We start from the raw sequence: 45,784 nt of genomic DNA, 5'->3' as shown, positions 1-45,784 counted from the left end.
TCCTTGCACTCCTAGCGACGCTTGGTCTATGCCATACGAAAATTATGGCCTTCGAAATAAAGTGCTACTCGCAATTCCGGAATTCTACCTACATTCCCGGCCGGGATCAGGAAATCTGAAGTTGAACAGCATCATGCGGGCTATCGGCCCGGCCATGGACGAACCGGAGGACCTGATGCAGTTGGTCCTCGGAATGAGCGCAGTGAAGCTGTTTGATGGCCTGTTCAGCGGAGCTGTTGGTGTCGAGCGGGAGCGATTGGGGGAATGGCTTGACCTCAACAGCGGCACGCTTGGCGGTGAGTCCGCAATAAGAGCCGTTCACGACTTGGTCGGACATGCTCAGAGCTTCGATCTGTCTGACCTGGAGGACGTCCCACCGTTGGATCTCCCCGATCTGCTCCCGTTCTTCGAGAACTGCCTTGTGTTCAATCGGCGGAGGCCCAAGGCCGACGGCTTGGCCCTCTCGTTCAAGACGCCTGAAGACTGGCTGACCACGCACGCGATCAAGAAATCGTATGAGAACGTTGTGTTTGATCGCAAATCCAGCCCAAGCGAAGGCGAGCTGATGGGCGTCGGGCATCCTCTTATGGAAAAGGCACTCCATCAGTCCGAGCGGATGCTGGGCTCACTATGCGTGCTTGACGGGCTCGACTCGCCGCTTCTTGTGGTGGAAATCTCAAGCCGTGTCACCGACACGAGCGTGCCGGGCAGCCGCGTTGTTGCCGCCGTCGTGGCGGTTGGCGATACCTTTGAGTTGCGAAGAGACTGGGAGGTGATGCAACTGCTAGGTGCCTGTTCGCTCCGCTCGGAGCCCGTTGCATTTGGTTCTCCGGCGCCGCGGATCACCGGCTGGGTTGAAGCGGCAAGCGAACATATACAGGCGCAGCTGGCAGATATGAAGCTGCCGTTCGGTAGTCCGCAGGCCAAGGCATTGGCCGTCTTTTGGCCGTCCTAGGCGAATCCAATGCTACCAATTGTTGTCAGCCGCAAGCTTCCCGACGGCGAGTTTCCGTCGTTTGACATCGCTGCTACGGAGAGAAATGTGCAAGGAGGCTTCACAAGTGATTAATCCGCAGCGCAGAGCCGAGGTCATCGAGGCCTTGAGACGCGGCACGGTCCCCAAAGCTGGCCTGGGTGCGCTGGCCGTGGGCTATGGTCGCCTTCAAGGAAGGCTTGATGAAGAGCTGGAAGCGGTAGCTTCCGGGCGCGGATCCTTCAAGGCTATTCGCGGTGAATACGGCTCGGGCAAGACCTTCTTTGGCCGTTGGCTGCAAGAACGAGCCCGGGCGCGCGGACTGGCAACCAGCGAGGTACAGATATCCGAAACCGAAACACCGCTGCATCGCCTGGAAACGGTATACCGCCGGTTGGTCGAGCGCATCGCCACGGCGGACAGTGGCGAGGGCGCCTTCCGTGGCATCGTCGATGGCTGGTTTTACGCGCTGGAGCGCGACGTGCAGGAGGACACCAGCCTGGACCCGACGGATGAAGTGATCTTGCTCGCCAGGACTGAAGCACTGATGGAAGCGAGATTGACCGGTGTGACCAAGGTGGCGCCGGCCTTTTCAGCCACACTCCGCGCCTACCGCCGCGCGCTGCAGGCTGGCGACAACGCCACGGCCGATGGACTGATGGCCTGGCTCAGCGGCCAGCCCAATGTCGCGACATCGATTCGGCGCTCGGCTGGTGTGAAGGGCGATATCGATCACTTCGGCGCGACCAACTTCCTGTCCGGCTTGCTGACCATGCTGCGCGACTCGGGCTATGGCGGTCTGCTCCTGGTCCTGGACGAAGTCGAGACCCTGCAACGTATGCGTGCCGATACCCGCGAGCGGGGCCTGAACGCGCTGCGCCAGTGGATCGACGAAATCGACGCCGGCCACTTTCCGGGGCTTTATCTCTTGATCACCGGCACCCGGGCTTTTTACGAAGGTGCACAGGGCGTTCAACGTCTTGCTCCGCTGGCGCAACGGTTGCATGTTGATTTCGCCACCGACTCGCGATTCGACAATCCGCGGGCGGTGCAGGTACGTCTGCCTGCCTTCGGACACCATTCGCTGCTCGAGGTAGGGCGCAAGGTGCGGGACATCTATGCCGATGGCGCTGTTGCCGGCGACCGGGTTCGCGCTTTGGTCGATGACGCCTACCTCGAATCCCTGGCCAGGGCGGTGACTGGCAACCTGGGCGGCAAGGTCGGCGTGTCACCCCGGTTGTTCCTGAAGAAGCTGGTTGCCGACGTGATGGACCGCGTCGATCAGTTCGAGGACTTCGACCCTCGCCAGCACTATGCGCTGACGATTTCGGAGAGCGAGATGACGGCGCAGGAACGTGCGTCCGTGGGCGTGAGCTCGGTCGATGATATCGATCTGTAAGCGGTTGGGCCCTCTGGGCGGCTGTTCGTGAGCGCGGACGCTTTCGAGCGCCTGCACGGGGCGTTGCAGTATCACATCGTCAATTCGATGGGCTGGACTGGTCTGCGCTCGACGCAGGCGGATGCGGTAGTGCCGATCCTTGACGGGAAACATTGCCTGATTCTGGCGCCGACGGCCGGGGGCAAGACAGAAGCGGCATTCATCCCGGTGTTGTCGCGCATGGCGACCGAGGAGTGGCCGGGGCCGAGCGTTCTCTATGTGTGCCCGATCAAGGCGCTGCTCAACAACCTTGAGTCGAGGCTGTCGCGCTATGCCGGCTTCGTCGGCAGGACCGTGCAGGTGTGGCACGGTGATGTCGGGCAGGGTGCCAAGGCGCGGGCCAGGCGCTCGGCGCCGGACATCCTGCTGACGACGCCGGAATCTCTTGAAGCGATGCTCATTTCGACGAAGGTCGATCGAGCGTCATGGTTCGGCGATGTCCGCGTCGTCATCGCTGATGAACTGCATGCGTTTGCCGGTGACGACCGTGGGTGGCACCTGCGCGCCGTGATCAAGCGGATCGAGGCGTATGCCAGGCAGCCGATTCAAAGGCTTGGCTTGTCCGCGACGGTGGGCAACCCGGATGAACTGCTGGATTGGTTTGCCGGGTCGGGTGAGCGACAGATCGTCGGCTCGTCATCGGTCAGCACGGACGCCGATGTCACCATCGATCATGTGGGCTCGATGGCCAATGCCGCGACGGTGATCGCACGGCTGCACCGTGGCTCGAAACGTCTGGTCTTCTGTGACAGCCGCTCCAGGGTGGAAGAACTGGGGGTGGCGCTGCGCAGCTTGAACACCCGGACCTTCGTCTCGCATTCGTCCTTGAGTGCGTCCGAGCGGAAGCTTGCCGAAACCGCTTTCGCCGAAGAGCAGGACTGCGTGATCGTCGCCACCAGCACGCTGGAGTTGGGGATCGATGTCGGTGACCTGGACTTCGTGATTCAGATCGACTCCCCGAGTACCGTGTCTTCATTTCTGCAGCGGATGGGGCGCACCGGCCGGCGCACCGGCAGCCGCCGCAACTACCTCTTCCTGACGACGACCGACGAGGCCTTCCTGCTGGCTTGTGCGATCACCACGCTGTGGCGCGAGAGGTATGTCGAGCACATCACGCCACCGCCGCTGCCGTGGCACATGGTGGCGCAGCAGATGATGGCGCTCGTGCTCGAATACCCCGGCCTGCCTGCGCACGAGGTGATCGGCGTCGCTCGCACACAGTTCCCCGACCTCGATCCGGAGACTGTGGCGACGGTGTTCGATTTCATGGCGGGCAAGGGCATCCTGTTCGTCAGCAGCGGCCTCGTGTCGATCGGGCCGGAAGGCGAAAGGCTGTTCGGGCGCGCTCATTTCCTTGATCTGCTGTCGGCGTTTGCAAGCCCGATGACGCTGACGGCACGCCACGGTTCCACCGAGCTGGGTCATGTCGATCCGATGGCGGTTCAGCAGCAAGAGAACGGCCCGACGGTCCTCCTGCTTGGTGGCCGAAGCTGGAAGGTGATGTCAGTTGAGTGGTCCAAGCGCACGGTGTGGCTGGAGCCGAGCGACGAGAAAGGCAAATCGCGCTGGCTCGGAACCTCTCGCTGCTTGGGTTTCGAGGTCTGTCAGGCCATGCGCCGGGTGTTGTTGAAGGAAGGCGATGCGGAGTTGGGCCTGTCGAAGCGGGGCATTCGGCAACTCGATGAAGTTCGTCACCTGATCTTCGCACCCGAGCGCCAGGGATCGCTCCTGCTGGAGCACCTGCCGTCTGGACGGCAGCGTTGGTGGACATTTGCCGGCGGTGCAGTCAATAGTGCATTGGCGTTGAGACTAGGTGAGATTGGCCGCGCGCGGGTGGACGAGCTGTGGGTGGAAATCGACGCTGGAGTCCCGGTGCCTGAACTGCTGCAGCGGCCGGCCGATCATTCCGCCAGGACCGCGTTTGGCGTGCGACTTGCGGAGCGCAGTGAAATGAAGTTCACGGCTTGTCTTTGCTTCGACTTGCTGGCGGCTGTGATTGCGGAGCGGTTGCTTGACGAAGCCAATTTGCGCCTTCTGCTCAAACCCTGACACCAGAAGCCGGAGCGCCCACTTGTGCTGCTGAACCTCGATTCGACTGCTCTCGGCCAGAACATCAATACGCGACCTTGAAAATCGGGCTGTCCTCCGGCCTGGTCCTGCGGTGGTCATAAAGGGCGGGTGGTGGCGATGCCGGCATGACCGAGCCACTCCTGCACCTTGGCAATATCGCCCTGGTCGCGGAGGTCAGAAGCCGGGATGCAAGTGCCGGCAGGACGGGCAATCCCCGTAACTTGGCCTCCCTTGAACACCGGCAAGACGGCGACACGCTGGTCGGCATGCACCGGCGCCGGCTTCGACCGCCCTCTATTGGCATCGGCGCTGTTCGTTCACTCCAGTTCTCGCTCCTGCTGGCTCACCAGGTCGGAGAATTGCGGGTGGCGGTCGATGAACCGGGCAACGTACGAACAACGGGGGACAATTTTCCAGCGTCGTTGCCGCGCCTCGTCGAGCGCGACGCGGACCAGTTCAGCGGCAATTCCGTGTCCGCGCCGTTCGTCGGGTACGAAGGTGCGATTCAGAATGACGCGATCTCCTTCGACGAGGTAGCTCAAGAATGCCAGACCCGAATTGCCCGCCTGCGATTCAAAGCGCTGCAGAACGGCGTTGTGGGTCACCGGAAGCGGTGTTGTGCTGGTGGCGGACGGTGCCGGGTCGAGTTCGGGCGAGGATACCGGCCGGCGCCGATTCCAGTCGTCCTGCACGCGCGCCCTGATGTCGCGAGTTGAACTCAATGGCAGAACCTGCCCGGCCAGTCTTTCAGCGTCTTGAAGACTGGTCGAGCGAATCGCGTGCTTGATCTCCAGTAGCCGGCCGGCAGCGACGCTGAAGCTGCGAAATCCCAGGCCGATCAAGAGGTTTGTATAGGCGGGGTCGCTGGCGATTTCGCCGCACAGGGAGATCGGTTTGCCCTTGCTCCTGGCCACGCTCGCCAGCGTCGCCAGCACCTGGATGACCGCCGGATGCAGGGGGTCGTAGGTGGACGCCATTTCGCCACGTATCCGGTCGGCAGCCAGCAGGAACTGGACGAGGTCGTTGGTGCCGACGCTGAGGAAATCGACCTCGTCGGCCAGTTGCCCGACGAGGATCGCCGCGGACGGCGTTTCGATCATCGCGCCGACGGGAATGCAAGGGTCGAAAGAAGGGCCCGCTTCGGCGAGTTCTTTTTTGGCGCTTTCGATCGCCGCCTTGGCCGCGCGCAGTTCGTCGATGCCGTCGATCATCGGCAGGAGAATGGCGACCGGATGCGATGCGCTAAGCCGGAGTATGGCCCGCAGTTGCGTATTCAGCAGCGCGGGATGGGCGAGCAGCAGCCTGGTGCCGCGACAGCCCATGGCCGGATTGGCTTCGCGTGGCAGCGGGAAATAGCTGAGCGGCTTGTCGCTGCCGACATCGAGGAGGCGGATTACGGTTTCCGACGGTCGCAGGTGCTCCGCCGTGGCGCGGTAGAACTGGTATTGCTCGTCTTCCGCAGGGAAATGATCCTGGACCAGGAAGACGAACTCGGTGCGGTACAGTCCGACCCCATCGGCCTTGACGTTCGCGGCGGCCAGCGCATCGGCGGTCTGGCCGATGTTGGCGCAGAGCCGGATTTCGACGCCATCCTGGGTGACTGTCGGCAGGCCAATCAAGCCTTTCAAGACGCCCTGGTGCGCTTTCAGGTTGGCCTCCAGTTGATCGTACTTGCGCAGGATCCCGGGCTGCGGGTTGACGAAGACGCGTCCGGCCAAGGCATCGACGATCACCAGGTCGCCCGCGCCGATTTTGCGGGTCGCGTCCGGCACCTGCACCAGCATCGGAATGCCGAGCGAGCGGGCGAGGATGGTGGCGTGGGCGGTGAGGCCGCCTTTTTCGACGATCAGCCCACGTACGCCGTGGCCTTCCAGCTGCGCGACGACCGAGGCGAGCAACTCGTGGGTGACAATCACGCATCCATCGTGAAGGACAGGAAGATCCGCGGGCCCGTTCTCCGCCAGGTGATCGAGGAGGCGCTTGCCGACGTCGTGCAGATCGGCGGCGCGCTCGCGAAAGTAGGGGTCTTCGAGGCGACCGAACAAGGCCATCAATTCCCTGATCGCTTCTTCGACCGCGGCCTCGACGTTCATTCGACCGTCAAGGCACAGCGCACGCACGGCATCGCGCAGGTGCACGTCGCGCAGGAGGAGGATCTGGGCTTCAAAAATCTCCGCCTCGTCGTTCCCCAAAGTTCGCCGGAGGCGCTCTTGAACCTCCAGCAGTTTTTCCTCGGCGACAGCGACGGCGGTGTCGAAACGCTCGACCTCACCTTGCGCCTCCTCCTCATTCACCTCCCGGCGCGGAACGGCCGTCTGCCTTCTGGCGCAATCGCAGAGCAGGGCACGCCCGCGGGCGAGGCCGGAAGAAGCCACCTCGCCAAGGATCATCAATGGGGCAGGCGGTGCGTTGTCGGCGATGTTCATGAGTATGATTACTTGGTGGTGGTTGCGGACGACGGTGATTCCATGGCGAGCGCTTCGGCGAAGTCCCCGAGCAGGTCTGTGGCATCCTCGATGCCGACCGAGACCCGCAACAAACTATCGCTGATACCGGCACGCTGGCGCTCGGCGGGCGTCATCGTGCGGTGCGTACTGCGGCCGGGAACGCAGATCAGGCTTTCCACGCCGCCGAGACTCAAGGCCGGCATGACGATGCGCAGGCGGTTCAGCAAGCGATCGACCTGGTCGGGCTGACGCAGCTCGAACGACAGCATGCCGCCATAACCGCGCATCTGGCGCGCGGCGATGGCGTGGTCGGGATGCCCGGGCAGCCCGGGATAGTTGACGCGCGACACGGCCGGATGCGCGGCGAGGAAGCGCGCGAGGGTCTCGGCGTTCTCGTTGTGCCGTTGCACGCGCAGGGCCAGCGTCTTCAGGCCGCGCTCGAGCTGCGAACAGGCGTGCGCATCAAGCGTGCCGCCAAAGTGCACGGCATTCGCCGTGATCCGGCCGACTACCTCGGCGGAGGAGACGACCACGCCCGCGTTCACGTCGCTGTGGCCGTTGAGGTACTTGGTCGCACTGTGCAGGACGGCGTCGATGCCGAGCGGGATCGGGTTCTGGTTGATCGGCGTCGCGAAGGTGTTGTCGATGACGGTCATCACCCCGTGGCGTTTGCCGAGCGTGGCCAGCTCGGCCAGGTCCACGCAATGCAGCAGCGGATTGGACGGCGCTTCGACGTAGATCAGCCGCGTCTCGGGGCGCAGGGCAGCGGCGAACTGGTCGACGTTCGCGCCCCAGGAAACCTGAATGCCGAGTCGCTGCAACTCGCGGGTGATCAGCTGCATGCTGCCGCCGTAGAGATCGTTCTGGAAAATCGCATGCTCGCCAGGGTTGAGATGGGCCAGCAGCAAGGTCGAAACCGCCGCCATTCCCGAGCCGAAGACGAGTGCCGCCTCGCCCTTTTCGAGCGCCGCCAGCTTGCGGTTGATGACCTGCTGGTTGGGCGTGTTGAAGTGACGCGGGTAGATGGTCTCGTTGGCCGGATTCGGAAATGCGTAGGCCGTGGACGTGAAGATCGGGCTGCACGCGCCGCCGGTGGCCTGGTCCACATGCGTGCCGGCGTGAATGCAGAGCGTCGACAGGCCGTGGCCAGGTGGCTCGGGAGTGATCGGGTTCATTAGTGTCGCCTCGGGCTGTTGGTACCATGGGATGACGCTTTCGTTTGCACGGGACAGGAACGAAACACCCGTTGGTAAGCGTTGTCCTCGCTTGCCCCGCTGTTCGGCCAACTATAGCAGTCCGTGATATAATACGATGCTGGGTCGCCGGCAACGACTGTTCGGGCACCGGTAGCCCCGTGGTCTGCGGTCAGGTACTGACTTCCACCGCGGGAGACCGGGCGGCCAAGCGTCGGACCTTGCGTCGCGGGCACTTGCCGGCGAAGTGTCGTCCGCCGGTTTCGTTCGATTGATTGGCAAGGAGTTCCACGATGCACGCGACTGCCGAGTTGGCGCACGCCGGCTTTGATCTGTTTCAGGCGCTAGTGGCACAGGCTCCTGACGTGATTATCTTCGCCGACCGCGCGGGAACGATCCGCGTCTGGAACTCCTGCGCCGAAAAGGTGTTTGGCCATTCCGCTGCCGAAGTCCTGGGCGAGAGCCTGGACGTGATCATTCCGGAGCGACTCCGGAAGGCGCACTGGGACGGCTTCTACAAAGCCATCGACTCCGGTCAGACCAGATACCGGAACCAGGTGCTGACCACCCGCTCGGTGCACCGGGACGGCAGCAAGCTGTACGTGGAACTGAGCTTCGGCCTAGTGCGCGACGGAACTGGCGCGATCGTCGGCTCGCTGGCCATCGGTCGGGACTGTACCGCTCGCCACCTGAAGGCGGCGGCGCAGTCTTCGGCCAGCGGCGCCAAGCCGGCCGCGTGACCGGACCGTGATGTGACGACAGGGGTGCCGTTATTTCCCGCACCAGTGGCCGGGACCGAGGCGCCGCTGGCGATGCTTTCGGCTTGCCACGGCCGCATCGCAGCGCACTGCGCAAGCTTGCGGCGCCTGGTTCCGCACCTCCTTGCCGGTGGCGTCGACGACGACGCGCGCACCGCGGCGACCCGGCTGATGCGCTACTTCGACAAAGCGGCCCTGGACCATCATGCCGACGAGGAAGACGATCTCTTCCCGGCGCTGATCGAGTCGATGGCGGGGTCGGACGCGATCTGCCTGCGCGAAATGATCGCAGCCTTGACGGCCGATCACCGCGCCCTTGAAGCCTGCTGGCAGCACCTGCGCGGGATCCTCGATAGGATCGCGGCGGGCGAGGGCGTAGCGCTCGTCGCCGACGATGTCGAGGCGCTGGCGGGTCGGTATGAGCGCCACATCGAGCGCGAGGAAAGGGAGCTGTTGCCGATGGCGGCGCGTTTGCTGAGCGATGACGAGCTTGCCCGCGTCGGGCGCGCAATGCGCCAGCGCCGGGGGATTGACGAGGCATAGGCGCTTGACTGCCGGCGAATCCCTGGAGCCGGTGCTGCCCGTTCGGCTTCCGCGCCGATCCCGGCTCAAGCGGCGCGATCCTCGCCGGCCTGCCCCTGGTCGATGCGGGTCCTGACCCACAGGCCAAGCGGTTGTCGAGGTCGAGCGGACCGAGTTCGGCGAGCAATTGGCCGCTGGTGACCGTATCGCCCGGGTCGACGAGCACGCCTGCCACGCGGCTGGCGGTGGTCGGGCCGAGCGCATGGCGGCGGCGACGGCGAAGGCGATCGGTCCCGCCTGGCGGGCCAATGGCGCTGGCGCGTTCATCGCTGGCTACGGCCGCGATAGCCGTCGAGCAGCAAGGGAAACATCAGCCGCGCGCGCTTGATCATTCCGGACTCGTCGCCGGCCAGTGCGGACTCGATCACCAGTCCCTGCACGGCCCCGATGAACAGTACCGGCGCCAGCGCGGAATCCAGATCGGCGGCAAGCTCGCCGGCCACCTTGGCCTCGGCGAACAGCAACGCCAGCCGCTCGCGGTAGCCCGAGACCATCGCCCGGACTTCGGCGCGCACCGGCGAATCCCCCGGGTACTGCAGTTCATGAAACAGCACGCGGGGAACGCCGGGGTTGGCCGCGATGAACGCCACGTGCGCGAGGAACGCAGCCTCGATCCTCGCCAGCGGCGACCCGGGCTGCTCGATTGCCGTCGCCAGCACGGTGCCGAGCGATTCGCGGACCCAGCCAAATACCGCCAGCCAGATCGCCTCCTTGTCAGGAAAGTGCCGGAAGATCGCGCCCTGGGTGACGCCGATCCGGTCGGCGATGGCTTGCGTCGTGATCGCATCGGGGCCACGCTCGCGGGCGAGCGCGAGGACGTTGGCGACGATCTCCCGCTGTCGCTGGTCGCTGCTCAGGCGCTGGCGCGGTGCCGGATGATCGGTGGTCGGGGGATTCATGAGATCGGCAAAATCTTTTCCTGAAAGGACTTGCAAGTAAGTAATTAGATACTATCATATACACACGACTCGACTATCGCAAGCACCGCATCGGCAACCAGGGAGAACGAGACCATGCATTTCCCGGAATTTTTTGACGCCGCGCCGCGCATCACGGTGCGCGACCCGCTGGCCCGATTCCTTGGCGCGGCGGAAGACGGCGTCATCGACTACACCTACGGCGACGCGGTCAGGCTCGCCGGGCATTCGTGCCCGACCGTCGCTGGCGCGTATCTGATGACTCGCGCTGCCTTGCGGGCTCTGTACCCCGAGGCGCTGCCGGAGCGCGGCGGCATCCGCGTCGAACTGCGCGACGAGCAGCTGGCAGGGGTCACCGGTGTCGTTGCCAATGTCGCGAGCCTGGTGACCGGCGCGACCCACGACACCGGCTTCAAAGGGATCGGCGGGCACTTCGACCGGCGCGGCCTGCTGTTCTTCGGCGCCGGCATCCCGGGCCAGATTCGCTTCACGCGGGTCGACACCGGCGCTTCCGTGACCGTCTTCGCCCGGCTCGACCGCGTGCCGTCCGATCCGCGCATCGTTTCGCTCCTGCCGCGCTGCCTCGGCGGCAGCGCTACCGCCGACGAGGCGGCGCTGTTTCGATCGCTTTGGCAGGACCGGGTGCGGACGCTGCTCGTCGAGCATGCCGAGGATCCCGAAACAATCGTTGTTCAACGCTGAGGAGAGTCCGATGAAGATGCACCAGGCCCTGCCCGTCGCCACCCTCGTGGCGGCTTTCGCGCTCGCCACCGGGGTGCCCGCGTTCGCCGAGAATACACACCAGCACGCCGCCGGCGAACCGGCCAGGCTGGTCCTCCACCACGGCAAGAAGTGGGCGACCGACGAGCCGTTGCGCAGGAACATGAGCGAAATCCGCGCCGCACTCGCGGCGAAGGCGGCGGCCATCCACCAAGGGACGCTGACGCCGGAGGACTACCAGACGCTCGGCATCCTGGTCGAAGCGCACATCGCCAGCATCGTCGCCGAGTGCAAGCTCGAGCCCGCTGCCGACAAAAATCTCCACCTCGTCGTCGCCGAACTGAGCGCCGGCGCCGACGCCATGCGGGGCAAGTCGACGGCCACGCCGGCTGCCGGAGCGGCGCAGGCGGTGGGCGCCGTGAATCGGTACGGCCGCTACTTCCAGCATCCGGGCTGGAAGCCACTGGACTGACCCGCGTCGTGAGCCGGCGATCGATGGCCGTCCAGTTTTCAGCGCACTTTGCTCCCTACGGCAGCCTGTCCATTCGCGCGGCGGCCTGGCACGCGGCTCGCGGAGCGATTGCCAGAATCTCCCCCTTCCGCAGACGCTTCATCGAAACGACAAGGAACGAATGACCGTGAACGAAAGGTTGCAAGACGACTGGGATCCAAAATCCGACGCGGTCCAGCGCGATCAGCGCGCTGCCTACGATGGCATGCGCGAGCGCTGTCCGGTCGCGTACAGCGATTTTCTCGGGTGGTCCTTGTTTCGCCACCAGGATATCGTCCGCGTGCTGAACGACCCCGACACCTTCAGCAACGCCGTATCCAGACATCTCTCGGTTCCCGACGGAATGGATCCGCCCGAGCACACCGAGTTCCGCCGGATGATCATGCCGTACTTTCGGCCAGAACGTGTCGATGCCTTCGAGCCGCAATGTCGCGAGATCGCCGCGAACCTTCTGCAATCGCTGCTGGAGCGTGACGAGCTGGAGTTCATCGCCGACTTTGCCCACTGGTTTGCCGTCCGGATTCAGTGTGCCTCGCTCGGCTGGCCGCTCGAGATGTGCGAACCGTTGCGTCTCTGGACGCAGAAGAACCACCAGGCGACCTTTGCTCGGGACCGGCAAGCCATGACCGAGATCGCCCGCGAGTTCGAGGGCTACGTCCACCAGTTGCTGCAGAGTCGGCGCGCGGCCGGGGCACAGGCCGGCGACGACATCACCAGCTCGCTGCTGCGGCAAGAGGTGCAGGGCCGCCCGTTGCGCGACGAAGAGATTGTCAGCGTCCTGCGCAACTGGACTGTCGGCGAGGTCGGCACGATTTCGGCTGCGCTGGGCATCCTGGTCCACTACCTCTCGCAGCATCCGGATCTGCAGCAGCAGTTGCGCGCACAGCCCTCGTTACTGCCCGCCGCGATCGAAGAGATCCTGCGCATTCACGGACCACTGGTGGCCAATCGGCGCATCACCACGCGTCCGGTTGAAATCGGCGGTCGGACGATCGCCGCCGGCGAACGGCTTTCGCTGATCTGGATCTCCGCCAACCGCGACGGGCGCGTTTTCGAGGATCCGGAGGCGTATCGGGCGGACCGCGATCAGGCCGAAAACCTGCTCTATGGCGCAGGAATTCACGTCTGCCCAGGTGCTCCTCTGGCCCGGATGGAGATGCGCGTGGCGATGGAGGAACTGCTCGGGCGCACGACCGGGATCGCCCCGATCCCGGCGAAGCCGCCGACCGCCGCGGTGTACCCCGGCAGTGGTTTCGCCACCCTGAACCTGCGGATCCGATAAGCGCCGCCAGGCAGCTTGCCGCGGCGCTGGCAGCAAGTGGACGAAACCCGGAGGCGATGCCGACGGGGACCCCCGGTTGAGTTCTTGGTCGTCGCGGTCTGGACTGCGGATGCGGCCCGCTTGTCGTTGAGGCGACGTTCTGTACCGGTCCCGTACGCGCTTGCCGGGCAGGGGCTCGCCAATTGTCGAAGCGGGAATGGATCGATCGACGCCGGATCGTTCGGCTTCGCCAGTGGTCGCCGGCGGCCGCGGTCCCGGCGGTCGTGCGCGCCGACCGGTATCGGCTCTGCGGGTCGACAACGCGAGTTAACGGTCCTGGAGGGGGCGCTCAACAGTGATCCCCTGGCCTTTGCCCCGAACGGCGCGCCCGTCGCCGCTCGCCCTGCGGCAGCGTTGTCTGCCGCGAGAAGGTGATTGTGGTCGCTCGCGTGTACCGGGTTGGTACGAGCGGCGTAGACTGGTGGCGCCATGTCGATCTTCATCTCCTATTCGCGTAAGGACTCGGATTTCGTCCACCGCTTGCACCGCGGCTTGCTGTCGCACGACCGCGCGACCTGGGTCGATTGGGAAGGCATTCCGCCGACCGCCGACTGGATGCAGCAGATCGAGGCGGCGATCGACGCCGCCGAGGCGGTCGCCTTCGTCCTCAGCCCGGATTCTCTCGCCTCTGAGGTCTGCCGGCGCGAGCTGGACCACGCCGACGCGCAGAACAAGCGACTGATCCCGGTCGTCTGGCGTCAGACCGACGCTGCCCAGGTGCCGCCGGCGCTGGCCAGGCTGAACTGGATTTTCTGCCGCGACGACGACGACTTCGAGACCGCGCTGCAGACCCTGCTGCTGGCCGTGGACACCGACCTCGATTGGCTGCAGGCGCATACGCGCCTGTTGGTGCGAGCGGTCGAATGGCAGGCGAAGGGCCGCGACGCCAGCCTCGCCTTGCGTGGCGGCGATCTGAAAGCGGCCGAACAGTGGCTGACGCTGGGACCGCGCAAGACGCCGCAGCCGACCGAACTGCAGACACGCTACATCCTCGACAGCCGCCGGCAGGCGACCAACCGCCGCTTGCTGCTGCTCGGTGGCACGGGCGTCTCGCTGGTGGCGATCGCGATCCTCGGGACGCTGTTTCACTTCCAGCGTCAGGAGTCGGCGCGGCAGGAGGCGAACGCCGTCGCGCGCCGGCTGGCGTCGGCGTCCGAGCGGGTGCGCGAGCAGCAGCCGGCCCCGGGATCGACCAGCTCGCCGGTCGAAGTCAGCGTGCAGCTCGCGGCGGAGGCGGTACGGCGCCTCGCGGCGGTCGGTGGGCGCGCGCTCGAAGCGGACCTGGCGATTCGGCGCGCGCTGGCGATCATGCCGCAGCGAGTCGCCCGACTCGACCCCGTCGTCGAGCCCGCCGAACGCTTCGACGACATCGTTTTCGGCGCTGGCGGGCAGTTGATCGCCGCGAGCAGGTTTCTTTCCGCGACCGGCGTCTGGGAAGCGGGCAGCTATCAGCCGGCAGGCGGGCGGCAGCGAGCGGTCAGCGCCAGCGCCGTCGCGCTGAGCGCCGACGGGCAGTTCCTGGCGACGGTCGACCCGGGCCACGTCGAAGGGGCGATCGACGTCTGGCGCATCGGTGCGGCGGCGCCGCTCGCCAGTCTTCGCGACGCTGGCAGCGTCCAGGGCGTGGCGATCGCGCCTGGCGGCACGCATCTGCTGGTCAGCAGCAGCCGCTACGACGCCAGGAGCGGCTGGGACCAGGGTCTGACGCGTCTCGTGGAACTGCCCGGCAGGCGCGAGACCGCCCGGCTGCCGAGCGTTCTCTGGCCTTCGTTCAGCCGCGATGGCGCCTACCTCGCCGGCCTGGTCGGCGGCGACCAGCCGGTGATCTGGGCGATGGCCCGGCTGCAGCAGGGCCAGCTCGCGCCAATGCTGTCGCTGGCGGCGGCCGCGCCGCTGGCGCGCGCGCCGCTGTTCAGCAGCGACGGGACGCTCCTGGCGATTCACTTTGGCGAGAATCCGGCCAAGGTGGGGATCTGGACGGTCAAGGACGGGAAAATGCTGTGGGAAGTCAGGCGCGAGTTCCCGCTGGCGGTCGGGCCGGGCGCGCGCCACCTGGCGCTGCGCGACGACGACGGCGGCCATGCGCTGCGGATCGTCGATAGCGGCAGCGATCGCGACGTCGCGCGGTTCACCTCCGAATCCGACTTTCCGGCGCTGGCCTTCAGCCCCGACGGACGCGATGTCGCGATCGCTTCCGGCAAGGGCATCGATGTCTGGCGGATCCTCGGCCGCGGCAGCGATGTCGCGCGCCGCAGCGCCGGCGGGCAAGCCTTCGCGCTGGTTTTCAGCGTCGGCGAGACGCGCTTTGGGGTGCTCGGAAGGTCCGGCACCGGATCGTCAGCCGGCGTCATGGCGGAGACCTGGGAACTGGTGGACGGCGGAGTCAGCGCGCAGCTCGATCTCGGCCCGGCCGCCTCGCCGGTCGCGGGCAGCGCCGACGGCAAGTCGCTGGCGCTGGCGTCCGCCGGGCAGGTCCGGGTGATCGACGCCAGCTCGGGCAAGACGCGCTGCAGCTTCGCGTTCGAGGGCGCGATGAAGGCCCTGGCGCTCAGTCCCGACGCGCGCTACCTGGCCGGCGCCAGCGATCGCGAGACGCTGCAGCTGTGGCAGGTCGAGCCGCAGAAGCTCCTGGCGACGATCGCCCTGGCCGAGCCGGTGGTGGACAATCGGCTCGCCGTCGCTTCCGACGGCCAGGTGGTCGGAGTCACCCGCGGCAGCGCCAGCCGGATCGGCGTGCCGCTGACCGTACGCGTCTGGAGCTCACCTTCGCTGTCCGAAATTGCCGCCAGGCGCGTCGGTGCCGAGCGCAGCGGTCTGGCCGGCAGCGTTTGCGCGATCAGTGCCGACGGTCGTCTGGTCGCGATCAACACCGCGGACACCGCCGTAACGGTCCGCGAGAGCAGCACCGGCAGGGACATCGGAACCGTCGACGAGGCGCGCGGCGGCCGCCAGTGCGCGTTCAGCGCCGACGGCCGGTACCTCGCCGTGACCGGTTCCGAGGATACCGTGCGCGTCTGGGAGATCGCCGCGCAGACCGAGGTGGCCCGCCTGGAACAGGTGGTGACGCCGACGTCGCTGCAGTTCAGCCCCGGCGGCAGGTATCTGGCGACGCTGGAGCAGGACGGTACGGCGCGCGCCTGGCTGCTGCGACCGGACGACCTGCTGGCCGAGGCGTGCTCGCGGCTGACCGGCAACATCGCGGCGTCCGACTGGGAGCGCTACCTCGGCAAGGCGCCTTACGTGCCGGCGTGTCCCGGGCTTCCTTCGCCGGTGCCCGGCGCGAGCTGACGTTTCGCACCGGCGCGTTGCGTCGAGCAGGATTGCTGTCGTCGGCGACCCTGGTCCGGCACGTCCGGATGCCGCGCGCCGGCCTGGCCGGCCTGGCCGGCAAGACCGCCTCCCGATGCGTCCGGTCAGTCGGCCAATGAATCTTTCCCGCTCCTTTCCAGGACCCGGAGCAGCGTCGAGGTGTCCTGCGTTCCCCAGGCTGCCGCCATCAGGGCATCAAGCTGCTGCATCACGGCGCTGGCCACCGGCAGCGGCACCGCCATTCGCGTCGCCTCGTCGATCACCATCGCGAAGTCCTTGTGGTGGAGGCGCGCCTGGACGCCGGCGGCGAAGTCGCGCGCCACCATCTTGCCGCCGAAGAAATCGAGCACGCGTGAGCCGGCCGATCCGCCCAGCGTCGCGGCACGCACCCGGGCAAAGTCGATTCCCGCCGCCTGCGCGAAACGCGCCGCTTCGGCGCAGGCTTCGATGGCCGCGACCATCATCAGCTGGTTGCAGGTCTTCGCCACCTGGCCGGCACCGGCATCGCCGACCCGGACGATGGTCTTGCCGAGGCAGCGGAAGAGGGGATCGAGCCGCGCTGCCAGCGCCGCCTTGCCGCCCCACATAATCGCCAGCGTCGTCGCTTGCGCGCCGGCGGTCCCGCCGGAGACCGGTGCATCGACAAAATGACGGTCGCGCTCCTCGTACCGTGCCGCGATGGCGCGGGCGACCGAGGGCGCGATGGTCGAGAAATCGACGTGAATGCCGTCCGGCGCCAGGCCTTCGAGAAGCTGCAGTGCCAGGCCGGCGACGTCGGCGTTGCCGGTGACGTTGGTGCACACCATCTCGCAGCACGCTGCCAGCTCCAGCGGGTTCGCCGCCCGCCGCGCGCCGAGCGCCAGCAGGGAATCGGCAGAGTCCGGGCGGCGGCTCCAGACGGTCACTTGATGGCCGGCCGCCAGCAGGTGTCCGGCCATCGGCTGGCCCATCCCGCCGAGACCGATGAAACCCAGCTTCATTGCGGCGTGGACAGCTTTTCGAGGAGCTTCAGCGCGGCGATCGAGTCGTCCTCGCCCATGCCGCTGCCGACGATGGCATTGAACAGCTGCGCGGTGGCGGCTGCCGCGGGCAGCATCAGCCCGAGACGGTGCGCTTCCTCCATGACGATGCGCAGGTCCTTCTGGTGCATCCAGGCCTTGAAGCCCGGCTTGAAGTTGCGGTCGAGCATTCGCTGGCCGTGGTTTTCGAGGATCCGCGAGTAGGCGAAGCCGCCGAGCAGCGCTTCGCGCACCCTGGCCGTGTCCACACCGTTCTTCGCTGCGAAGTTGAAGGCCTCGGCAAGGGCGGCGACGCCGACGCCGGTGAGGATCTGGTTGCACGCCTTGGCCACCTGTCCGGCGCCGATGTCGCCGATCAGGGTGACCGACTTGCCCATCTTCTCGAACAGCGGCTTGACCTTGTCGAAAACCTCCGGCCGGGCGCCGACCATGATCGTCAAGGCCGCATTGATCGCGCCGACCTCGCCGCCCGAGACCGGCGCATCGACGAATTCGATGCCCTTTGCCGCCAGGCTGGCGCCGATCTGGCGTGCGGCGTTGGGGTTGATGGTGCTCATGTCGACGACGATCAGTCCTGCCCTGGCGCCGGCGGCGATACCCGTTTCGCCGAGCGCCACGGCCTCGACGTCGGGGGCGTCGGCGACCATCGTGAACACCACCTCGGCGTGCTTCGCCACTTCGGCGGGCGAGTCGTGCAGCCGGGCGTCGACCGCCTGGAAGGGCTCCAGCGAAGCGGGACGACGCGCCCAGAGATGCAGCGTGTGGCCGTCCTTTGCCAGGTGCAGCGCCATGGGGCGGCCCATGAGGCCGAGTCCGATGAAACCGATTTGCATGGATCTATCTCCTTTTCGGATTGATTGCGGCGAGGGCTCAGCCGGGAAAGACTGCCGGCTTGAGCAGGTTGGGGGGATGCTGGACGTCGGGCGCGTCGACTATCCGATAGGCGGTGTCAGCACGACATTGTCGAGGGTCAGGACGCGCCGATCAAGGGCGGGCTCGTTCTCGAAGCCGGCGGCAAGCCGGGGGTGTCGGTGGCCATCAAGCCGGCCCGGGCAATCGCCTCGCGGTCGAAGTCGTTGCAGCCGACGGCGACGTTGCAGGCGGCCTTGAGTGCCGGCGCGCTGGCCAGCAGCGCGGCGGGCGGCCGGTGTGCGGAGCAGGCGGGCGTCATGCCGAGTTGCTCGCCCGATCCTTCTGCAAGCCGCGTCGTTACCGGCCTCCCGGAAGCATGCCGAGGCGATGCGACATCAGCCTCGCCAGCTGGTGGACGGTCCTTGCCGCCAGCTCGATGCGCTCTGCGCCGGGTGGTGGGCTGTTTGTCTTCATCATGCTGAGCGCAACCGCCGCAACCGCCTGATGGCCGCCGGCGTCGAAGATTGGGGCGCCGTGGCAGCACATTCCCGCACGCGTTTCCTCGTCATCCACCGCCAGGCCCTGCTGGCGCGCCACCCTGATCACGGAAGGAACCGTGGCCTTGGGCAAATCGCGGCTCGCCGTTGGCAGTGTCTGGTCGACCTCGCTGTCGTCGCTGTGGATACGATTGACACTTGGATTGGCGCGAAACTACACTGGGTCGAATTCAAGAGCAAGCACGGTGTTCACATATATGAACAAGCTGAAAAACCTGCGGCACTTCATCGATGGCCATCTGGTTGATGGTGCCGGCTCGCGGTGGGGCGATGTCTTCGATCCGGCCACCGGGCAACTTGCGGCGCGCGTACCGCTGGCGAGCGCCGACCAGACCGCTCAGGCGATCGACGCCGCCGCTGCCGCGCTGCCGGCATGGTCGGATACGCCGCCACTCCGGCGCGCGCGCGTGCTGTTCAGGTTTCGCGAGCTGCTGGAGCAGCACCTCGACGAGCTGGCGGCGATCCTGACCGCCGAGCACGGCAAGGTGCTCGCCGACGCCAAAGGCGAGATCATTCGCGGCATGGAGGTCGTCGAGTTTGCCTGCGGCATCCCGCATCTCTTGAAGGGCGAGTATTCCGACCAGATCGGCAGCGGCATCGATAGCTGGTCGATCCGCCAGCCGATCGGCGTCTGTGCCGGGATCACGCCGTTCAATTTTCCGGTGATGGTGCCAATGTGGATGGTCCCGATCGCGCTGGCCTGCGGCAACACCTTCGTCCTCAAGCCGTCCGAGCGCGACCCGTCGGCCAGCCTGTTCATCGCTGATCTGCTCGCTCGGGCGGGTCTGCCCAAGGGCGTTTTCAACGTCGTCCATGGCGACAAGGAGGCGGTTGACTGCCTGCTGACCGATGCGCGCGTCGCCGCGGTCAGTTTTGTCGGCTCGACGCCGATCGCCGAGTATATCTATGCCACCGGCTGCGCGCACGGCAAGCGGGTGCAGGCGCTCGGCGGCGCCAAGAACCACCTGCTGGTGATGCCCGACGCCGACCTCGAGCAAGCGGTCGATGCGCTGATCGGTGCCGCTTACGGTTCTGCCGGCGAACGCTGCATGGCGATCTCGGTGGCGGTCGCGGTCGGCCGGGTCGGCGATCGGCTGGTGGCCGCGCTGGATGAGCGCGTGCGCTCGCTACGAATCGGCCCCGGCACAGACCCCGGCATGGAAATGGGGCCGCTGGTCACGCGGCAGCATCTCGACAAGGTGCGCGCCTACGTCGATCTCGGCGTCGAGGAGGGCGCGGAACTGGTGGTCGATGGCCGCGACCTGCGCATTGCCGGTCACCAGGGCGGCTATTTTCTCGGCGGCTGCCTGTTTGACCGCGTCTTGCCACAGATGCGCATCTACCGCGAGGAAATCTTCGGTCCGGTGCTGTGCATCGTTCGCGTGCCCGATTTCGAGGCCGCCGTCGAACTGGTCAACGCCCACGAATACGGCAATGGCGTCGCCGTGTTTACCCGCAGCGGCAGCACCGCCAGGGAGTTCGTGCGGCGCATCCAGGTCGGGATGGTCGGCGTCAACGTCCCGATTCCCGTGCCGATGGCATTTCACGGCTTCGGCGGCTGGAAGCGCTCGCTGTTCGGCGACCACGCGGTCCATGGTCCCGATGGCGTGCACTTCTACACCCGCCTCAAGACGGCGACCGGTCGCTGGCCGCAGGAGCTGGCCAGCACCGCCAGTTTCGTGATGCCGACGCACTGAGCTTTGGCGGTCCGCCAGCCAGCGAAGCTCCTCCCGGGTAGCGACTAAGGGCGCTGCTGCTCACACGGCAGATTTACCGCGAGCCAGGTCGCCAGCTGAGCGGCAAACAGGGTGAATAACAGGTTGACCGAGAAACTGACGGCGATCTGGGTGCATCCCAGGGTGACGCTCTGCAGGAAAACCGATCCGTGCGCGGGCGAAACGAACTGCGGCAATACCGACAGGTAGAAGACCGCGATCTTGGGATTGAGGACGTTGGTCAGAAAGCCCATGGCGAACAGCCTGGGCAGCGAATCCGGTGGCAGGCGCTGCGGCTCGAACGGCGAGCGCGCGCCCGGCTTGACGGCCTGCCATGCCAGGAACAGTAAATAGGCAGCGCCGAGCCACTTAAGCACTTCGTAAGCCAGCGGCACCGCCAGGAAGATGGCGGCAAGGCCGGCGGCAGCGGCCAGCATATGGACCACGAAGCCGGCGACGACACCAAGCAGCGAGACGATGCCCGCTTTTCGTCCCTGGCAGATCGAGCGCGAGATCAGGTAGATCATTTTCGGACCCGGCGTCAGGACCATCAGCAGCGCGGCGCCGGCAAACAGCACGAGGTCGGGTGCTGGAATCATCGGGTCTCCATAAGCGCCAAGGCTTGTCGTCGAGAGGCGGTTTGCAGCAAGCGGTTTCGCGGCCTTGGTGGCAGGCTGGCATTGCTTTGTGCGCTGTGCGGGCGCCATCATCGCACACAGGGCCTTGGCGGGATGCAAGACCTGCCCGGCGTGCAGGGCCGGGGTGGCGGCGGCGCCTCTGGGGCCGGGAGAATAGGCATCGCCGCCGCCCGTCTGGCTTCCTTGGCGAGCTTGCCAGCGCTTGTGGTAGGCTCCCTGCTGTTGGTGGCGACGCGACAGCCTCTGCGCCGCCCTACGCCATCCAGCCATTGACACCGTGTTTTGAGGAGAGATTCGCTGATGAAACCAGATCGTTTGTCGCTAGCAGTGATCGCCGCCGCGCTCCTGGCCGTGCCGTTTTACAGCGCCGCGCAGCAGGCCACTCCGGCGGTGCCAGTCGCCAGCCAGGCGCCTGGCACCGCCGAGGCCAGCAAGACTCCCGCCGTTGGCAAGGCGCCCGCTACTGCGCCAGAGGCTGGCAAAGCCGCCGCCGCCGTCGAGGCCGGCACGGCTTCGGGCGCTGCCGCGGACGCCGGCAAGGCGCCTGCCGGCGCGGCAGAGGCGAGTCCGGCTCCGACCGTTGATCCGGAGGCCGCCGCAGCGCTCAAGCGTACCAGCGAGTACCTGCAAACGCTCAAGACGTTCAATCTGCGGGTCGATTCGAGCACCGACCAGGTGCTGGACAGCGGCCAGAAGATCCAGATGGGATCGGTCGCCGATATTTCGGTGATCAAGCCGGATCGCCTGCGCGTGGACCTGGTGGCCGACGACAGGCAGCGCCAGTTCTACTACGACGGCAAGACCCTGACGCTCTACGGCAAGCTGGAGAACTACTACGCTTCGGTGAAGGCTCCGGGGACGATCAGGGAGATGCTGGACTTCGCCGAAACGAAGTACGGCCTGGAGTGGCCGCTGGCCGACTTGCTGGCGCCGGAGTCGCTGGCCCAGAACGTCAAGTCCGGAATCTACCTTGGCAAGAGTCGCGTCGGCGGAACACTGTGTGATCACTATGCCTTCCGCCAGGACGACGTCGATTGGCAGATCTGGATCCAGGATGGCAAGGCGCCGCTGCCGAGAAAGATCGTCATTACCACCAAGGGTGCAGAAGGTGCGCCACAACATGCGTCGGTGCTGAGCTGGAACCTGGCGCCGAAGTTGCCGGAGAGTGCGTTTCGCTTCATCGCACCGAAGAGCGCCCACAAGATCGTCTTTCGCGAGCTGGACAGTCAGCCCGGCAACAAGAATTGAGGTGAGATGATGAGCCAGATTCAGAGCAAAAAATGCTTCGCCGGCCGCTGGTCGCGTGCCTTTCTGATGTCACTGCTGGCCGTCGGTGCGCACGACTTCTTGGCGGCGTCCGAGGCGCACGCCGCGCGGGTGGCCACCGCCAACGTGAATACCCGTACCAGCGTCAACCGCAACACCAACGTGAACGTAAACCGCAACACCCATGTGAACGTCAATCGTAACGTCAACGTCAATGTGAATAACCGCTACAACCCGGTGGCGACCGGCGTTGCCGTGGGCGCGGCGGCAGTGGTGACGGCGGCGGTCGTCGGTTCGATGGTGTACTCGCTGCCACCGAGTTGCGCGCCTTACGTCCATGCTGGCGTGACCTACCAGCAATGCGGTGGCGCGTATTATCAGCCGCAGTATTCCGGGAGTTCGGTCACCTACGTGGTGGTCAATCCACCGAGGTAAGGCTGGCGGCAGCGCCGACGGCGTCGCTCTACTGCGCTCCGTCGGCCGCTGCCGCGCTCGGCATGGCGGACGGTACCGCCGGGTGCGCGGTTTTCCCGGGCCCATCGCCTTCCATTACGGTTCCTTCGGGATGCGCGCAGGTGGGCATCGCTGCACGGATCAGCGCATGGAGAAACTATTGCCAAGCCGCCGCGTTGCGACCGGAGACGGCCAGGCAGCTGGACGATCCCAGCTGGCAAACCGTGATGTAGGTGGCTTTCTGCCCGCAGCCCTCGACGCCAATGGTGTATTCGGCACGCTCGATCCCGTTCCATAAGACAGGCTGCAGGATATTGCTGGACAGTAGCGTTCCGGTCGCGGCCGGACACGACATCTCGAATTGTCCACGCCGCACGGCGACCCGCAGCGCGTAGTCCTGCTCGCCGCTGAGCAGTTGCTGATCAGTGGCGCAGCCAGCCAGGACAAGACCCAGGGCGGCGACAGAAAAAACGCTTTTCGGTGACATGGTGAGTGCCTTTCGCGAGACGGTTGGCAAGGAACGGGGCGCGGCAGCGAAGCCCGTCGAAGTATCTCTGGTCAGGGCGGCGGCGGTCAATCCCCTGCCTTGCCATCGCCATGCTGGCAAGCCCTGAGCGGTTTTGCTACAGTCGCCATCGCTGACCCGACAACGGCCGGCCCGAGACGCTCGTCCCGAAGTGGTGGCGCCGGACCGGGATCGAAGGGGTGCGACAATCCCGATAAGGCAACCGGACAACAATCAGGACCAACCATGCAAATCACCAGACGAACCTTCCTGAACGGCACGCTGACCACGGCTCTGGCCGCAACGCTGCTCGCCAGCGGCTGCGCCACCCGGAACGACGCGGTGGCGCAGGCCGAGCGAATGGACCAGGACCGCCCTGGCATCGCCGAGACCAAAGCGATCGCCGAGGAGGGTTTCATCTACGGCCTGCCGATCGTGATGAACTATGCCGTAATGTACGAGTACGCCGTTGACCGCAACTCGGGCCAGTTCAAAGCCCCCTTCAACCAGATCCTCAACGAAGCGCGGGTGTTTACCTACCAGGACACTGCGGTCATCACGCCGAACAGCGACACGCCGTATTCACTGGTCTGGCTCGACCTTCGCGCCGAGCCGATGGTGTTGTCGGTTCCCGCCGTGGACAAAGCGCGTTACTACTCGGTAATGCTCAATGACGGCAACACGTTCAACTATGGCTACATCGGCAGCCGCGCCACCGGCAACGAAGCCGGCGACTACCTGGTGGTCGGGCCCGACTGGAAAGGCGCGACGCCGCCGGGGATCAGGAAGGTCTTCCGGTCAGGCAGCATGTTTTCGCTGGCGGTTTACCGTACCCAGCTGTTCAATCCTGAGGACATGCCGAAGGTGGTAGAAGTACAGTCCGGTTACCGGGTCCGACCGCTCTCGGCGTACCTGGGCCAGGCAGCGCCTGCGGCAGCGCCGACAATCGACTTTCCGAAGATCGACAAGGAGATGGTCAAGACGGGCTTCTTCGGCTACCTCGACTTTGCGCTGCAGTTTGCGCCGGCCGGGCCCGAGGAAAAGGAAATCCGCGCCAGGCTGGCGCGGATCGGTGTCGGCGCGGGGAAGAAGTTCGACTTCAAGGAGCTGTCGCTTGAACACCGGATGGAAGTCGGCTTTGGCATGAGCGACGGCCACGCCAGGGTCGAGCAGTATCTGGCTACCGGTGACAAGGATATCAACGGCTGGAAAGTCGGTTCGCTGTTCGGCGACCGGGCTTTCTACAACGGCGACTGGTTGAAGCGGGCGGCGGCGGCAAGCGGCGGGATCTACGGCAACGATGCTGCCGAGGCGATGTACCCAATGACCCGGACGCTTGCCAACGGCGAGCCGCTGGACGGCGGCAAACACAGGTACACGCTCACGTTCAAGCCCGGGCAGTTGCCGCCGGTGAATTCCTTCTGGTCGGTGACGATGTACGATGGCAAGACGCAATTGCTGATCAAGAACCCGATCAACCGCTACCTGATCAATTCGACGATGCTGCCGGGAATGAAGAAGGACGCCGACGGTTCACTGACGCTCTACATCCAGAAGAACTCGCCGGGTGCGAGCAGGAAGAGCAACTGGCTCCCGGCGCCAAATGGCCCGATCTACCTGGTCATGCGGCTCTACTGGCCGAGGAGCGAAGTACCGTCGATCCTGCCACCGGGAGAAGGAACGTGGAGTCCGCCGGCGGTGGTGCTGGTGAAGTGAGCCGAGCGATGTGATGGTGCGACTCGCAGACCGGCGCCGCGACCTGCTGCGGCTCGGCGACCGGCGGGAGACGACGCGCTGCTTTCCGTGCCGGAGAAGACGCGGCAATCGACGAGACCCCATCGCCATCACGGAACCAGCACACTTTTCGACGAGTCTCAGCAGCGATGATTTGCGCCAGGGCGGTAGCGGCAAGTCGTCGCTGCCGCGAGGTGTGCTACACCCGCGACCGGGACGCCAGGTGTGGCGCGTCAGGTTCGCCGGTGCGTGTCGGGAAAACTTACAGGTGGCTGATGGATTCCTGATCCGGAAGCTCTAAGCGAAGAGGCAATCGATTGATACAATTGACGTAGCGGACATCATATCGATAGTGGGCATGGATTGTGCTTTGTGTCAGTCTGGCAAGTATTGGGTGGGTCCACGGAACATGGAAGGCCGTATTTACACCCAGTTGCGACCTTTTCTTCAGCCTTTTTCTTAGGAGCTTTCGCTATGAACTTCAAGTCATTCCTTGCGGCGCTGCTCGTCGCAACACCCATCATCACGCTGGCTGGCCCGGTCTACAACGTCAATCGGACCATCGCTACCGGGTCGGTCGTCGGTACCGTCGAGACTGACGGCACGTTCGGCGTCCTGGCCTCAGGCAACGTGATCGGCTGGAGCCTGACCATCGACAATGGCGAAGGCAGCGGTCCCTTCACGCTGCTCAATCCCGGCAATTCGGGGTTGGCTGTGAGTGGCAACCTGCTCAGCGCAACGGCCACTGAATTGCTCTTCGACTTCACCGGCGGCACAGGCTATGCGCTGTTTCAGAATCCAACCCCCGGCAGCGGCATCAACTGGTGGTGTGTCGAGGGGCTCAGCTCCAATTGCGCCGGTACCGGCGATAGCACGGAATCGGTCAATCGCTTGAGTGGGGCCGTCTTTGAAACCCGGCAAGGCGTGGTTGCAATTGGTACGGTCGGCGGTGGCAATGTGCCGGAACCCGCCAGCATGGCCCTGCTCGGTATCGGCCTGGCTGGCCTGGGTGCGATGCGCCGCAAGCCGCGCGCCTGATCGAAGTCCGATCAGCACGGGAACGGCGGCTTCGAGCCGCCGTTCCTGCTTCCTTGGTACGGACAGGCGACTGCAGCGACCATGCGTCACGATTGGTAACGGGTTGCTGGAAGGCGTCCGGTCGGCGACGCCCCGGTCAAGCGCCGGGCAGTTGCGGCGCTTCGGGTTCCGGTATCAGCGGCAGACCTTCCCCCCATTTACATAGCGGCAGCCGTGCGCCGGAGTAACCACCACCGCTTTGGGCGCCGGATCAATTACCACCGCCTTTGCCGCCGGGGCGACCACCACCGCTGTTGCCGGTGCCGCAGCCACCGGCTTGCGGGCTACCACCGCGCCGTTCGGCCCGACACAGCCAGCGCGCCGCACACCCTCGGCACAGGTCACGGCGCTGGCGTCGGCAACAGCGGTCATCATCACCAGGGCCGCACTGAGGGACATCATCAAACTCTTCATCTCTTGTCTCCTTGCAAGGATCGGTCCGCGGCAAGAATGGCAGCGGTGCAGGGCATCCATTGTGCGCCATCGGCCTTCGATCGGATAGCGCCAGAGGCGTCGGCCGGTCAGCGCCGCCGCACGAAGTAGACGTCGAACTTCTGTTTGGCGACCGCCTGATAGTAGATCCCGCTGAGCCGGTCGCTGGCCGGATCGTAGCTGAGATCGTAGGTTGAACCGTCGTAGCCGCCGGCACGCAACTCGAAGAAGGCGCGCAGTATCGCGCCCTGGCGTGACGCTTCCGATTTCGCAAAGGGAAGCGGGCTCGGGTTGTAGTACATCGCCTCGATCTGGCCGGTCGCGCCAATACTCTTGATCAGTATCGTGTAACCGCCGTCGGGCCGAACCCACGCACCTTTCAGTACGCTGATGTCGGCGCTCGCCTCGGCCGGGGGAACTGGTGTCTCGCGGACTGTGGACGCCGCCTCGGCGGCCGTCGCCGCGCAGATCGAAACCTGCGCCAGGGCCAGGCCGAGCAGCAGGGACGCTGCGGATCTTTTCATTCCATCACCTTTCGCTGGTGCATAGTGCTTATTGAACGCGATCGAATCCCGTCGAACGGTGGGGGTGTGCATCACTGGTCGTCGGCAGCGCTATCGCGCTGCGGCGGGCTGGCGCCCGCCGCAGCGATCGGGCAACCGAAGGTCGCTGCAGGCTGCCGGATGGTGATCTCCGCGCCTGGTGGCCAGCAGGGATCAGCGGCAGACCCGCCGCCCCTCGACCATGCGGCATTCCTCGCGCCGGGGGGCCACCACGACTTCCTTCTCTGGCGCCACCCTCACTTCCTCTGTTCTGGGCACCACGACCGCTTCCCTCGGCGCTACCACCGCCTCGGGCTTGCGGACTACCACCGCGCCTTCTGGGCCGACACATTCGGCCCGTCGGACGCCATCGGCGCAGACAACGGCATTGGCACTGGACACTGCGGTCATCATCAACAAGGCGGCACTGAGGGTCCTGAGCATGGTTTTCATTGTGTTTCTCCGGTGTGATCCGTCGCCAGGAACGTCAGGAAGCATGCGACGAATCGGGTCATACATTGGGGACCGTCGGGTGTCGACGGCATAGAGGCGGCTAGCCTCGGGAAAGATCGTGGAGCCTGCAGCGACGGACGACCACCAGGAGGACCAGAAATATGAAAATCGGGTCGCTGGGACGAGCGTCGCAGCTTTCCGAAGTCATCGGCCGTTGATTCGGACGCGGCTCCTGTGGCACGTGCGGCCTATTTGCCAAGGAGGTCGAGCGCCTTGTGCAAGGGAGCACTGGAAACCTTGATTATTCCGTCCAGCGTGCTGTTCATCTCCAGAATGATGAACAGCGCACCGGCAACCGACAGCGCGGCGATCGACAGGACGGTGACCACCGTCGCATTGCGGGGAGCGAACAGGCCAAAGCTCGCGAACAGCATCGCCAGCCAGAAGACCAGCACCACCAGCAAGGTGGTCGGCAGCGATTTCGTCCGCTGCTCGAACATGTGCCAGCGCACTCGTGCCAGATCGCCACTGATCTGCAGCGCCTGCGACTGCAGTTGGCGCTGCGTGTCGTTCAGCGGCGCGAGTCCTCGGATTGCCCTCTGAATTCCCCCCATTTGGGCTGATTGTTCAACGATCTCGAGGCGCGCCGGAGTGATCTGCTCCTCGGGCCAGATATCCTCCATGACGCTGCTGAGTGTGCCGCGAAGCATTTCGCGGAGATCTTTCGTCTCCGGGCCGTAGTCGGCCAGCGCGCGGTCAAGCATGATGGTCCTGGCGCCGATTTCGGTGATGCCGTTGTCCATCGCGTCAAACGAACTCTTGGCCGATCCGACCAGCAGGCCGAGAACGAGGGCAGCCATGGTCGCGACGAGGCCGGCCCCCAACTTCACGGTGTCTCTGGAGTCGTTGCTCAGGTGATGTTCCGGGAGCAGCATGCCCAGGAACAAGCCGAGTAGCGCGCCGCCAAGAATACAGACCAGGGTGATCAGGGCAATGCTCATCGAGCTCACGGTGCAGTCTCCATGACGATCGCTGCCGCGATGAGCGCTGGCAGGCGAGATTTGACAAGGCTCCCGGGAGTGCTCCGGAGAACGTCCGCAGCAGCTTGCCCCTGCTGCTCACGCGCCCCAGCTCGCGTGTCCTGCCGTGCATCGGCATCAGCACCGCTGAGCGAAGCTGCCGCGACGGACATTGTCGGTGGCACCAGCGCATGGAATTCCGCCTGGATCCTGGCTGACAGGCTGATCACGGTGATCGAGTTGTTCAACGGTCCAGTCACTCCCCGATCCGGCCTGATTACCGGCGCCCTTGCGCGTTGCGCGAGGTCCAGACCAGCAGCAGCGCCACGACCGCGTGCAAGGCGACGCCCGGCCACAACAGCAGGCCGCGCATGTTCCCGAGCGTGCCCAGCCAGATCAGGTACAACGCGATCAGTGCATTGTAGAGCAACATCCCTCCTGCAGCTGCCGCGCTGCTTTCGGCGCGCTGTGCGGTCGGCCAGCACGCCAGTCCGAGCGCCAGCAGGGTGATGCCGAAACAGCGGCCGACCGGGATCCCCGCGCCGGCGATGCCGGTACCCAACAGCAAGGCGACGACGACCGCCGGATCGATGACCACCACCACGCCGGTAGCGATTTCGACCACCGAAGCGAAGGCGAGAACCTTCCTTCGAGCGTTGTCAAGGCTTGCACGCATGGTTGTGGGCAGTGCTCGCTGCTGTTGCTCTCGGCGCTACGCGACTCAGGGAATCATCCCGCATTCGAACATCTTGTTGGCGACGGGCGCGGCGATCTTGTCGATGAAAGCCACCCGCGCCTGCGCATCGTTGCGCAGAAATTCGATCGCTTCCTGCTCCTTCATCGTTTTCGGCTGGCTCTTCTGCGCCCACAGTTGCTCGCAGGTTGCTGCCTCGTACTTCTTGATCACCTGCTCGGCGGCAAAATCCAGCAGCATGCCCTGCGCAGCGACTGCGCCAGCTACGATCAGTCCGGCAGCGGACAGTCCGACAGTGATTGATCCTTTCATCTGGTTCTCCTCGATTTCTTGAGTGGTTCGGGCGCCGCTGACAGCGCGGCGACGCTTGTCTGGCAGACAGCACTGCCTGCTGCGCCTTCTGCTGTTCCACCGGCGCCAACTGTGTCGGCTGGAGCGTGAAGGTCAGCTTGTCGATCTTGCCATTGAAGCGGAACGGCACCTGATAGTCCTTGTCGTTGACGCCGGTGCGTGTGTCGACGCCGACGTCGAAGGTCTCGCCGGGCGGCAGCATGAACGGGATCGTCGTCGGCAGGGTGAGCGTGCGAACCTCCTTGCCGTCGACCTTCAGCACGCCCGTGCCGCCCTGCGCAATGCCTGGGCCGGCGATCTTGAAGTCGAACACGATGGTGTGCTTGCCAGGTGTCAGCGGCGGCTCGTCGCCTTCCCAGCGGGCGGTCAGCAGCATCAACATGTTGTAGCTGAACACTGGCTTGCCCTTCAGCAGGTACAGCCCGTAACCCGCCCAGCGCCCGCCCTCGGTGACGATCATGCCGTCGCCGCCGCCGGCTGGTACTTCGATGTCTGCCGTGATGGTGAACGAGCGGTTCAGGATGCTCGGCGCGTTGGCGTCCGGAATGCCCGCGTTCTCTCCGCGGTAGGTGAACACCGTCTTGCCGGCGGTCGCACTCGGCCGCGGCGTGATGGCGCGCTGGAATGCCCGGTTGTCCAGCGGCAGCACGTTGTACTTCATGGCTTCCTGCATGAACAACGCCTGCATTTCCTTCAGCTTGGCCGGGTTCTTCGTCGCCAGGTCGTTGGCCTGCGAATAGTCGTCGTTCAGGTTGCACAGCTCTCACTTGTATTCGGCCACCGCCGGCATCGGCGCGTTCAGCACCCACGGCCCGACCGGCGGGGTGGTGTTGGCGTACCAGCCGTCCTTGTAGATGCCGCGGTTGGAGCCGATCTCGAAGTACCGCGTGGTGTGCTTCGAGGCCGTGTTGGCGTTCGCCTTGTCGAAGGTATAGGCCATGCTCACGCCCTGGATCGGTGACTGCTTGATCCCGTTCACCAGCAACGGCGGCTTGATGCCCGTCGCCTCCAGGATCGTCGGCACGATGTCGATGATGTGGTGGAACTGGGTGCGTATGCCGCCCGCGTCCTTGATCTTCGCCGGCCACGAGATCGCCAGGCCCTGCCGCGTGCCACCGAAATGTGATGCGATCTGTTTGGTCCACTTGAACGGCGTGTCGAAGGCCCAGGCCCAGCCGACCGCCATATGCGGGTAGGTCCCGGCGGAGCCCCATGTGTCGTAGAACCTGAGCTGCTCGGTGCGTGGCGGCGGCCAGCAGTGCCGCGAACAGGCTGACGAAGTGTGCCGGTCTCGGTTCTCGTTGCATGCTCGGTGCTCCTTTCACGATGCGAAGATTAGCCAACCGCTGATCAGCTGATAAGTGAGGGCTGGTGTTGGCAAGCAAGCGGGCATCTGCAGCGGTGCCGGGCGGCTGGCTGAACGCAGCCGCCGATATCGTCAGGATGCCACAAGACCCTGGCAAATGGAGAACGCGCCGGGTGCCGGGGATTGGCTGCTCGTGATCTCGCAAGTCCTCTCGGTCAGAAACCGCAGCCGGCGCTGGGCGGTGCCAACTTCAGCTTGCTGCTCGCCCCCTGACTACGGGAGAGCCAGTGTGGAAAATCCGTTCCGGGTACTCCGGAGCCTGGCAGGATTCCAGCGAGTCAGAAGCCAGGCGCATTGACCAAAGACGACTTCCAATTCACCATTTGCGACAGCAACCATCTCATCTCGGATCGAAGCAACATGTCGCTGAAATGCGCCGCCATTCCCATGAAGATTTTCGCGACCAGGCGTATCGCGCGCTGCTGCTGATCGGCTCCAACCGCTGCGCCCTGGAAGACCTGGCCGGGCACTTTGCGCGGCATCCGCGAACCCTCAACCGCCGCCTCAAGAATGCCGGCACCAGTTTTCGCCAACTGCACAATCGCGCCAGGCATGAAACGGCGCGGCAGTTGTTGCGCGATACGACCGGCAGTATCGAGGCGATCGCCACTCTGCTGGGCTTTTCTGGCCGCAGCGCTTTCAACCGGGCGTTTTCGCGCTGGCAAGGTGTGCTGCTGGCTGAGGCCGTGGCGGCAGCCGATCAGCCGGCATGTGCCGGCCCGTCGCCGATGCTCCAGACCAATCTGCCAGAACTCTTGCTGCCTTGCGTGGACGGCGTATTATCCGGGCTACCCGGGGCGCCAACCGGGCGATCGAGGGAGGCCCGCCAAGCCGGACGGTCCAGGCACGGACCACCCCTTGCCTGACCGCCCGAGCGGCAGGATCGGACCGTCGAGCCGTGCTGCCGGTGACCGGGATTGCCTGCCTGTCCACCATTCTGTGTTGAGGAGTACGTCATGACCAAACGTTTCTGGCTGTTTGCGGCAGTTCCAGCGGTGTTCTTTGCCGGCGTCAGTTTTGCTCAATTTCCGGTCGTCGACATGATCGCCGGCAAGGTCGTTCAGAAGTACCAGCAATCGACCTGCGAGCAGTTGTGGGTGAAGAAAGGTCAGCCGAAGTCGCCGCGCGAGCAGGAGGCGATCCAGATGCTGCGCAGCAATCCCGAGATGCGCACCGAGTTCATCAACCGGGTGGCGGCGCCGATGGCCAACAAGATGTTCGAATGCGGGATGATCCCGTGATCGGCAGCGGCCATGACCGACCGCTGGTCTGAACGAGGAGGAGAAATCCGATGATCCATTACAAGTTTGCCGCGCGTGCGGTGTTGCTCGCTTCGGCGATCGCCCTGGCTGGCGCCGCCAGCGCGCAGCAGTCGCCGACTACTGTCTCGAAGGCCTCGAAGTCCGCCAGGGCGTCGAGCAAGGCAATCGCGCCGGCTGCCAGGCCAGAGCTCGAGGCCAAGGCCATCGACCTGCTCAAGGCGACCAGCGACCGTCTGGCGGCGGCGCGATCGATGTCCTTCACGGCGATCGCGACCTACGAGAGCCCGAGTCGGATCGGCCCGGCGCTGGCTTACACCACGCTCTCGGAGGTGCTCATGCAGCGGCCCGACAAGCTGCGGGTGATCACTCTTGGCGACGGGCCGGCGTCGGAGTTCTACTACGACGGCAAGACGATGACCGCTTTCGCCCCGGCGGAGAACCTGGTCGCGGTCAGCGCGGCGCCGCCGACGATCGATGGCGCGCTGAAAGCGGCGTTTGACAGCGCCGCGATCTATTTCCCGTTCACCGACTTGCTGGTCGCCGACCCATACCGGGCGCTCGCCGACGGACTGACGGTGGCCTTCTACATCGGCCAGTCCAAGGTCGTCGGCGGAACGAGCACCGAGATGCTGGCGCTGGTTAACGACAAGGTCTTCGTGCAGCTGTGGCTTGGAACTGAGGACAAGCTGCCGCGGATGTTGCGGGCGGTGTTTCGCGACGATCCGCTGCGCCTGCGTCACCAGCTGGAGCTGTCGAACTGGAAGCTCGATCCTGAACTGACGGCGGACGCCTTCGCATCGTCGAAGACCGCCGCGGCGGCGGCCATCGCCTTTGCCCACCCGGGGGGGTCGCCGGCGAGCGGCTTCCGGCCGCCGGTGAAGGCCAGGCCGGCAGCCAAACGGCAAGCCGCCAAAGCCCAATAAGGAGGCGAAACATGAAATCGACGAAAGCGACAATGATCGGCATGGCCGTGGCGCTGGCCCTGGCGCTGCCGAGCGGGCTGGCCGCCGCCTGGGCGAGCGCCAACCGGTTTGGCGGCAGCACCGAGCACGTTCCCGGTGCCACCGAGCACACCAACGCGTACGGCGGCAGCACCTCGCACGCCTACGGCGTTGGTACCGAACATACCAACATGTACGGCGGCAGTTCGGCACACGCCTGGGGCGGCGGTACGGAACACACCAACGTCGCCGGCGGTACCACCTACGGTGCCTACGGCGCCGGGGCGGTGCACACCACGCCGTACGGCGCGACCACCTATCGCGCGCCGTATCCGGTGGCGCCGGTTTACGCGCCCTACCACCCACCTGTCGTGGTCCCGCACTACGCGGCTGCTTGCTACAACTGCGCCGGTGCAGCGGCTGCCGGCGCGGTGGTCGGCGTCGCCGCCGGCGCCGCCGTGGCCTCGGCGAATTCGGCCGCCGCTACCACCAGCGCCTATTCATCAGGCTACGCCGCTGGCAGTGCCACCACTGCCGCGGCCTATGGCGCCGGGGCGACCTACGCGATCGGCACCAGCTATGCGACCTTGCCCGCGGGCGCGGCGGCGATTCCGAAAAACGGTACGACCTACTACCTGTCCGGCAACACGTGGTTCCTGCCGGCGTACGGCGCCAATGGCGTCTACTACCGGGTGGTCCCGACGCCCTGAAGCGGCTGTCGCCGCGACGGCCTGCCGCAGACTGCTTCCCCGCGCGGCCCGACGGCGCCGCGCGGGCCTCGGCTGCCGATCGCTGACTAGCGCCGGCCGCCACCGAAACGGCCGCCAAAGCCGCCGCCAAAACGACCGCCGAAGCTGCCGCCGCCGCCGAAGCGGTCCCCGCCGCCCCAGCCTCCACCGCCGAAGCGGTCCCCGCCACCCCCCCATCCTCCACCCCCGAAGCCGCCGGCACTGGCGTGGCTTTCGGCGTTGCCGCGCTCCTGCTGCTGGCGATCTGCCCAGGAGGTGTCGCCACCGGCTGATTGCCAGCCGTCTGCGCCGTGCTGCTGCCAGCCGTTATCGGAATTGCGGTAGGCATTGCCGTCAGCGCCTGCGTAGTGGTCGCCGAACAGGCCGCTCGACGTGTAGCTCTTGGTTTCGCCGGTCCTGGCATCGTAGGCGGTGGTCGTGTGCTGCGCGCCAACGCCGTCGGGCCCGGCTGTCGCGCTGGCGGTTTTGGAGATCGAGCTGCCGCCGGGGCCGGTGGCCGAGACACTCGAAGCGTACGACCGCTGCCCGGTTTCGGTATTGTAGGACGTGCCGCGCGCGACGTTGCCGGTGGTCCCGCCGGCGGTGTCGAAGGTCCGGTCGTAGCCGCGTTGCGCCTGACCGGTAGCGGGGTTGTAGCTGCGACCGGCGGCATAAGAGCCGGTCGTTCCGGTGCGCAGGTTGGTATAGCTGCCGCTGGCCCTGGTGCCGACCTTGCCGTCGGCATCGGTGTACCAACTGCGCGAGCCGGCATAGACGGCGTTGCCCCAATGCCCATAGACGTTGGCGCTGGTCGAGCCGCAGCAGGGATAGCCCCAGTAGCCCGGATGGTACCAGGCGCCCCCCCAATACGGAGCAGCCCAGGCGGCGGTCGCGAGACCGAGGCCGAAGCCGTAGGCAAAGCCGACGTAGGGGTTGTAGATCGGCGCGGCGGCCAGCCCCCAGGTGTAGGGCGAGGCATACCACACCGATCCGACCCAGGCGCCGTAGTTGTAGCCGGTGCCATAGACGACGACCCCGTCGGAGGTCACCACGTTGCCCAGGTAGCCAGGCGTATAGCCGACCCAGGCGACCTCGCTGCTGGCGCCGTACACCTGCACGTAGGTCACGTAATGCAGCGCCGAGCTGGCCGGAATGTCATAGATCACGGCCGGTACGCTGGTCGCCACCAACCAGGGCCCGGTGAGGCCCGCGGCGGTGAACCAGACACCGGCCTGGAGCGCGTAATAGCTGCTCGGCGTTACCTGGATGATCGGGACCTCGGCATTGGCGACATAGCGCAGTGGCGTGCCGTCGATCGGGCGGAACTGTGGCGCGCCGTCGAACACCGGCGTGAACTTCGGGCCGTTGGCGAGCGGCACGGTGGCGGTCTGTGGGATCGAGTTGGCGATCAGCGCCTCCTGCGCCTGCGGCGTCCCGGCCACCGACGCCAGGACGACGCCGGCCGGAACGTTCCGGGGAATGCGGCTGAAGTCGGCGGGCAGGGCGTTGGCCGGCGCGTAGGCCCACGGTCCGCTGATCGAGGACGCGCGGTACCAGCGTCCGGAGAGCAGCGTGTAATAGTCGTTGTTGGCGGTATTCACCAGCACGTCGGCGGTCGTATTCTCGGCCCACAGCAAGCCGGTGCCGGTGATCGGCACGAAATTGGGCTGGCCCTTGAAAACGATCAGCTCGGCCGGCACCTGGCTGACGTAGATCGTCGGCACGCCGTCTTGCAGCGTCGGCTTCGGCTTGGCTTGCGGACCGCCGTCAAGCAGGTCGACGGCGTTCTCCGTCGCCAGCTGCCGGGCGATGCCGTTCAGTCCGGCCGGCTCGCCAGTCGCCCGGGTCCATGGGCCGGCCAGCGAGGCCGCTGACAGCCAGCCGTCGAAAACATGCATGTACCAGCCGCTCGTGCCACGGCTCCGGACGATCAGTGCCTGGGTATTGATCACCCGTTCGAAGGCGCTGTTCGGGACCGGCCTGATCGCTGGCGTGCCGTCGATCGGCACCAGGATCGCCGGCGAATAGCTTACGATCACCCGTGGCGGGTCGTTGTTAACCTGGACGCTGCGCGCTTTCACCGTCCCCGATGCGGCGAGTTCGCCCTGGAGCAGAGCCAGCGAGATGCTGCTCATGGCCGGCGGCAAGTGGGTGCGCAACTGCCGCAGCAGCTCGAGTCCATGATCGGGCAGCGTCGGGAAGCTGGCACGGCTCAGGCTGAGGTCCTCCAGACCAACGCGTTGGCTCAGGCGATCGACGCCGGTGCGCGCGCTGCCCCAGATCACGCCAAAGCTTGCGTCCTGGGCGCCGGTCTTCCTCACCGCGACGGCCGCGCGAAAGCTGAGGTGGTTGCCTTGCCAGCTATTGACCTGTGGCAGGTAGACCAGCGCCGTCGCGCCGGCCAGGTCGACCTGCCGTGGCCACGGGTCGCGGGGGGGTTGCGGCGCTGCTGGCGGTTGCACCGCGCTGTCCGGCTCTGATGCCGCCGCCTGGGTCCACGAACCGGTGGTGGCCAGCGGCGCGTCAAGGGCGGGGTCGAGGTCGAGCGGCAAGGCCGCGGTCGCTGCGGTATCGCCCGGAAAAGGCCCCGTCTGCTGGTTGGCGCAGCCGATCGGGCCGGCCAGCACGACGCCAAGCAGGCAGGTCAGCAAGCGGGGTGTGGGAACGTTGATGTTCATCGTTGTCCTTAACGGCAGTAAAAGCGAGGGTGAAATCAGGGCTGCCCATGGCACCGGCTGGCGGGCGTTCACAGCAACGGGCTGAGTACCTGCACCGCGTTCTCCAGCAGGCGGCGCCAGTTCGGCCGGGCGCGCCATTCGTCGAGCAGCAGCGCTCGCGAGCTGCCCTGGTAGCGCCGCTGCATCTCGCGGGCGGCGGCTGAAAACGCCCGGTCGTAGGTAATCAGCGAAACTTCGAAGTTGAGTTCGAAGCTGCGCAGGTCGAGGTTGACCGTTCCAAAGACGGTAATTTCCTCGTCGACCACCATGCTCTTGGTGTGCAGCAGGCCGGCTTCGAAATGCAGGATGGTGATGCCGACCGCGAGCAGGTCTTCGACGTAGGAATTGCTGGCGTAGCGGACCAGCCGCGAGTCGATCTTCTCCGGAACGATCAGGATCACCCGCACACCTCGGATCGCCGCCGAACGCAAGGCGGTCAGCAGCGTCTCGCTGGGAACGAAATACGGCGTGGTCAGAACAATCTCGCGCCTGGCGGCGTAGATCGCGGCGAGCAGCAGCTGTTCGACGTGCCGCATCGCGGACTGTGGCCCGGAGGGAAAGATCTGGACCGCGCTGTCGCCGGCGGCGGCCAGATCGGGCGCTGGCGGGGGCGCGAAGTCGACTCCGGTCTGCAGCGCGGTGATCGACAGCGACACCGCTTCCAGTACCCAGGCGGCCGGACCTTCGATGCGGACCATCGCGTCAACCCATTCACCGACCCCCGCATCCTGCTTGAAGAAGCGCGGGTCGGCGATGTTCATGCTGCCGGTATAGGCGATGCGGCGGTCGATGACGGCGATCTTGCGGTGGTCGCGCAGGTCCAGGCGGACAAACAGCGCGCGCAGCGGATTGACCGGGAGGATTTCGACCAGGGTCACGCCGGCGTCGCGCAGCTCGCGCACGGACTCACTCTTGAAGAACGGGCGGCTACCCAGTGAATCCATCAACGCGCAGCAGGGGACGCCGCGTTTGGCCGCGCGGACCAACGCGGCGACCAGGTCGTCGACGAAGCCGCCAGCGCTCCAGATATAGAACTCGAGATGGACCGAACTGCGGGCAGCGTCAATATCGGCAATCAGCGCGCGCATGCTCGAAGCACTGTCGGCCAGCAGTTGCAGTCGATGGCCGCGCAGCAGCGGCAGGCCGACCGATCCGGTGGCCAGCCGGCTGACGCTCTCCGCGCCGGTGTTCAAGGTGCCGGGGTCGACCACCGCCGTCGCCGGGATCCTTCTCGCCCAGGCGCGGACCTGTGGTTCCAGGGCGATCGCCCGCTTCATCCAGGTCCTTCCCAGGCGCCGCTCGCCGATCAGCAGATAGATCAGGACGCCGACGGCCGGCAGGAGAACGATCAGCAGCAGCCACGCCAGCGCCGTGCCGTGCGCCGTCCGGCGGGAAAAGATGCGCAGCGATACCGCCAGCAGCACCATCAGGTGCAGGAGAGTGAGAAAGCTGAAGACCATGCGGCGAAGTATGTAACGCGCCCATTGACCGGGTCAAGGACGATCCGCTGCAAGCGCCAGTTCGGGCTGGCTGGCCAGTGGCGGATCGCGTCGAGCGTCTCCGAGCGCGGCACGGGCGGTATTTTCCGAGGCTGGCTTGGCGATCGATCCGATGCGCTCTGGAGGCTTCGCTTGTCTGCCCGCGCAACTCGTCTTGCCTCTATTGACAGGCGAATGATTCGTGATAGCCTCGCGGCGGCTGTTGCTTTGCCGTGCTTGGCGAAGTTGTTCAACGCCGCCGCCGAGTCAACTTCTTCCCCGACCATGGAGCTGCGCATGGAGCCGACGATCACCCTGTTCATCAGCCTGTTCACGACGCTGGTCGCAATCATCAATCCACTCGAAGCCATACCGGTGTATCTCGGTCTGGTAGGCAGCAAGCCGGAGAGCGGGCAGCGCGAGGTGGCGCGTCGGGCCTGCCTGTACGCGATGCTGCTGTGTTTCTTTTTCCTGCTTTTCGGGACCTTGCTGCTGCGCGTCTTCGAAGTGCCGCTGAGCATGGTACGGGTGGTCGGCGGGGTGATTCTCACCCGCGTCGGTTTCGAGCTGTTTGCGCCACCGCCATCGGGCGGGCTGATTCCACGCCCGGAGGCCGGTGACACCAACGTCGCCTTCGTGCCACTGGCGATGCCGATCATGTTTGGCCCTGGCGCCATCGCCACCCTGATCAGCATGGCGTCTACGATCAAGCAGTCGGCGGCGGAACTGATGCATTTCGCCGCAGCCAGCGCGGCGATCGTCGCGTGCATGCTGACCGTCTATGTGTCGCTGATTTACGCCAAGCCGATTCTGGCCAAGATCGGCCATCAGGGAATCGATGCCGCGACCCGGATCGTCGGATTCTTCGTCGCGGCGATGGGGATGGGTCTGATTTTCAACGGCGCCGTGGAGTTTCTGGAACCGTATCGACCGGTGGCGACAGCGGCGACCGGAGGTTAATGTGGAAATGCTTGGCAGCCGCTTTCGAGGGTTGTTGCTGTCGGTGGTGCTGACGGCAACAGCGGGTCTTGCGGTCGCTGCGGCGGAGGGCCCGGGAACGCCGTTTGGCGACTTTCATCCCGATGCTGAAATCGTCACCGCGCCGGTTGAAGTCGACGGCCGCATCCTCTTTCGCGTCCGCGGCGTGACCAGCTTCCCGGCGCAAACGCGCGCCGATGCCATCGCCGACCGGCTTGAGCGGCTGGCGAGCGACCCGACCGTCGCTGCCGGGTCGGTGCGGGTGGTCGAGGGCGATGGCCATTCGGCAATCATGGTCGGGGACCGACGGGTAATGATGCTCTTCGACGCGGACGCGCGCATTGAGGACGTCGAGAGAGCCGACCTCGCGCACGCCAACAGCGAGCGGATCCGGGTGGCGATCGAGGACTTCCGGCGCGAGCGCAGTCCCGAGGTGCTGAAGAAGCATGCGGTCTGGGCTGCCGGGGCCGCAGTGGCGCTGGCGCTCTGGATAGCACTAGTGATCTGGCTGACGCGTCGGCTCAACTCGGTGCTCGAGGAGCGGTTCCGCAATCGGATCGGCAGCCTGGGAATTCAGTCCTTCGAGATTCTGCGTGCCGAGCGGATCTGGTATGCGCTCGGTGCCGCTGTGTCGGCACTACGCTTTCTGGCGATCGTGATGGCCGCCCTGGCCTGCCTGGATTTCGTCCTCAACGGGTTTCCATGGACGCGCGGGCTGGCCGGGGAACTGACCAGGGTCGTCCTCCGCCCGCTGAAAAGCATGGGTGGCGCGCTGGTCGCCTACTTTCCCGACCTGGTTTTCCTGGTCGTCCTGGCGCTGGTCGTCCGCTTCGTCCTGCGTTTGATCCGGCTGTTTTTCGATGCGGTCGCGCGGGGTTCGGTAACCCTGGAAAACTTCGAAATCGACTGGGCCTGGCCAACGTACAAGATCGTCCGCTTCGTGCTGCTGACCTTCGCGGTGATCATTGCCTATCCCTACATTCCGGGGTCGGACTCGGAGGCGTTCAAGGGCATTTCACTGCTGGTCGGGGTGGTCGTTTCGCTCGGCTCATCGTCGGCGATTGCCAACCTCATCGCCGGTTTGATGATCACCTACCGGCGTGCCTTCAAGATCGGCGACCGGGTGATGATCGGCGACGTCACCGGCGACGTCACCGAGCTGCACGCCCAGGTAACGCATCTGCGCACCTTGAAAAACGAGGAGGTGACGATTGCCAACTCGCAGATCCTCAACGGGCACGTGGTCAACTACAGCGCGTTGGCCGCCGAGCACGGGCTGATTCTGCACAGCACCGTGGGAATAGGCTACGAGACACCCTGGCGGCAGGTGGAGGCGATGTTGCTGATCGCCGTCGCACGCACCCCGGGGCTGCTCGCCGACCCGCCGCCATTCGTGCTGTACCAGGGGCTCGGCGATTTCTGCGTGGTCTATGAGATCAACGCCTATTGCGACGATGCCAGAGCCATGTCGCGCCTGAATGCGAGCCTGCAACGCAACATCCTGGACGTTTTCAACGAGTATGGCGTCCAGATCATGACGCCGAATTACGAGGCCGACCCGTCACATCCCAAGCTGGTCGAAAGAGGCCAGTGGTACGCGGCGCCGGCAGTGGCCGAGCCGGCCGACGACGCCGGAAAGTGAGCACTGCCCGATTTGCGGGGACCTGTGGCCCAGGCAGAGTACCCGGTGCCACTTGGCCGTTTTCTTCTTCCGTAGCCATCGAACGAGGAACATCACCAATGAAAACGTACCGACAGTTTGCTGCGCGCACCGCGCCCTACGGCTTGCTCGCTGTTGCCCTGGCCTGCGGCGGTGCCGGCGCGCAGGACGACAGCATCAAGCCGGACCCGGTGCTTTCGCCTGACGCCGTCAAGCCCGACCGGGCGCTGTCGCCGGAACAGATGCACCCGCCACCGGCGCTATCGCCGTACGCGATCCGGCCCGACCGCGCGCTGTCGCCGGAGGAGGACCAGGGGCCGCCGGTGCTCTCGCCTGGCGCTGTCAAACCAGACGCCGCGCTGTCGCCGGAAGAGACTACCGCTGCGCCAGCGCTATCGCCCGACTGACGCAGGTCAGCGCGCGCGGCGCGCAATCTGGCGCCCAAGGGCAGGGACCTGCAGTAGAATGATGCGCTGGCGTTGACCGGTGGTCGGTTGGCAAGGGCGAGCACTTCGGGGACCTGACCTGCTGCTGGGCCTGCCGACGACGCCGGCGTCATTCGTGATCGAGCGCTGCGCCGTTCTGTCTGTCGCCAGGCCGCCGATGGCTCTGGCTTTTCCAACACCGTGGCGGCTGTTGAAGGACTGGTGGCCGTCACGCAAGACCTGTCAAGGAGTGTTTCATGTTCCAGAAAATTTCGGCTTACCTTTCGGCCCTGGTGTTGGCTCTGGCGCTTGCTGCCTGCGCAACACCCGGACAACAGGCAGGGCAAATGGAGGTCCGCAGCGGCGTCATCGAACAGATCACCGCCGTCGAGTTGCCAAGCAATCAGCACCGTGGTGTGGGCGCCGTGGTCGGCGGCCTTGCCGGCCTCGGAATCGGCAGCCTGATTGGTGCGGGGACCGGCCGCGACGTGGCGATGGTCCTGGGGACCGTCGGCGGTGCAATTGCCGGCAACGAAGTCCAGAAGAAGTACGAAAAGCCGGTTCCGGGCCAGCAGATCATCGTTCGCACTGGCAGCGGCGTACTCGTTTCGGTGACGCAGCCCTTTGACGCCGGCCTGCGCCAGGGGCAGCGCGTGTATATCGAAGGCAGCGGCGAGGACGCACGCGTCGTTGCCCGCTAGCCGCCAGGCGCTCCCCACCTTGCGTATCGGGCTCGATGCGAGCCCGATACCTGCTCTCCCGAGAAGTTCCCTATGCGTATCTTGATGCGTATCTTGTTTACGGACAGCGCGCCGAACAGCCGCGAAGAGCTGCCCGATTCGCCGCTCCTCCGGATCAAAGCACCAGGTCATGCGTTTGCTTCCTTGTGTCGCTCGGCGCTTGCCCCTGCGCTCCTGGTCGTCGTTCTCGGCGGCTGCGCTCCTGATGCCTTCCGCCCCGATGCACCCTACGAAGCCTACCTCAACCAGCTCCAGAACCGGTGCCAGTACCAGCGTATCGGGCGAGTGGAAATCAACTCCGATTTGTTGCAGGACCCCTATTTCCTGGACGTGACCTCGCGCTTCTTCAATCTCGAAACCAGTCAGACAGCGTATCTCGGCAGCCTCGAAGGTGCCTACGGGGCGACACCTGATTCACCGGGTGTTCGCTGCCTGCTTGGCCTGCTGCCGCAGCGGGCATTACCACCGCCGGCCGTTCCGCCGCCGCCGCCAATGGCCAGCCCGCGGTAGTCGGTAGTCCCCCGGGGGGACCCGCGCTGCCGTTCCCGCCAGCCCTTGCCCTCGGGAAAGGGACAGTTCGGAGTTCGGACCTTCATTCGCCGGGCTATCAAGTCGGACACTTCGCAATACCAGATGACCAGACGATCTTCCAGCAAGGGCGCCCGCCGGCCGGTCGCCGCCCTGCCACTCCCCGCGCCCGCCGCTGCGCCCGCCGCTCGGACGCCGCGGCGCAATCCCTGGTTGTTCGCTGGCCTGGCGCTGGCGCTGCTGATTGCCGGGATGATCGTCTGGGTAACGTCGGCCAGGGCGCCAGCGCCGGCCACCGGCGCGGCGGCCGTGGCAGCGCCCCCCGGCGTGTCCGCCAGCTACGTCGGCGCCAGCGCCTGCAAGACCTGTCACGACAGTGAATTCAAGGCCTGGTCGGGTTCGCATCACCAGTTGGCGATGCAGGAGGCGACCGCCTCTACGGTCCTCGGCGACTTCGCCGACACCAGGTTCAGCTACCATGGCGTCGAGTCATCGTTCTTCAAGAGCGCCGACGGCAAGTTCATGGTGCGTACCGACGGCCCGGACGGCAAGCTGGTCGACTACCCGATCAGCTACACCTTCGGAGTCTATCCGCTGCAGCAGTATCTGATCGCTTTCCCTGGTGGGCGTTACCAGGTCCTGCCGATCGCCTGGGATGCGCGGCCGAAAGGAGAGGGCGGGCAGCGCTGGTTCCACCTCTATCCCGAACAGAAGATCGACCACCAGGATCCGCTGCACTGGACCGGGATCTATCAGAACTGGGCGCTGCAGTGCGCCGAGTGTCACTCGACCAATCTGCGGAAGGGTTACGACGCGGCCAGCGACAGCTACCGGACCACTTACAGCGAGATCAACGTCGCCTGCGAATCGTGCCACGGCCCCGCTTCGAGGCACGTGGACTGGGCCCGCCTGGCCCGGCCGCCCTATCCCGCAGGCGATGACAAGGGCTTGCCGTCGCTGAACAGCCGCTGGCGCGAGGCCTGGACGTTTCCTGCCGACGGTGACCGGTTTGCCGTGCGCGACCACCTCGCCGACCCTGCCGGAATGAACAGCTGCGCCGCCTGCCATGCGCGTCGGTCGACGCTCAGCGAAGGCGGCAAGGCGGGCGCGCCGCTCGAAGACAGCCACCGCCTGGCAATGCTCACCGCACCGAACTACCACGCCGATGGACAGCAGCGCGAAGAGGTCTATGTCTGGGGCTCGTTCCTGCAAAGCAGGATGTATCAGCATGGCGTGACCTGCATGGATTGTCACGAACCGCACTCGCAGAAGCTGCGCGCCGAAGGCAATGCGCTGTGCACCCGTTGCCATGCGGCCGCCGAATTCGATGCAGCCAAACATCACCGGCACCAAGACGGCGGCAAGGGCGCGCAGTGCGTGACCTGCCACATGCCGACGCAGAATTACATGGTCATTCACCCCCGCCAGGATCACAGCCTGCGCATTCCGCGTCCCGACCTGTCGACTTCGCTGGGCAGCCCGAATGCCTGCACGCAGTGCCATGCCGACAGGAAGCCCGAGTGGGCGGCGAGAGCGATGGACAAGTGGTACGGCCAGGCGTGGCGCGATCGACCGCAATACGGCACGACCCTGCACGCCGGCGAAACGCAGGGGATACGCGCCCTGCCTGGCCTGCTCGAACTGGCCAGCAGCCCGGCTGTCCCGGCGATCGTCAGGGCGACCGCGGCGACGCTGGCGCAGCCCTACGCCAGCCCCGGCACGCTGCCGGCCGCGCGGGCGCTGTTGCAGGACCCCGACCCGTCGGTGCGCATCGCGGCGCTGGGGATGATCGCGCCGGTCGACCCGCTGAACCGGGTGCTGAGTGCCTCGGCCCTGCTCTCCGACCCTGTTCGCGGGGTACGCATCGAAGCCGCCAGGGTCCTCGCCGACGTACCCGACGGCCAGATCCCGCCGGGTCGTCGCACAGCGCGCGACGCGGCTTTGCAGGAATACGTCGCGTCTCTGGAACAGGAGGCCGACTGGCCATCGGCCAACGTCAACCTCGGCAACCTGCGCTTGCGCCAGGGGCGCGCCGACGAAGCGGTCGCCGCGTTCGGGCGGGCGATCATGCTCGACCCGCAGTTTGTCGGCGCTTATGTCAATCTCGCCGACGCCTGGCGACAGCAGGGGCGTGAGCCCGAGGCTGAAAAGGCCTTGCACCAGGGCCTTGCGGTGCTGCCGCGCAACGCCGATCTGCATCATGCGCTGGGTCTGCTGCTGACCCGCAAGGGAGAGGGTGCCGCGGCACTGAAGGAATTCACCGAAGCCGCCCGGCTGGCGCCGGACAACGCGCGCTATGCCTACGTGGAAGCGATTGCGGTGCACTCCGCAGGGCGGCGCAGTGCAGCCCTGGCGCTGCTGCGCAGCGCCAACCAGCGTCACCCCAACGACCTCGACATCCTCAGTGCGCTGATCTCGATCAGTCGCGAGGCAGGCGACCAGCGCGCGGCCCTGCGCTACGCCAGGAAAGCGGCCGAGATCCTGCCCGATGACCAGAGCGTGAAACGGCTGGTGGCGGAACTGGAAGGGCGGTTCGCTGGCCGCGAGGGAGCCAGCAAGGGCAGGCACGAGGCGGGCTCCTAGGTACGTACAGGGGCGGTCTCTGGCGACTACTTGGGAAACATCAACTGCACCTGCAAGCGTAGCTGCCAGTTGGCGGCGTTGTCCGGATGGGCGACGTTGTAGTAGGCGCTGAGCTGGGTATTCACCGGCAGCTTGCCGAAGTGGAAGATCTTGCCGACGCCGCCGCCGAGGGGCACCGTCCAGCGCTGGCCGCTGTCGGCTTTCCAGTCGGCGGTGACGATTGGCGCCGAGGTCAGATAGAAGCCGCCTTCGAAGTTGTAGTTGACGAAGGGCTGGAGCAGGAAGTTGTTGTAGCTGGCGTCACTGCCCGCGCCGACCGACCAGACGTTGTTCACCAGGAAGCCATACACCCACGGATCACCCTTCTTGAGGTTGAGCAGCACGAACGACGGTCCCAGCCCCCAGCGGTCGTTGCCGAGCGCGTCGTTGCTGTTGGTCGGCATTTGCACGATCGCCCCGGCACCCCAGATGGCACCGCCGGGCACTGCCGGCGACAGGAAGGCCGTCAGCTGGATGTCGCCGATGCCGTTGATCCGGTCTCCACCCGGCGCGAAGGCCGGCTGCGAGATCACCGGCATGATCGTCCGGGTGATGACGTTCCATTCGCTGTTGACCTCGATCGGGATCATCGGCTGGATGTTGAGGATGTTCTGCGGTCCGTCGCGCGGTCCAACATTGAAGTTGGTGTTGTTCTGGAAGGGCACGCTGACCCAATGCTCTCAACGTATCAGAACAAAGTCATACCCCGTTCTTGTAAGCATGTGATAAATGTGGCTTTTGCGTGAATTTTCTGGGGGATGACCGGTTTGGTTTAATCTGGACGAGGTTCTTG

Annotated in this window: 40 protein-coding genes and 4 pseudogenes; 24 read left to right on the top strand and 20 right to left on the bottom strand. The window is 65.6% G+C overall.

The annotated features are described in order from the left end of the window. Window positions 1-121: 121 nt before the first annotated feature. From Q1L50_RS12975 to Q1L50_RS12965, 3 genes are all read left to right on the top strand, one after another. Complete coding sequence (locus tag Q1L50_RS12975) at window positions 122-955, top strand: hypothetical protein (protein ID WP_300339395.1); 834 nt, start codon at window positions 122-124, stop codon at window positions 953-955. A gap of 106 nt (window positions 956-1,061) precedes the next feature. Next, a complete protein-coding gene (gene brxD, locus Q1L50_RS12970; protein WP_300339394.1) occupies window positions 1,062-2,372 on the top strand; it encodes a BREX system ATP-binding protein BrxD in 1,311 nt (436 codons plus the stop codon). An 87-nt stretch (window positions 2,373-2,459) separates the two neighbouring features. Then, window positions 2,460-4,460 carry a DEAD/DEAH box helicase gene (locus Q1L50_RS12965; protein ID WP_300339402.1) on the top strand — a complete coding sequence of 667 codons (2,001 nt, stop codon included), beginning with the start codon at window positions 2,460-2,462 and terminating at the stop codon, window positions 4,458-4,460. Window positions 4,461-4,524: 64 nt separating this feature from the next. Here Q1L50_RS12965 and Q1L50_RS12960 read toward each other — a convergent pair. The 3 genes and pseudogenes from Q1L50_RS12960 to Q1L50_RS12950 all read right to left on the bottom strand — a co-directional run. After that, window positions 4,525-4,645 (bottom strand): annotated as a pseudogene (locus Q1L50_RS12960) (integrase); the annotation flags it as partial. Window positions 4,646-4,798: 153 nt separating this feature from the next. Next, entirely contained in the window at window positions 4,799-6,907 is a 2,109-nt protein-coding gene (gene ptsP, locus Q1L50_RS12955; protein ID WP_300339392.1) for a phosphoenolpyruvate--protein phosphotransferase, read from the bottom strand. A gap of 8 nt (window positions 6,908-6,915) precedes the next feature. Then, on the bottom strand, window positions 6,916-8,103 hold the full coding sequence (locus tag Q1L50_RS12950) for a PLP-dependent aspartate aminotransferase family protein (protein ID WP_300339391.1): 1,188 nt from the start codon (window positions 8,101-8,103) through the stop codon (window positions 6,916-6,918). 311 nt (window positions 8,104-8,414) lie between these two features. On the opposite strand from Q1L50_RS12950, the gene Q1L50_RS12945 reads away from it, so the two are divergent. Both Q1L50_RS12945 and Q1L50_RS12940 read left to right on the top strand, forming a co-directional pair. Further along, on the top strand, window positions 8,415-8,861 hold the full coding sequence (locus Q1L50_RS12945) for a PAS domain S-box protein (RefSeq protein ID WP_300339390.1): 447 nt from the start codon (window positions 8,415-8,417) through the stop codon (window positions 8,859-8,861). Between the two features lie 72 nt (window positions 8,862-8,933). After that, the gene (locus tag Q1L50_RS12940; RefSeq protein WP_300339400.1) at window positions 8,934-9,422 is read left to right on the top strand and encodes a hemerythrin domain-containing protein; all 489 of its coding nucleotides are present in this window, start codon (window positions 8,934-8,936) and stop codon (window positions 9,420-9,422) included. A gap of 302 nt (window positions 9,423-9,724) precedes the next feature. On the opposite strand, the gene Q1L50_RS12935 is transcribed toward Q1L50_RS12940, so the two are convergent. Continuing rightward, complete coding sequence (locus Q1L50_RS12935; RefSeq protein WP_300339389.1) at window positions 9,725-10,360, bottom strand: TetR/AcrR family transcriptional regulator; 636 nt, start codon at window positions 10,358-10,360, stop codon at window positions 9,725-9,727. A 114-nt stretch (window positions 10,361-10,474) separates the two neighbouring features. Here Q1L50_RS12935 and Q1L50_RS12930 point away from each other — a divergent pair, with 114 nt between their 5' ends. The 4 genes from Q1L50_RS12930 (at window position 10,475) to Q1L50_RS12915 (ending at window position 16,218) form a co-directional block, all read left to right on the top strand. Beyond that, window positions 10,475-11,080, top strand: coding sequence for a hypothetical protein (locus Q1L50_RS12930; protein ID WP_300339387.1), 606 nt, complete (start codon window positions 10,475-10,477; stop codon window positions 11,078-11,080). A gap of 16 nt (window positions 11,081-11,096) precedes the next feature. Then, a complete protein-coding gene (locus tag Q1L50_RS12925; protein WP_300339385.1) occupies window positions 11,097-11,570 on the top strand; it encodes a hypothetical protein in 474 nt (157 codons plus the stop codon). Window positions 11,571-11,730: 160 nt separating this feature from the next. Continuing rightward, window positions 11,731-12,891, top strand: coding sequence for a cytochrome P450 (locus Q1L50_RS12920; RefSeq protein WP_300339383.1), 1,161 nt, complete (start codon window positions 11,731-11,733; stop codon window positions 12,889-12,891). A 468-nt stretch (window positions 12,892-13,359) separates the two neighbouring features. Further along, window positions 13,360-16,218 (top strand): TIR domain-containing protein, encoded by a 2,859-nt coding sequence (locus Q1L50_RS12915; RefSeq protein ID WP_300339381.1) that lies wholly within the window; start codon window positions 13,360-13,362, stop codon window positions 16,216-16,218. A gap of 125 nt (window positions 16,219-16,343) precedes the next feature. Here the strand turns inward: Q1L50_RS12915 and Q1L50_RS12910 are convergent. The 4 genes and pseudogenes from Q1L50_RS12910 to Q1L50_RS12895 form a co-directional block, all read right to left on the bottom strand. Further along, window positions 16,344-17,252, bottom strand: a pseudogene (locus Q1L50_RS12910) (NAD(P)-dependent oxidoreductase); the annotation flags it as partial. Beyond that, window positions 17,216-18,091 (bottom strand): NAD(P)-dependent oxidoreductase, encoded by an 876-nt coding sequence (locus tag Q1L50_RS12905; RefSeq protein WP_300339377.1) that lies wholly within the window; start codon window positions 18,089-18,091, stop codon window positions 17,216-17,218. The pseudogene Q1L50_RS12910 and the gene Q1L50_RS12905, both read right to left, overlap by 37 nt. Before the next feature lie 137 nt (window positions 18,092-18,228). Further along, window positions 18,229-18,429, bottom strand: coding sequence for a hypothetical protein (locus Q1L50_RS12900; RefSeq protein WP_300339375.1), 201 nt, complete (start codon window positions 18,427-18,429; stop codon window positions 18,229-18,231). 38 nt (window positions 18,430-18,467) lie between these two features. Further along, window positions 18,468-18,740 carry an IclR family transcriptional regulator C-terminal domain-containing protein gene (locus Q1L50_RS12895; RefSeq protein WP_300339373.1) on the bottom strand — a complete coding sequence of 91 codons (273 nt, stop codon included), beginning with the start codon at window positions 18,738-18,740 and terminating at the stop codon, window positions 18,468-18,470. Window positions 18,741-18,864: 124 nt separating this feature from the next. Here Q1L50_RS12895 and Q1L50_RS12890 point away from each other — a divergent pair, with 124 nt between their 5' ends. Then, the gene (locus tag Q1L50_RS12890) at window positions 18,865-20,364 is read left to right on the top strand and encodes a CoA-acylating methylmalonate-semialdehyde dehydrogenase (protein WP_300339372.1); all 1,500 of its coding nucleotides are present in this window, start codon (window positions 18,865-18,867) and stop codon (window positions 20,362-20,364) included. 83 nt (window positions 20,365-20,447) lie between these two features. Here the strand turns inward: Q1L50_RS12890 and Q1L50_RS12885 are convergent. Continuing rightward, a pseudogene (locus Q1L50_RS12885) lies at window positions 20,448-20,981 on the bottom strand (LysE family translocator); the annotation flags it as partial. Window positions 20,982-21,320: 339 nt separating this feature from the next. On the opposite strand from Q1L50_RS12885, the gene Q1L50_RS12880 reads away from it, so the two are divergent. Together Q1L50_RS12880 and Q1L50_RS12875 are read left to right on the top strand one after the other, a co-directional pair. Continuing rightward, window positions 21,321-22,268 (top strand): DUF2092 domain-containing protein, encoded by a 948-nt coding sequence (locus Q1L50_RS12880; RefSeq protein ID WP_300339370.1) that lies wholly within the window; start codon window positions 21,321-21,323, stop codon window positions 22,266-22,268. A 9-nt stretch (window positions 22,269-22,277) separates the two neighbouring features. Further along, window positions 22,278-22,721, top strand: a complete 444-nt coding sequence (locus tag Q1L50_RS12875) for a hypothetical protein (RefSeq protein ID WP_300339368.1) — start codon at window positions 22,278-22,280, stop codon at window positions 22,719-22,721. Between the two features lie 175 nt (window positions 22,722-22,896). Here Q1L50_RS12875 and Q1L50_RS12870 read toward each other — a convergent pair whose 3' ends face one another. Beyond that, a complete protein-coding gene (locus tag Q1L50_RS12870) occupies window positions 22,897-23,226 on the bottom strand; it encodes a hypothetical protein (RefSeq protein ID WP_300339366.1) in 330 nt (109 codons plus the stop codon). 264 nt (window positions 23,227-23,490) lie between these two features. Here Q1L50_RS12870 and Q1L50_RS12865 point away from each other — a divergent pair, with 264 nt between their 5' ends. Both Q1L50_RS12865 and Q1L50_RS12860 read left to right on the top strand, forming a co-directional pair. Beyond that, window positions 23,491-24,960, top strand: coding sequence for a DUF1254 domain-containing protein (locus Q1L50_RS12865; RefSeq protein WP_300339364.1), 1,470 nt, complete (start codon window positions 23,491-23,493; stop codon window positions 24,958-24,960). Between the two features lie 390 nt (window positions 24,961-25,350). Further along, window positions 25,351-26,016 carry a PEP-CTERM sorting domain-containing protein gene (locus Q1L50_RS12860; RefSeq protein WP_300339362.1) on the top strand — a complete coding sequence of 222 codons (666 nt, stop codon included), beginning with the start codon at window positions 25,351-25,353 and terminating at the stop codon, window positions 26,014-26,016. A 174-nt stretch (window positions 26,017-26,190) separates the two neighbouring features. Here the strand turns inward: Q1L50_RS12860 and Q1L50_RS12855 are convergent, their stop codons facing one another. From Q1L50_RS12855 to Q1L50_RS12825, 7 genes and pseudogenes are all read right to left on the bottom strand, one after another. Then, window positions 26,191-26,469: a hypothetical protein gene (locus tag Q1L50_RS12855; RefSeq protein WP_300339406.1), complete on the bottom strand. Its 279-nt coding sequence runs from the start codon at window positions 26,467-26,469 to the stop codon at window positions 26,191-26,193. A gap of 107 nt (window positions 26,470-26,576) precedes the next feature. Next, window positions 26,577-27,011, bottom strand: a complete 435-nt coding sequence (locus Q1L50_RS12850) for a hypothetical protein (protein ID WP_300339360.1) — start codon at window positions 27,009-27,011, stop codon at window positions 26,577-26,579. Window positions 27,012-27,203: 192 nt separating this feature from the next. After that, window positions 27,204-27,482, bottom strand: a complete 279-nt coding sequence (locus Q1L50_RS12845) for a hypothetical protein (RefSeq protein WP_300339404.1) — start codon at window positions 27,480-27,482, stop codon at window positions 27,204-27,206. Window positions 27,483-27,730: 248 nt separating this feature from the next. After that, on the bottom strand, window positions 27,731-28,483 hold the full coding sequence (locus Q1L50_RS12840) for a hypothetical protein (RefSeq protein ID WP_300339398.1): 753 nt from the start codon (window positions 28,481-28,483) through the stop codon (window positions 27,731-27,733). A 5-nt stretch (window positions 28,484-28,488) separates the two neighbouring features. Next, the gene (locus Q1L50_RS12835) at window positions 28,489-28,749 is read right to left on the bottom strand and encodes a hypothetical protein (RefSeq protein WP_300339358.1); all 261 of its coding nucleotides are present in this window, start codon (window positions 28,747-28,749) and stop codon (window positions 28,489-28,491) included. 29 nt (window positions 28,750-28,778) lie between these two features. After that, the gene (locus Q1L50_RS12830; RefSeq protein WP_300339356.1) at window positions 28,779-29,177 is read right to left on the bottom strand and encodes a hypothetical protein; all 399 of its coding nucleotides are present in this window, start codon (window positions 29,175-29,177) and stop codon (window positions 28,779-28,781) included. 436 nt (window positions 29,178-29,613) lie between these two features. Further along, window positions 29,614-30,783 (bottom strand): annotated as a pseudogene (locus Q1L50_RS12825) (arylsulfatase); the annotation flags it as partial. A 500-nt stretch (window positions 30,784-31,283) separates the two neighbouring features. Between Q1L50_RS12825 and Q1L50_RS12820 the strand changes: the two are divergent. The 4 genes from Q1L50_RS12820 (at window position 31,284) to Q1L50_RS12805 (ending at window position 33,825) form a co-directional block, all read left to right on the top strand. Then, window positions 31,284-31,778, top strand: a complete 495-nt coding sequence (locus Q1L50_RS12820) for a helix-turn-helix transcriptional regulator (protein ID WP_300339354.1) — start codon at window positions 31,284-31,286, stop codon at window positions 31,776-31,778. Between the two features lie 90 nt (window positions 31,779-31,868). Beyond that, window positions 31,869-32,153, top strand: coding sequence for a hypothetical protein (locus Q1L50_RS12815; RefSeq protein ID WP_300339352.1), 285 nt, complete (start codon window positions 31,869-31,871; stop codon window positions 32,151-32,153). 50 nt (window positions 32,154-32,203) lie between these two features. Next, entirely contained in the window at window positions 32,204-33,097 is an 894-nt protein-coding gene (locus Q1L50_RS12810; RefSeq protein ID WP_300339350.1) for a DUF2092 domain-containing protein, read from the top strand. A gap of 11 nt (window positions 33,098-33,108) precedes the next feature. Next, entirely contained in the window at window positions 33,109-33,825 is a 717-nt protein-coding gene (locus Q1L50_RS12805; protein WP_300339349.1) for a hypothetical protein, read from the top strand. 86 nt (window positions 33,826-33,911) lie between these two features. Here Q1L50_RS12805 and Q1L50_RS12800 read toward each other — a convergent pair whose 3' ends face one another. Both Q1L50_RS12800 and cls read right to left on the bottom strand, forming a co-directional pair. Continuing rightward, window positions 33,912-36,521, bottom strand: a complete 2,610-nt coding sequence (locus Q1L50_RS12800) for a hypothetical protein (protein WP_300339347.1) — start codon at window positions 36,519-36,521, stop codon at window positions 33,912-33,914. 68 nt (window positions 36,522-36,589) lie between these two features. Then, window positions 36,590-38,020: a cardiolipin synthase gene (cls, locus tag Q1L50_RS12795; RefSeq protein ID WP_300339346.1), complete on the bottom strand. Its 1,431-nt coding sequence runs from the start codon at window positions 38,018-38,020 to the stop codon at window positions 36,590-36,592. 315 nt (window positions 38,021-38,335) lie between these two features. Here cls and Q1L50_RS12790 point away from each other — a divergent pair, with 315 nt between their 5' ends. From Q1L50_RS12790 to Q1L50_RS12765, 6 genes are all read left to right on the top strand, one after another. Beyond that, window positions 38,336-38,998: a MarC family protein gene (locus Q1L50_RS12790; protein WP_300339344.1), complete on the top strand. Its 663-nt coding sequence runs from the start codon at window positions 38,336-38,338 to the stop codon at window positions 38,996-38,998. Window positions 38,999-39,005: 7 nt separating this feature from the next. Then, window positions 39,006-40,658 (top strand): mechanosensitive ion channel domain-containing protein, encoded by a 1,653-nt coding sequence (locus tag Q1L50_RS12785; RefSeq protein WP_300339397.1) that lies wholly within the window; start codon window positions 39,006-39,008, stop codon window positions 40,656-40,658. Between the two features lie 98 nt (window positions 40,659-40,756). Beyond that, window positions 40,757-41,083 (top strand): hypothetical protein, encoded by a 327-nt coding sequence (locus tag Q1L50_RS12780; protein WP_300339342.1) that lies wholly within the window; start codon window positions 40,757-40,759, stop codon window positions 41,081-41,083. A gap of 275 nt (window positions 41,084-41,358) precedes the next feature. Continuing rightward, window positions 41,359-41,802, top strand: a complete 444-nt coding sequence (locus Q1L50_RS12775; RefSeq protein WP_300339340.1) for a glycine zipper 2TM domain-containing protein — start codon at window positions 41,359-41,361, stop codon at window positions 41,800-41,802. 84 nt (window positions 41,803-41,886) lie between these two features. Then, the gene (locus tag Q1L50_RS12770) at window positions 41,887-42,351 is read left to right on the top strand and encodes a hypothetical protein (protein WP_300339338.1); all 465 of its coding nucleotides are present in this window, start codon (window positions 41,887-41,889) and stop codon (window positions 42,349-42,351) included. A gap of 123 nt (window positions 42,352-42,474) precedes the next feature. Next, the gene (locus Q1L50_RS12765; protein ID WP_300339336.1) at window positions 42,475-44,952 is read left to right on the top strand and encodes a tetratricopeptide repeat protein; all 2,478 of its coding nucleotides are present in this window, start codon (window positions 42,475-42,477) and stop codon (window positions 44,950-44,952) included. 26 nt (window positions 44,953-44,978) lie between these two features. On the opposite strand, the gene Q1L50_RS12760 is transcribed toward Q1L50_RS12765, so the two are convergent. Then, window positions 44,979-45,656 carry a neuromedin U gene (locus Q1L50_RS12760; protein WP_300339334.1) on the bottom strand — a complete coding sequence of 226 codons (678 nt, stop codon included), beginning with the start codon at window positions 45,654-45,656 and terminating at the stop codon, window positions 44,979-44,981. Window positions 45,657-45,784: the final 128 nt, after the last annotated feature.

It is taken from the genome of Accumulibacter sp. (assembly GCF_029255145.1).
Classification (GTDB): Bacteria; Pseudomonadota; Gammaproteobacteria; order Burkholderiales; family Rhodocyclaceae; genus Accumulibacter.
Note: the sequence above shows the minus strand (reverse complement) of the source record. Positions and strands in the feature narration are given on the sequence as shown.

Coding starts and splice junctions, on each gene's coding strand:
- Q1L50_RS12815 (WP_300339352.1), top strand. CDS start 31,869: ATGACCAAACGTTTCTGGCTGTTTGCGGCAGTTCCAGCGGTGTTCTTT.
- Q1L50_RS12850 (WP_300339360.1), bottom strand. CDS start 27,011: ATGAAAAGATCCGCAGCGTCCCTGCTGCTCGGCCTGGCCCTGGCGCAG.
- Q1L50_RS12855 (WP_300339406.1), bottom strand. CDS start 26,469: ATGAAGAGTTTGATGATGTCCCTCAGTGCGGCCCTGGTGATGATGACC.
- Q1L50_RS12780 (WP_300339342.1), top strand. CDS start 40,757: ATGAAAACGTACCGACAGTTTGCTGCGCGCACCGCGCCCTACGGCTTG.
- Q1L50_RS12915 (WP_300339381.1), top strand. CDS start 13,360: ATGTCGATCTTCATCTCCTATTCGCGTAAGGACTCGGATTTCGTCCAC.
- Q1L50_RS12870 (WP_300339366.1), bottom strand. CDS start 23,226: ATGTCACCGAAAAGCGTTTTTTCTGTCGCCGCCCTGGGTCTTGTCCTG.
- Q1L50_RS12950 (WP_300339391.1), bottom strand. CDS start 8,103: ATGAACCCGATCACTCCCGAGCCACCTGGCCACGGCCTGTCGACGCTC.
- Q1L50_RS12810 (WP_300339350.1), top strand. CDS start 32,204: ATGATCCATTACAAGTTTGCCGCGCGTGCGGTGTTGCTCGCTTCGGCG.
- cls (WP_300339346.1), bottom strand. CDS start 38,020: ATGGTCTTCAGCTTTCTCACTCTCCTGCACCTGATGGTGCTGCTGGCG.
- Q1L50_RS12920 (WP_300339383.1), top strand. CDS start 11,731: ATGACCGTGAACGAAAGGTTGCAAGACGACTGGGATCCAAAATCCGAC.
- Q1L50_RS12900 (WP_300339375.1), bottom strand. CDS start 18,429: ATGACGCCCGCCTGCTCCGCACACCGGCCGCCCGCCGCGCTGCTGGCC.
- ptsP (WP_300339392.1), bottom strand. CDS start 6,907: ATGAACATCGCCGACAACGCACCGCCTGCCCCATTGATGATCCTTGGC.
- Q1L50_RS12775 (WP_300339340.1), top strand. CDS start 41,359: ATGTTCCAGAAAATTTCGGCTTACCTTTCGGCCCTGGTGTTGGCTCTG.
- Q1L50_RS12820 (WP_300339354.1), top strand. CDS start 31,284: ATGCGCCGCCATTCCCATGAAGATTTTCGCGACCAGGCGTATCGCGCG.
- Q1L50_RS12875 (WP_300339368.1), top strand. CDS start 22,278: ATGAGCCAGATTCAGAGCAAAAAATGCTTCGCCGGCCGCTGGTCGCGT.
- Q1L50_RS12905 (WP_300339377.1), bottom strand. CDS start 18,091: ATGCAAATCGGTTTCATCGGACTCGGCCTCATGGGCCGCCCCATGGCG.
- Q1L50_RS12880 (WP_300339370.1), top strand. CDS start 21,321: ATGAAACCAGATCGTTTGTCGCTAGCAGTGATCGCCGCCGCGCTCCTG.
- Q1L50_RS12800 (WP_300339347.1), bottom strand. CDS start 36,521: ATGAACATCAACGTTCCCACACCCCGCTTGCTGACCTGCCTGCTTGGC.
- Q1L50_RS12840 (WP_300339398.1), bottom strand. CDS start 28,483: ATGAGCATTGCCCTGATCACCCTGGTCTGTATTCTTGGCGGCGCGCTA.
- Q1L50_RS12830 (WP_300339356.1), bottom strand. CDS start 29,177: ATGCGTGCAAGCCTTGACAACGCTCGAAGGAAGGTTCTCGCCTTCGCT.
- Q1L50_RS12765 (WP_300339336.1), top strand. CDS start 42,475: ATGACCAGACGATCTTCCAGCAAGGGCGCCCGCCGGCCGGTCGCCGCC.
- Q1L50_RS12935 (WP_300339389.1), bottom strand. CDS start 10,360: ATGAATCCCCCGACCACCGATCATCCGGCACCGCGCCAGCGCCTGAGC.
- Q1L50_RS12790 (WP_300339344.1), top strand. CDS start 38,336: ATGGAGCCGACGATCACCCTGTTCATCAGCCTGTTCACGACGCTGGTC.
- Q1L50_RS12945 (WP_300339390.1), top strand. CDS start 8,415: ATGCACGCGACTGCCGAGTTGGCGCACGCCGGCTTTGATCTGTTTCAG.
- Q1L50_RS12805 (WP_300339349.1), top strand. CDS start 33,109: ATGAAATCGACGAAAGCGACAATGATCGGCATGGCCGTGGCGCTGGCC.
- Q1L50_RS12890 (WP_300339372.1), top strand. CDS start 18,865: ATGAACAAGCTGAAAAACCTGCGGCACTTCATCGATGGCCATCTGGTT.
- Q1L50_RS12785 (WP_300339397.1), top strand. CDS start 39,006: ATGCTTGGCAGCCGCTTTCGAGGGTTGTTGCTGTCGGTGGTGCTGACG.
- Q1L50_RS12930 (WP_300339387.1), top strand. CDS start 10,475: ATGCATTTCCCGGAATTTTTTGACGCCGCGCCGCGCATCACGGTGCGC.
- Q1L50_RS12940 (WP_300339400.1), top strand. CDS start 8,934: ATGCTTTCGGCTTGCCACGGCCGCATCGCAGCGCACTGCGCAAGCTTG.
- Q1L50_RS12865 (WP_300339364.1), top strand. CDS start 23,491: ATGCAAATCACCAGACGAACCTTCCTGAACGGCACGCTGACCACGGCT.
- Q1L50_RS12845 (WP_300339404.1), bottom strand. CDS start 27,482: ATGAAAACCATGCTCAGGACCCTCAGTGCCGCCTTGTTGATGATGACC.
- Q1L50_RS12965 (WP_300339402.1), top strand. CDS start 2,460: ATGGGCTGGACTGGTCTGCGCTCGACGCAGGCGGATGCGGTAGTGCCG.
- Q1L50_RS12770 (WP_300339338.1), top strand. CDS start 41,887: ATGCGTATCTTGTTTACGGACAGCGCGCCGAACAGCCGCGAAGAGCTG.
- Q1L50_RS12925 (WP_300339385.1), top strand. CDS start 11,097: ATGCACCAGGCCCTGCCCGTCGCCACCCTCGTGGCGGCTTTCGCGCTC.